Source organism: Halosimplex aquaticum (assembly GCF_028747785.1).
GTDB lineage: Archaea > Halobacteriota > Halobacteria > Halobacteriales > Haloarculaceae > Halosimplex > Halosimplex aquaticum.
This window is the reverse complement of the sequence record NZ_CP118158.1, coordinates 1-56553: the sequence shown is the minus strand read 5'-3', so window position 1 is coordinate 56553 and position 56553 is coordinate 1. Positions and strand designations below refer to the sequence as shown.

Here is a 56553-nt window from a genome sequence, read left to right as displayed (position 1 = left end):
CGGCGACGTGGTGTACTGCGAGCACAACCACGCGGACGACCTCGCGCTCGACCGGCGCGTCAGGGTCGACCTCCGCGTCGACCACCCGCTGGCCTGGTTCCCCGCGGAGTGAGATGCGCCGGCGCACAGCGACCGTCGGCACGGCCGCCGTCGCCCTGCTGGGCGCCGTCGTCGTCTGGCTCGTCGCGAACCGGGTCTTTCCGTACCACTCGCTCAACCACGACGAGGGCGTCTACCTCCAGCAGGCGGCGATGCTGCTGGAGGGACGACTGTTCCTGCGCCCGCCCGTCGAGGGGGTGTTCCGCCCCTGGTTCTTCGTCGAGAGCGAGCGCGGCCTCTACCCCAAGTACGCGCCCCTCCCCGCGGTGATGTTCGCGCTCGGGAAGCTGGCAGGGGGGTACCGCCTCGCGCTCGTCGGCGTCGCCGCGGGCAACCTCGCGCTGGTCGCCGGCGTCGTCCGCGAGGCCTTCGACCGCCCGACGGCGCTCGTCGCCGCCCTGTTCGTACTCGCCTCCCCGCTGTTCGTCCTCAACTCGTCGGTGTTCCTGCCGTACGCCCCGACGACGCTCCTGAACCTGTGCTTCGCGTACTGCTACCTGCGCGCGGACCGGACGGGCGACCTCCGATGGGCTGCCGCGGCCGGCGCTGCCGTCGGACTGGCGTTCTTCTCGCGGCCGTATACGGCCGTCCTGTTCGCGTCCCCGTTCGTCGCACACGCGCTCTGGACGCTCCGGCGCGACTTCCGCGGGACCCTGTCGCGGCAGGCGACGACCGCGGCCCTCGGTCTCCTCGGCGTCGCGGTCGCCCTGGGATACAACGCGGTCACGACCGGGTCGCCGATCGTCTTCCCCTACGAGGCGTTCGCGCCCCTCGACGGCCTCGGTTTCGGCGAGCGGCGCATCCTCGACCACGGGATCGAGTACACGCCGACGCTCGCGCTCCGCGCCAACGGGCGCGTCCTCTGGCAGTTCTTCGGCGAGTGGATCGCCGGCGGCCTCGTCGGCGCGGCGCTCGCGGCGGGCGGCCTCGCGGTCGCGGTCCGCCGCGGACTCGGCGCCAGACAGGCACCTCTCGCGGGCCTGTTTCTGACGGTCCCGGCCGGGAACGTCTACTTCTGGGGGAACTTCAACGTGCTCGGCGACCTCGACCGGGCCGGCGACGGCCTGATCGCCGCGCTCGGCCCGTACTACCACTTCGACCTGCTCCTCCCGACCGCGACCTTCGCCGCTGTGGGCGCCCTCGCGCTCGCGAGGGTCGTCCGCGACGCGCTCGCCGACAGGCCGGAGTTCGACGCGCGGGCCGCTCGCGTCGGGTTCGCCGCCGTGCTGCTCGTCACTGCAGGCGTCGTGGGTGCGGTCACCGTCGGGAACGCGGAGGGACGGATCGAGCGCAACGCGGAGGTGACCGAGACCTACGAGACCGCCTACGAGCCCTTCGAGGGCGGACCCCCCGCGAACTCGGTCGTCCTCCTGCCCGACCCGTACGGCGACTGGCTGAACCACCCGTTCCAGGCGCTCCGGAACGACCCCGGGTACGACGGGCGGGCCGTCTACGCGATCGGCGACAGGCCGTTCGAGACGGCCGACGCCTTCCCGAACCGGACGCTGTACCGGTACGTCTACCGGGGACCGTGGGCGCCGTTCGACGGGTCACCGCGGGCCGCGCGGCTCCAGCGGGTCGCGGACGTCTCCGGGTCGGCGCTCGCGATGAACGCGACGGTCGGCGTCCCCGCCGGCGCCGACGCGGTCACGTTCAGGCTCGGGACCGACGAGGGGAGCGCCTACCACGTCGCCGGTCGGACGACCGACGCCGCGAGCGTCGAACTCCGGCTCTCCGACGGGACGGTCCGACTCGCCGGCCCCGGCGCGCCGTCGAACGAGACGCTGTCCGTCTCGGGGCGCGAGACGGTCCGACTGAGCGCCTTCGTCGACTACGGCCCGGGCGGGAGCTTCACCTACCGCTTCGACCTGCCGGTCGACGCGTCCGACGGACGCGTCCGCGCGCTCACGCCGCGAGTCGAACTCTGCCGGGGCGCCCGCTCCTGCGGCGGCGAGGCGGCGTATCTCCCGGAGCGCGCGCCCGACGGCGTCTTCGTCGAGACGAACCTGACCGCCTCCGAGCGCAACCCATAACAGCACGCTGGCCCGAACGAACCCCATGGAACTGTCGCGTCGGGACGCGCTGGCCGCGCTCGCGGCCGTCGGCGTGGCCGGCGGCGGAGCGCTCGCACTCTCGGCGACGGACGACGACAGCGGAGACACCGCCACGAGCGGTGACGAGCGCGGGAGCGGTGGCTCGACCGACGACACCGGACAGGGCGGCGACTCGCCCACGGACGGTCCGATCACTGCCGAGGACCTCGACGCCCTCACGGCGGTGGCCGAGACGGTCTACCCGAGCGAGGTGGAGGGGGTCGAGTCGTTCGTCACGGCGTTCGTCCGCGGGCGATCGAACGCGCAGCCGGACCACGCGGCCGGCGTCGCAGAGGCTGTCGGCTACCTGATGGAGTGGACCGACGCATGGTACGACGAGGCGTTCGCGTCGCTGGACCCCACTGACCGCGAGGAGGCGCTCGACCGGATGGGCGTCCGCGAGGCCGACCCCGACCCTGCGGGCACCGACGCGGAGCGCGTCCGGTACTACGTCGTCAACGAGTTGCTGTTCGCGCTGTACTCGTCGCCGACCGGCGGCGAACTCGTGGGGATCGAGAATCCGCAGGGCCACCCCGGAGGGACCGAGAGCTACCGTCGCGGACCGAACGGGTGACCCCAGCGAGCCGAGGGAAAACAACGGGCCGAGCGAGCGAAACCAGCGGGCTACCGTCGCCGTTCTTCGAGGCAGACTTTGACGATGGACTTCGCGATGGCGGCGCCGCCGGCGAAGGGGTCGAGTTTCGTCTCGCCCGTGCGCTCGTCGTAGTCGATCGCTCGCTCGCGGACGTCGTAGCCGCGCATGAGCGGACGGATGAGCAGTTCGGCGGAGAGGCCCGTGTTCTCCGTCCACGCGATGTCGCGGATCACCTCGCGTCGGTACGCGCGCATCCCAGTGGTCGTATCGCGGACGCGCTTCCCCATCAGGGCGCTGGCGAGCAGGGCGAACGCGCGGTTACCCTGCCGGTTGAGCGTCGGCATGGCGTCGGCGCCGGGCGTGATGCGGTCGCCGCTGACCACGTCCGCGCCGCCGTTGATCGCCGCGAGGAACTCGGGCAGCGCGTCCATCGGGTAGGTGTCGTCGCAGTCCGTCGTGACGACGATCGGTCGGTCGGCGGCGAGGACCGCCTCGCGGACGGCGACGCCGTACCCCTGTGGCTCCTGCTCGATTACGCGGGCGCCGTGCTCGCGAGCGATATCGGGCGTCCGGTCGTCGGAGCCGTCGACGCAGACGACGTTCGCCCGCCCGTCGGTCACGCGGTCGACGTCTTCGAGGACCGTCCCGATGGCTTCCTCCTCGTTGTACGTCCCCATCACGACACTCAGGTCGTCGAACGTGTACTCGTCGTCGGCAGCCGCGGACGCGCTCGACGCCGGGCGGTCCGCCTCGGCGCGCGACGGGCCGTCGCTGTCGGTCGCGGCATCGCCCGGCCCACCGCCGGTCGGCTCCGACCCGTCTCGCTGTAACTGACTCATTGCTCGCCTCTCTCTGCTCGACCCTCTTGAATTTTTAGGTTCGCCAAAACCAGCCGATAGACTGCCGACACTGCCCGCCGCCTGCGGGCGCTCACTCGAAGTGCTCGGCGATGAACTCGTCGTTGGGGACGGCCCGGTTCCAGTAGTACTCGAAGAGGTCACGGCCCCATTCGATAGCCCGTTCGTCCTCGGCCATGACCTCCGTGCGGGAGTCGTACTGGCCGTCGATCGTCGGGAGCGAGAGCATGACTTCGTTGTCGGTGACGCCGACGCCGACCGGCACGTCGAGGACGCGAACGGGGGTCTCCTCCCACTGGCGGGCGTCCCCCGGCGACTCGATGCGGTCGAGCGCCTCCGTCGCCACGGTCGTGTCGACGACCAGTCGCGCGTCGGACGAATCGGGCATGACCGCCTCGTACTCGGCCTGGTAGATCGGCGTGACGATGTGGACGTTCGTCCCGGCGCGTTCGACCCGGTCGCAGACCTCTCGGACGATGGCGTGCGGGTCGGTGTCGGTCGCGCGAAACACGTCGGCGCCGGCGAGTTCGGTCAGTCGGAGGCGGAATCGACGGGGGAGCGCGCCCACGTCGTGCGTTCGCCAGTAGTCGTCTTCGAGGAGGCGACAGAGGTTCTCCTGCTGTTCGAGCAGGTCCGCGACGAGCCGTCCGCTTCCCGTCGCGTCCCAGCCGTCTTCGAGCGACCTGACCAGCCCCCTGCGCTCCAGGTCGCCGACCGCGTTGTACACTGCGGACTCGCTCGCCTCGATCGAGCCGATCAACTCGTCCATCGGCTGCCGCTCCCCGACCACTGCCGTGAGCACGTCCGTCCGCACAGAGGACCCCAGCACGTACCCGACGATCTTGTCCGTGTTCACGCGCGTACCACCCCGGAAGGCGGTCGGAGGCGGCTGACTCTCGCTCCTATTATCGGATTCCATATGTATTGGAGCCACTTCCGTCTTCTGGAACGTTATCTCCAGGGTGGAATACTGTGCGGGTGAAAAGTTCAAGATTTATACCGTTGCGGGAACGAGGACAGGATGCGGTACGATGGGGGATGCAGGGTCCCTGCTGGCTACTCGACCTTGAGGGGGGAGAGCGGCCCACCTGGCGATCACCCGTCACCTCTTTCGTAACGCGTCTTCTCTTCGGACCGAATCGGTGAAGCGGCGTTCGGAACTCGTGAGCACCTGGTCGATTGTGCGGGGGACGCTGTACTGCAGGGGAAGCGGCCGCTCTGCGGGGAAACTCTACGACCGACAGAAAGGGGGTTCGTCAGTCGGCCGGTTCCGGGGGCGAGTCGCGGCCCACGCGGATCTCGAAGGACTCGATGTCCTCGAAGGCGGCGACCTGGCCGCCGACGGTGATGCGCTCGTCGTCGGTCTCGACGACGAGCGACGCCTCTTCGAGGCTCGGCGTGAGGTTCGCCTCCGCGACCTTCCCGGAGACGACGACCTCCTCGCCGGTGAGCACGTCGCGACCCTCGATCGTGGCGTAGAACTCGCCCTCCAGCGTGGCGACGTCGGCGATGGCCCGACGGATGGTCCCGTAGCGGCGCGGGAACGAGAGCTCTTCGCCGTTCTCGGTGACGGTTTCTGCGGTCGTCCACAGGACCGTGTTCATGAACATCGAGACGAGGAATCCCAGCTCCGAGCGGTCGAAGATGACGCCGTAGCGGTCGGTGTCGCCCTTGAGGCTCTCCCGGGTCGCGTAGATAGAGTAGCGGCCGTCCGCGACGGCGACGACGGGCGTCGTGACGCCGCGGCGCTTCTTGACCGTGCTCGCCAGGGAGTCGTAGTCGTACTCGTCGGTGGTCGGGACTTCCGCGGCCGGCGACAACAGGACCTCGATGGCGACGCCCTCCTCGTGCTGGCGGCGGAGCTGGCTCTCGAAGCGGTCGAGCAGCTCGGGCGTCAGCGACAGCATCAACTCGTAGTCGGCCGAGTCGATCACCTCCGAGAGGTAGCGGAGGATCGTCGGCCGGGACTTGACGAGCGAGACCGCCTCGGTCCCGCGGGCGGGCTCGGTGTACTGCTGTTCGAGCCCGTCGACGAGCGAGTCTAGCGACTCCTGGAGGTCGTCGAACGCCTCCGCCGGGTCGAGCGCGAGCACCTTCATCGGGCGGGACTCCTGGAGTTCGACGAGGCCGATGTCGCTGAGGCTCCGGACCGTGTCGTAGACGCGGGGTTGGGGGATGTCCGTGTAGTCGGAGATCTCCGAGGCGGTCACCTGGCCGTGTTCGAGGATCGTGAGGTACGCCTTCGCCTCGTACTCCCCGAAGTTGAACCGCTCCGAGACGGCTTCGAGGGAGTCGAGGAGGTCGTCACCAGCCATGTCGGTTGCACCTTCCGCGAGCGACCAAATCAGTCTGTCCCTTCGCACAGTCGACCGTTCGACCGCTCGTACCGCGCCGCGTCGCGCTCATAGCGAATCGAACTCGACGACGGCCTTGATCTGGTCGTGGCCGTACTCGAAGGCCGGTGCCACGTCTTCGGGCGTCGCGACCGTCGTCACCAGATCTTCCAGCAGCCACTCGGGTAGTTCCTTCAGCGCGTCGATCGCGCCCTCGAAGTGCTTGACGTGGGAGTTGACGGTCCCGACCAGCGCCTTGTTGTGCAGGACGAGTTCGTTGTGGATCCGCCCGCCGTCGACCTCGAACTCCCATGAGTCGGGGATGCCGAGCAGCGCACCGACGCCGTTGGGCGCCAGCGCCTCGACCGTCTCGAAGGCGTGCGGGGCGTAGCCCGTCGCCTCGTAGACGAAGTCCATCGCCTCGTGGGTCTCGGGGACCGTCTCCAGCGGCGTCTCGTTCGAGTTGACGTACGTCGCGCCGATCTCCTCGATGACGTCGACCGTCGGGTCGGGCCGCTCGCGACGGCCGAGGCAGTAGGTCCGATCGAAGTCGCGGTCGGCGAACGAGCGGTCGCTCTCGACGCCGAACTCCAGCATCGCGAGCGTGATCAGCCCGAGCGAGCGGTTGCCGAGCACCAGTGCGGACTCGGGGGACCACTCGAACGCCGACCGCGACGCGTAGGCGTGTTCGAGGGCCTTCTCGGTGATGCTGACCGGTTCGGCGAAGAAGCCGTACTCCCACAGGTTTTCGGGGAACGGGACCAAGTACTCCGGCGGGCTGGTGAAGTACTCGGCCATGTAGCCGTGGTCGCCGACGATGCCGCGCTCGACGTACTCGCCCTCGGGGGCCATGTCGGGTTCACCGCGCTCGAAGTACTCGTTGGACCCATCGGCCGGCGGGCGCCGGACGGTCGGGACGACGACGTCGCCCTCGTCGAGATCCGTGCCGTTGGCGTCCTCGACGACCGCAACGGCCTCGTGACCGAGCACCATGTGGTCCTCGCCCTCGGGGAAGCCGCCGTGCGATCCGCCGATGACCTCGTGGTCTGTCCCGTCGACGCCGACCCGGAGCGTCCGCAACAGCGCCGCTCCCTCCTCGGGTTCTGGCCTCGGCTTCTCTATCACCGCGGGACCCTCCGAGCCCCGCTCGACTGCGATTGCTTTCATCAGTTGCTCGAAAAATGTACTCTGTTCCGAGTTAAGTCTTTCTGGAACGGTCGGATTCGCCGGACGTACCGGTCGCTGTCGGGCGAGGATCGGACGCTCGCCCGGTCTCGACCGGGCAGACTGCACGTCGGCGAGATCCGCGGTGTGAGAATCGAGGGAACGAAACGGAGCAAGTCGCGGCGAGCGAAGACGAAAGGGCGAGTCGAGAGAACCGGGGCGAGAGAGTGAGATCCGGTGATCAGGGTCGTCAGTCGTCGACGGCGACGGCTTCGCCGCTCTCGCTGGAGCGGTAGATGGCGTCGAGGACGCGCTGGACGGTCAGGCCCTGCTCGACGGTGTTGCGCTCGGGCGTCTCGCCGCGGGCGCAGTGTTCGAGGAAGTACGTCTGCTCGGCCGCGTGGGGGTCGCTGTTCTGCGTCTCGATCTCGGACTCGACCATGTGGCCCGCGCCCTCGATGCCGGACTCGTGGAAGGTGACGCCCTCGCCGGGGCGGAAGGTGGCGCCGGACTCGGTGCCGCGGAGGACGTACTCCTGCTTTTTCGGTCGGTTGACCGCCCAGGCGACCTCCAAAGAGATAGTGCGGTCGTCCTCACAGCGGATCAGCGCCGTCGCGGAGTCGTCGACGTTGAACCCCTCGGGACCCTGGTCCTCGCCCCACATCTGGATGTAGGTGTAGTCGTCGCGGGCGCCGAACTGCGAGCGCGTGACGCCGCTGACCTCCTCGACCTCGGGGTAGCCCAGCATGTACAGCGAGAGGTCGACCGCGTGGACGCCGATGTCGATGAGCGCGCCGCCGCCGGCGACTTCCTTGCTCGTGAACCACGAGCCGCGACCGGGGACGCCGCGTCGGCGGATGTAGTTGGCCTCGACGTGGCTCAGGTCGCCGAAACGGCCCTTCTCGCGGTAGGCGTTGATGACCTCGACGGGGTTCTCGAAGCGGGTGTGGAAGCCGACCATGCAGAACCCCTCGGCGTCCTCGGTGGCCTCCGCGATGCGCTCGGCGGCCGGGAGCGTGCTGGCGAGGGGCTTCTCGACGAGGACGTTCAGGCCGGCGTCGAGCGCGTCGACGACGTACTGTTCGTGAAACTTGTTGGGCGTCGTGACCGCGACGGCGTCGACCTCCTCGTAGAGTTCGTGGTGGTCCTCGAAGGTCTGCACGCCGAACTCGTCGGCGAACGACGCGCGGGCGCCCTCCGCGATGTCGACGCCGCCGACGAGGTTCGCCCCCTGGTCGACGAACCGCTCCGCGTGGTGATGTCCGATGTTGCCCAGTCCGACGATGCCGAGTCTGACAGATGAGATATCGACCATGGTGTTGACTCCGTGAAGTTCTACGGAAAGGTACGTACGGACTACCGTAAATATCCCGTCATACGCCGCTCGAAATTTCGCTCGCGGTGAACGTTCCCGCGGGCCGGCGGCCGCCGCTCACTCCACCGAAACGAGCCTGTTCAGCGCGTAGACGGTCCGGAGCACGTCGCCGGCGTCGCCCGCCGGGAAGACCAGATCGTCCGTCGACCGGACGTGGTCCAGGACTACGGTCGAGGCGTGTTCCGGCGCGGCGGCGATACCGGCGTTTTCGCCGTCGATCCACTCCATCACCCGCAGGTCGCTCTTGCTGTCGCCCAGGACCAGCGCGAAGGGGTCGTCGATCCCCAGCACCTCGAAGGCCGCCTCGACCCCGACGGGCTTGTTGAGTTCGCGGCTGACGACCTCCGCCGCGTCGGCCTCGTAGTACGCCACGTCGACGCGGTCGAGGAACGCCGACACCGCCTCCGGCACGTCCACCCCGTCGGGCGCTCCGCCCCGCTCGTCGAGCACCGCCCGGATCTCGGGGTCGCGCGCCGCGTAGAAGGCGCGGGTCCACGCTCCGGCCGCCGCGCCGACGACGGCCCTGCCGCCGTCGTCGCCGTCTCCATCTCCGCTGTCGTCACCGTCGCCGTCTGCGTTCGCCGCGGCGTCGATCGCGTCGTCGGACACGTCGAGGTAGTCCGCGACGGCGACGGCGAGGAGGTCGAGGAGGTAGACGAGGGCGTCGTCGATCACCTCGCCCGCTGCCTCGCTCCCGGTCTCGAAGTTCGGCTTCAGCGTGACGTTGAACTCGTTGCCCTGCAGGTGACAGCCGCGGGCGACGCGCTCGGGCGCGTCCGTCAGCACGCGCTGGCGGAGCCGTTCGAACACCGAGCGGACCTCCTCGTCGAGGTCCTCGTAGAGCAGCCGCTTGGTCTGGGGCCCGTGGCCGGGCGTGAACACGCCGGTCCCGCTCTCGTAGACGACGCTCACGTCGCCGGAGTTGACGACTGCGTTGCCGAGTCCCTGGCTGAGGAAGCCCTTCACGTTCTCCAGGGTCTGGCCGGTGCAGACCACGATCGGCACGCCGGCCTCGTGGAACTCGGTCAGCAGGTGGAGCGTCTCGCGGGGGATCTCGTTGTCGGTGGTCCCCGCCGACCGGAGCGTCTCGTCGACGTCGAGGACGAGCGCGTTCACCGGCCGGCCGTACTTGGTCGCCAGGTCAAGCCCGGTGAAGGCCTGGTCGCGGGTCGCGTGGGCGGCGACGGCCGCGTACGTCTCGCCGGTGCCCGGGAACGCGTCGCGGATCTCCGCGCGGAGGTCGGCGAGCTCGTCGCTGGCGTCCTCCCAGTAGGTGAGCGCGACCCGCGAGTCCAGCGGCGGGAAGAGGTCGACGAACGCCTGGTGGGCCCGCAGCGTCTCGGTATCGAACTCGTCGTAGAGGCGGTAGAGCTGGTCGTACCGTTCCATTGTCCGAGGGTAGCGTCGGGGACCGTTGTGTAGGTTTGGGTCGGCGGATCCGGGGTGTTCGTCGGTCGAAGCGGGCCGCGGACGGCCGATGCCGGGGGTGTGCGACACCGCGGCGGGAACCCACAACGGGTAACACCCCCGCGTGCGAAAGAGCACGTAAGACGCATGAAGAACATCGACGATCTCATCGACAGCGCGGCCGAGCTGGCCGAGCGGGGCCTCTCGAAAGGGGAGATCGCCGACGAGCTGAACGTCTCGAAAGAGACCGCTTCCTGGCTCGTCTCCCGCAGCGGCGCGACGACCACGACCACCGGACAGAAGTCACACAGCCCACACGACATCCACGTCGACTGGAGCGCGATCGGCCGGGACAGCGCCCGGCTCACCCACGTCGGCCGGGCCGTCGCCGACCTCCTCTCGAAGCAGGGCGACGAGGTCGACCTGACCATCGGGATCGAGAAGGCCGGCGCGCCCATCGCGACGACGGTCGCCCGCGAACTCGACACGGACCTGGGGACCTACGCCCCGAGCAAGCACCAGTGGGACGACGGCGAGACCGAGGACCTCTCCGGGTCGTTCTCGCGGAACTTCTCGCAGATCCGCGGCCGCGAGTGCTACGTGGTCGACGACACCATCACCAGCGGCACGACGATGACCGAGACGGTCGAGGCGATCCGCGAACAGGGCGGCGAGCCCGTCGCCTGCGCCGTCCTCACCGACAAGCGCGGCGTCGAGGACATCGAGGGCGTCCCCGTCTACTCGCTCGTTCAGGTCCTCCGCGTCGGCCAGTCGGAGTGACCGCGCTCCCGGCCGCTGGCGCGGAGCGGTCGGCGTTCCGGCGTCGCTCGGCCGACACGCTCCTCCCTTTTCGCCCGTGTGAGCGTCGCCCGGAGCCGTCGCTCAAGGAGTCGAAAGAGGAGAAAGGTCGGCCGGGCGGCCCGACGGGCCGCTCACTGCTCGACGTCTTCCCAGTGTGTCGACGTGATGTGGGCGCCGGGGTCGTCGGGCGCGCTCAGGGTCAGCTCGTCGTCGCTCCACCGCACGACGAGTTCCGGCCGGTCGTCGGTTGGTCCGTCGCGGTCCGCGTCGTCGCCGGTCCGGGCCCGAACGAGGTCGTCGGTCACCGCGCGTCCGTCCCCCTCGAGTACCTCCTCGGTCAATCCGACGCACTGGACCGAGCGGGACCCGTCTGTCCGCACCGGGAAGTCCGACTGCTCCGCGGGTTCGATCCCGTCGTAGTCGTCTGGTCGTTCGGTCACGGACGGGAGCCGGGCGCGCAGGGACCGGCCGACCGACCGGAGGCGCTCGACGACCCGGCCGAAGACCGAGGCGGACTCCGTTCCCCGGTCGGCGTCCGCGACGCTCCGACCCTCCCTATCGGACCCGTCGAGGGGGGACTGGCTCATATTCCCACTTGGTGCGGAACGGTAAAAATCATTGTGCCAACCAGTGGCACGCGCGTGGTACTACCGGTTTCCCGTCAGGTCATTTCGGCGGATCGGTCGGTCGAACGCACCCGCCGCTCGCCGGGCGGATCGCCGCCTCAATCGCCGGCCGTCGGAGCGTAGTCGGGCGCGGGTTCCACGTGGTAGAGACCGAGAAACGCCACGGCCGCGACGGCGATGAACGCACTGGCCGTGAAGAAGGCGACGAACACCGACGTGGCGTCCCAGAGCGCGCCGACGGAGACGGGCCCCACGACCTGGCCGACCTTCCACGCGATGGAGCGTAGCGAGAGACTCCCCGCGACGGCGTCGAAGTGCTCGCCCTCCTCGACGAACAGCGCCATGCTCGCCGGCAGGCGGATGCTGTCGGCGACGCCGCAGATGGCGAACGCGCCGAACAGCGGGAAGAAGGCGGGCGGGAGCGTCGTCGACAGCGACCCGACGACGACCGTCGTCGGCGCGAACCACCCGACCGCGTACTCGGCGAAGGGGATGACGGCGGCGCCGACGGCGTACAGCACGGCGCCCGCGAAGACGAACAGGTGTTTGCGCCCGATCCTGTCCGTGTACGACCCGACCATCCCCTGGGTCAGCGACTTCGTGAGTTTCCCGCCGGCGAGGATGCCTCCCACGAGGACCGGATTCATCCCGAACCGGGTTCGCGCGTAGATGGGCAGAAAGAGGATCACGGCCATCTTCCCGAAGCTCAGGCCGAACCGGAAGACGACCAGCGCGCGGACGGCCGACCGCCCCAGCAGCATCCGGAGCGTCTCGACGCCCGTGGCCTCCTCGGGGTCCGTCTGGCCGCCGGGGTCGTCGCGGAGGAAGAAGAAGACGCCCACCGCCGCCAGCAGGGTCACGCCGCTGAGGACGCTGTAGGTGAGCGTGAACCCGCTCGTCGCGAGTAAGATTCCGCCGACGAGGTCGCCAGCGAGGCTGGAGAACGCGCCGACCTGGTTGTAGGTTCCGAGCCACTGGCCGCGCTCGTCGTCGGGACTGATCTCGCCGACCACGGTCGATCCGGTGATCCACAGCAGGCTCGCGCTGAACCCCTGGACCACCCGCATCAGGACGACGTGGTTCACCGTCTCGACCATGGCGAAGCCGACGAACACGCCGACGTTCAGGACCAGTCCGACGAGGAGGTATCGCTTGGCGTTCCCGGTGTCGATGGCCCGTCCCAGCGGCAGGACGATGATCAACTGGACGAGCGCGAACGCCGTCCCGAACAGCCCCTCGACGGTCCCGGAGGTCGAGAAGATGTCGGCGTACAGGGCGAGCGCGATAGCGATGGTCGAGTAGGCCTGCGAGCGGGCGAACGCTGTGCCCGCGAGTGCCAGGAACTCCGCGTTCCGGAGCAACCGCAGCGATCCGCCGGACTCACTGCTCACTGGATCGGGGTTCGGCTACGGAGGATAAGGCGTTTCGTCCGCGGCGGTCCCTTCCGCCTGTCGGCGGTGCGAGACGAGCGGCGGGGGTCGGCCTACAGCTCGATCCGCTCGACGATGTTGTCGCCGCCGTCGGAGGAGTTGACCGCGACGATCCGGACGTGCTCTTCGAGGCCCGAGCCATTGAGCTTGGCCTTGAGCAGTTCGTCTACCTGGTAGACGCCGGCGGCGTTGTCCATCTCGATCTCGACGAGGACCGGGGCCTCCTCGCCCGCTTCGAGCGTCACCGACTGGATGGCCTGGCTCGACACCGTGTTGATCCCGCGACCGCCCCGCTCGTAGGGGTACCGCGACCGGCCGTGTTCCATGTCCAGCCCGTCGGCCAGCCGCACGATACCGGCCTCCGTGGTCAGCGGCGTCTCCGGCGTGTGGTGACAGAGGATCGCGTGGAGGACCTCTCCTTTCATCCGGACGGCGTCGGCGGTGTCGTAGAACTCCGGGAGGATGCGGTCGAGCAGGTCCGCCGCCAGCGGGATAGAGTAGTAGGGGTGTTCGTCCCGGTGGACGACGTGACCGATGTCGTGCAGCGTCGCCGCGAGCCCCACGATCACCGGTTCGTCGGCGACGTCGAGGCCCTGGTCGTCCGCGCCGTTGAACTCGACGCCGCCCGCGTAGAGGAGTTCGTACAGCGTCAGCGCGCGGTCGCGGACGATGCTGACGTGTTTCGCGCCGTGGTCGTTGTACCGCATGCGAGCCACGGGATTGACGTTCTGGGCGTCGAGGTACGTCTGGACCTCCCCGTCGTCGTCCAGGTAGGCCAGCACCTCGTGGAGGCGCTCGTCGGGGAACTCGTGCTCGGCGTCCGGGTCGTACGATTGCTCGCTCATGGCAGTACGGTCCGCCCGCGGACGCAAAACCCCTGCCCCGTCCGGGTCTCACCCGGACCGTCTCCGGGGCGCACCCGTTCACGAGAGCTCTTCGACCGCCTCGTACACCTCGTCGTAGTCAGGTTCGATCCCGGGGTCCTCGGCCACCCAGGCGTACTGGACCTCCCGGTCGCCGTCGACCACGACGACGGCCCGTTTCGCCACGTCGTCGACGCCCATCGACGCGAAGTCCATGCTCAGGCCGTAGGCGTCGACGATTCGCCGGTTGGTATCGCTTATCAGCCCGTAGGTCAGGCCGGTGTCCTCGCGGAACGCGTTGAGGGCGAACGGCGTGTCGGCGCTGATCCCGTAGACCGTCGCGCCGAGGTCGTCGAACTCCTCCAGCCGGTCCTCGAAGGTCTCCATCTCGTGCGTGCAAACGCCGGTGAACGCGCCCGGGAAGAAGGCGAGGACGAGCGGCGCCTCGTCCAGACGCTCCGAGAGCGTGAACTCGGCCACGTCCCCGTTCGCCAGCGGTGCGGTGAACTCCGGCGCCGTGTCTCCGACGTCGACCATACCGCAGGGTCGGTCGCCCCGGGCAAGGGCGTTGTGCCACCGGACGACCCGTCCGGATCCGGGAGCGGCGAAAGATTGATGAGAGCGGTTCTACCCCCATGATAGACAGCAAAAAGGTTATAATCGGCACCGAGTAACCGTCGGGTAGAGATGCAAGAAGCACTCATCCCCCTGTTCCCGGTCGGGGGCATGCCGGGCGGGACTGAGCTGATCGTCATCCTGCTGATCGCCGTGTTGCTGTTCGGCGCGAACAAGATCCCCAAGCTCGCGCGGTCCACCGGGCAGGCCATGGGCGAGTTCCAGAAGGGTCGCGAGCAGGTCGAGCAGGAACTCGAAGAGATGAAAGAGGGCGCGACTGTCGACGACGAGGGTAACATCGTCGACGAGGACGGCGAGATCCTCAAGACCGAGGCCGAGCGCGAAGCCGACAAGGAATCGGCGGCGTCCAGCGAATAACGGTCCGCTCTCTTCCCTCTCTTTCACAACCCGTCCAGAGGCGTCACCGTCTCCCCGGTCACGGTTTTTTCGCGCCCCACGAGCCCGTCGAACAACAGCAAGGGTTTTTCTCCCGGCGGTCGGTGGCTCCGGTAGGGCGTGTGGCCTAGGGGACAGGGCGAGGGGTTCCTAACCCCTCGATCGCGGGTTCGAATCCCGCCACGCCCGTGCAAGGAGGAGCGAGCACAGCGAGCGACGACTGAACCGGCATGGCGGGATTCGAATCAGGGAAGACGCGCGCAGCAGAGCGAGCACGTCTGACCGTGGTTCGAATCCCGAAAGACGCCTGCGGCGTCTTTCGACCTTCGCGAAACCTTCGGTTTCGCTCAGTCCCGCCACGCCCGTACCACTTTTTGCGGATGGGGTTTCCTCGGTCGCTTCGCTCCCTGCGGGAACCCCATCCGCAAAAACTTGGGGAAAAACGGCCGGACGACTCGGTCGCCATGCTCCCTCGCGTCCGGTGAACCGCCTCGCTTCGCTCGGCGGACATTCACGGGGACCTGGGGATTCGATCAGGTAGACACGCCCAACAGAGCGAATAGGCCTGCCACGACTTACTCATCCCCGCCACTCAGATTACATATCGATAAGATAAGACCTACACTCCCAAGAGGACGAGAGCCAACGAATGGATCACGAGCGGCGACTGGTCGGAGAAGCGCTGGACCTCGGCGGGCTCCTCGTCGCGTACGTCTTCGTCGGATTACCAGTCGGTTCCATCGCGACCCGGTTCGTCCAGTCGGTGAATCGGCCGTTGCCTCTCACCGCGATGGAGGCGGGGTTCGCGTTCGGTGCGCTCGTGATAGCCACCGCCGAGGTCACCGGCAATCGTCCCGGACCTGTGGGGTCGATCGGGTTCTTCGCCGCCAACGCTGCGATTCGGGTTCCGCTCGTAATCGTCATCGCGCTATCTACCGAGAGCCACTCGATCGTGGCTGTCGGCTACCTCGTCGCGGCGCTGATCGCGTACGTCCTCGCCATCCGCTGGGGCGCCGCGGAGACGGCCCGTCGATTCAGGGACGCGCTGGGGCGGCTCACCTGGGTTCCAGACCACGAGGACCCGGCGGAGCGGCGATGATCTCTGTCACGTCCGCTCGTGGACCCGCATCAACACCGGATTCCGCGGTCGCGAGGTGATCGTCGCGACGAGGTCGAGCGACGGGTCGGAGACGAGTTCGAGGTGGTACCGCTGGAGCAGCGTCGCGAGGACGACCTTCGCCTCCAGCATGGCGAACCGGTCGCCGACGCAGCGGCGCGGCCCGGCGGAGAAGGGGAAGTAGGCCAGGCGCGGCAGCGACTGCTCCATCTCGTCGGTCCAGCGGTCGGGCCTGAACGCCATCGGGTCGTCGTAGAGTGACGGGTCGCGGTGGACAGTCCACTGGTTGATCGAGAGGGTCGCGCCCTCTGGGATCGTGTAGCCCGCTATCTCGTCGGTACCGGTCGCCTCGCGGACGATGCCCGGAACCGGCGGGTAGAGTCGCATCGACTCCTTGACGACGGTTTCCAGGTACGGGAGATTCCGAACGTCCTCGACCGTCGGCGGGTCGCCGCCGAGGTGGTCGTCGAGTTCCGCCAGGAGGCGTTCCTCAACGGAGGGGTGCTGTGCGAGCAGGAAGGTGGTGAACGTGAGTGCGAGGGCCGTGGTCTCGTGGCCGGCGAGCAGGAGCGTCATCACCTCGTCGCGGATCTGCTCGCGCGACATGCCCTCGCCGGACTCGTCTTCGACGGCGAGCATCCGGGAGACCACGTCGTCGCCGGGGTTGCGAGCGCGCTCGTCGATGATCCGGTAGACGACAGATTCGAGGTCGTCGACGGCGCGCCGGAGGCGGATCTTGCCGGGCGTCGGCACGTCGAGTGGGAGCATGTCGGCGCTGAGCCCCTCCTGGTAGTCCATCACGACCTGCAGGAGGAGGCGACGGTGTCCACGTCGCGGCCCACGTCGGCGCCGAACAGCGCGTCCGCGACGATTTCGAGGGTGAGTTCCATCATGTCCTCGTTCACGTCGCGGACGGCGCCGTCGCGCCATCGCGTGGCGGTCTCCTCGGTCCGGTCGACCATCGTCTCGGCGTACTCGGCGATGCGGTCGGGTTCGAACGCCGGGCCGATGAGGTGGCGCTGGCGCCGCCAGAACGCCCCCTCGCTGTTGAGCAGGCCGTTGCCGAGGACGGGCCCGAGCGACTCCTGGAACAGTTCGCCCTTGACGTAGTTCTGGTTGTTGTGGACGAGGACGTGCTCGATGCCGTCGGGGCTGTTGACCTGGTAGAAGGGCGTTCCGAGCACCTCGTAGTACGCGAGATCACCGTACTCGCGGGCGCAGCGCTCTCTGAAGGCGTACTCGTCGCGCACGAACTCGAAGAGACTACCGACGACCGGGAGGCCGCTCGGGCCCGGAGGGCGGGCAATCCCCGACTCCGTCGCGGACGCGTTCTCCATGGTCGTGATACGGGCGCGACAGGAATAACCGCTCGGGCAGTCGATTCGTGTGCCGACCGGCGATCAGCGTGCGCGCTGACCGATCACTCGCCCTCGAACTCGGGGTCGCGGTCCTCGCGGAACGCCCGGCGGCCTTCCTCGAAGTCCTCGGTTGTGGTCAGGAAGCCGAATCCCTGGCTCTCCATCGCCATCCCTGCGGCGAGACTGGTGTCCTCCGCGTTGTTGAGGACCGACTTCGCGACCTTCAGGGCCAGCGGCGGCCCGCTGGTCAGGTCGTCCACGTACGACTCGACTGTCTCCTCGAACGCCTCCGGCGGGACCGCGCGGTTGATCAGGCCCCAGTCGGCCGCGCGCTCGGCGTCGATGCGGTGGCCGCGGAAGACGAGTTCCTTCGCGCGCGCCTCGCCGACGAGTCGGACGAGTCGCTGCGTCCCGCCGCCGCCGGGGAGCAGGCCGAGATTGATCTCGGGAAAGCCGAACTCGGCGTCGGCCGACGCGACGCGCATGTCGCAGGCCAGCGCGAGTTCGTGGCCGCCGCCGAGGCAGTATCCCCGGATCGCGGCCAGCGTCGGCCGCGGATACTCCACGACGACTTCGTAGAGCGGCGTCACGTCGATGGCCTCGGCGGGGGTGCGGTCGGCGACGCTGTCGACGTCTGCGCCCGCGCTGAAGGCCTTCTCCCCTGCACCCTCGAAGGTGACGCACCGCACGGCGTCGTCGTCGACGCGGTCGAGGAGGGCGGTGATCTCCTCGCGGACGGCGTCGTCGATAGCGTTGAGGCTGTCGGGGCGGTCGATCGTCACCGCGAGTCGCCCGCGGTCGTCGATGGTACAGGCGATCGCTTCGCTCTCGCGGTCGATGTCCGCGACGCTCATGCGTCGACTGCGCGCGGAAGCGACAAGTAGCCACCGGCGACCGTCCACCCGACCTCCTCTCCGCGACCGTCCACCCGTCCGACTCCCGGCGGTCGCCGGGACTGTAGCGTCGATGCCCGTCTCCCGTTCCGCGGGTCCCAGCCCAGTGGGACGAACTGTCTGCGACGTACCGCCGATCTAGAGCTTCTTCTCGGCGTCTTCGGCGAGTTCCTTCATGCGCTTGCCGACGCGGCCGGCGTCGGAGAACTCGTCTTCGCTCATGGCGGTGGCGAGGGCGTTGCCGAGGACGAACACGGCGTGTTTGTGCTCGCTCTTGGACTTGTGGACGTCGTCGGGCGTGACGTCGAGTTCCTCGTAGGGGTCGAACAGCGTCGAGTCCACGTCTTCGAGGTTGGCGAAGTAGTCCTTGATCAGCACCATCTGCGCGTGTAGCTCCAGCAGTTCGTCCTTGTGCATGCGGCCCAGTACGGTAACCGCCGGTTTAAGAATTGTCCGTCAGTGGGTCACACAGGTGTTCAGCGAGCGCTCAGAAGACGTACTCGTCTTCGTGGCCCATCATCCCGTCGTCCTCGTACCCCGCGTCCTCGTCGTCGTCCATCGGTCCGCTCGTCTTGTATGCCTTCAACCCCGTCGAGAGCAGGTCCTCGATGGCTTCCTCCCGGTTGAGGAACTCACCCTGCTCGACGAGCTGGGTGATGCGCATTTCGAGGTGTTCGGGGATCGTGAGATCAACCTTGGGCATCGGATCGGTCGAATCTTCGGTGAGGGGGTATTTAACTCTGGCGGGGGTTATATCCGGCCCGGACAGCCCCCCATCGTGCGATTTTTGCGTCTTGAGTCGTCCGGGTCTTCGGCCGCTCCGGCGGTCGATCGGCGACCGGCAACGGCGGGTCGCGTACGCGGCCGAACGGCGAGGGAGGCGGCCCGGGCGAAGTAGTTAGGCTGAAAGGCACACGGTGCTAAGCGCCTGGAGATGGAACCTCTGCGTGGTGACGAGTCGTCGGTCGACCCCGGCGAGACGACCATCGCGACGCGCGGCCGCGAGGTCGGCCCCGTGCCGGTCGGGGCCGTCCTGCGCGAACTCCCCCGACCGGCGGTCGCCTGGTCGGAGGCCGGCCAGCAGGTCGCCGCGGGCGGGTCGGCGGCGACGATCGCGGCGGACGGCCCCGGTCGATTCGACACCGTTCGGCGCGCGGGCGAGGCGCTGTTCGCCGGCCGGACCGTCGCGTCGGACCTGCCGCGCGCGGCGCGACCGCGCCTGTTCGGCGGCTTCGCCTTCCACGAGGACGACAAGGACGACGGGCAGTCCCAGTGGGACGGCTTCCCGGACGCGCAGTTCGTCCTCCCAGCCGTGCAGGTCGTCTCGGACGCCGACGGATCGACGTGGGTCGTGGCGACCGCGACAGGCCCGTCGGCGGCATCGACCGCCGACGAGCGACTCGGCGAGTGGGCCGAGCGCGTCGCCTCGCTTGACGACGAACTGCCGACCGGCGGTCCCGGGATCGAGCGACGAACGTACACCCCCGACGACGCCGGCTGGCGCCGGCAGGTCGAGGCGGCCGTCGAACGCATCGAGCGCGGGACGCTCCGGAAGGTCGTCCTCGCGCAGGCGCTGACCGTCGACCTGCGCGACGAACTGTCGGTCCCGGCGGTGTACGCTCGCCTCTCGGAGACCTACCCCGACTGCTTCCGGTTCCTCGTGGCGCCCGAGGGCGGCGGCCAGTTCTTCGGCGCGACGCCCGAGCGGCTGGTCAGCCGCGACGGCCGGACGGTCACGACCGAGGCGCTCGCCGGGTCGACCGGCCGGGGCGACACCCCGAAGAAGACGAGTGGCTCGCGAGCAAGCTCCAGGAGAGCGCGAAGGACAGCCACGAGCACGAACTCGTCGTCGAGGCGATCAAGGCGCAACTCGATCCGTTCGCCACGTCGATTTCGACGGGCGACCGGACGGTTCGCCGGCTCGCGACGGTCCAGCACCTCCAGACGCCGGTGACCGCCGAACTCGCGGAGGACGACCACGTCCTCTCGCTCGTCGAGGCGCTGCACCCGACGCCGGCGGTCGGCGGACTTCCCCCGGACGAGGCTCTGGAGACGATCACGGAGACCGAGACGTTCGAGCGGGGCTGGTACGCCTCGCCGGTGGGCTGGTTCGGCGCCGACGGCGACGGGACCTTCGCCGTCGCGATCAGGTCGGCGGTCGCGACGGGTCGACGGGCCACGCTGTTCGCCGGCAACGGCATCGTCGGCGACAGCGACCCGGACCGCGAGTGGGACGAGGTGCAATTGAAGTACCGCCCGGTCCTCGACGCGCTCGAATGACCGGACGCCGCCAGCGGGTGACCGCACCGAACCGGGTGAGGTCCGCGTGACCGCACCGAACCGCGCGACCCTGTGGGGTCGAACGCTCGTCGACGAACTCGTCGCGAGCGGCGTCACCGCCGCCTGTATCTCCCCGGGGAGTCGGTCGACGCCGCTGACCGTCGCCTTCGCGGACCACCCGGACGTCGGGACCTACTCCGTGCTCGACGAGCGCTCGGCCGCGTTCTTCGCGCTCGGCCGGGGCCGACGCACGGGCGAAGCGACGGCGCTGGTCTGCACCTCCGGGACCGCCGCCGCGAACTACCACCCGGCGGTCGTCGAGGCGGACCAGTCCCGCGTCCCGCTACTCGTGCTGACCGCCGACCGGCCCGCGAGCTCTCGGACAGCGGCGCCAACCAGACCGTCGACCAGACGAAGCTCTACGGCGACGCCGTCCGCTGGTACCGCGAACTCCCCGAACCCGCGCCCGATGCGCGTCGGCTCCGCTCGCTCCGGGTCGCCGCCGACCGCGCCGTCGCGAAGACGACCGGCGCGAACCCCGGCCCTGTCCACCTCAACGTCCCCGTCGCGAAACCGCTGGAACCCGTCGAGCGACCGGGCGACGTGCCCGACTCGCTCGCCGAGACCGCACCGCTCGGGAGCGACGGTCGAGACGGCCCCTTCGTCAGGACGGCGGGCGGAACGCTCACACCCGACGAGCGGGCTATCGACGACGTGGCGGCCGCCGCCGACGCCGCCGAGCGCGGACTGATCGTCGCCGGGCCGCTGAATCCGGGGTCTGCGACCCGGACGCTATCGGCGCGCTCCTCGGCGCGACGGGCTGGCCGCTGCTCGCCGATCCGCTGTCCGGGCTCCGCTACGGGCCGCTCGCGGAGGACCACCTCGTCTGCGGCGGCTACGACTCCTATCTCGGCGCCGAGGGCTGGCCCGATCCCGATCTCGTGGTCCGTGTCGGCGCCTCGCCCACGTCGAAGGCCCTCCGGCGCTTCCTGCGCGACGCGGACGCCCGACAGGTCGTGGTCGACCCGGCGGGCGACTGGCCCGAAGCCGAGTTCACGGCCACCGACTACGTCGAGGCAGATCCGTCGGCCGTCGCCTCGGCGTTCGCCGAGAGATTGGGCGACCGCGCGGACGCGAGTGGGTTCCGGCGAGTGGCGCGACCGCTTCGAGCGCGCCGAGGCGGTCCACTGGAACACCGTCGAGTCCGGCGCCGACGAGCGGTTCTTCGAGGAGCGGTCCTCGCCGAGGTCGTCGCGCAAGCGCCCGACCCGGCGACCGTGTTCGTCTCGAACAGCATGCCGGTCCGCGACTGCGACCGGTTCGGCCGCCCCCGACCGGCGGACCTGACCGTGCTGGGCAACCGCGGCGCCAGCGGCATCGACGGGATCACCAGTTCCGCCCTCGGCGCCGGGAGCGCCACCGACGATCCGCTGGTGCTCGTGACCGGCGACCTGGCGTACTACCACGACATGAACGGCCTCCTCTCGGTCGCGCGCTGCGGCGTCGACGCGACCGTCGTGCTGATCAACAACGACGGCGGCGGCATCTTCCACCTCCTCCCCATCGAGTCGTTCGATCCCCCCTTCACCGACCAGTTCAAGACGCCCCACGGCCTCGATTTCGAACCGACCGGCGACCTCTACGGCCTGGAGTTCCGGCGCGTCGAGGACGCCGAGGGCTTCGCGGAGGCCTATCGCGACTCACTCGCGAGCGACGGCACGCAGGTCATCGAGGTGCGGGTCGACGGCGAGGCCAGCCACCGCGTCCGCGAGACGCTCCACGAGCGCGTCTGCGAGCGGATCGCGTCCGATAGCTGACCGAGGTCTCGGCCCCTCTCCGTCACGGCCGCACCAGTGAGTAGGTCAACACCGAGAGTCCGAGCGGGACCCACGTCGCGACGAGGCCGACGACGCCGACCAGGGAGAACAGACTCACGCCGGGGACGGCGATCAGGACGACCGGTACGAGGACGCTCCAGAGCCCGTAAATCGCGATCGCGGCTTCCGGAATCGACAGGAGGTACGCGAACGTCAGGAGCGTGCAGACCGCGATGGCCACCCGCGCGGCGAGGGGGAACCGCGGATAGAGCACGCTCCCGACGAAGAAGGGGTAGAGGAAGAATATCGACCCGAGGATGACGAGCGACTGGCCCTTCGGGAACAGGCGGCTCGGGCGGAGCCGACGCGTGCGCTCGGAACCCTGGCGGACGGCCCACGCGCCCGTGGACTGCCAGGCGTTCCAGGACCAGTCGGCGTTCGGTCCGTCGGTCGACCCGGCCGCGGCCTGCCGCTGGGCGGACGGCGACCCCTCGTCCGCCGCCGTCCCGCTCGACTGCCAGGCCGGGCCCGTCGAGTCGCCCCGCGATCGAGTCGTCCCGTCGCCCGGCGATCGAGCCGTGCTGCCGCCGGCCCGTGCCGCGCCGCCGTTCGACCGCCCGACGCCGCTCCCGGCCGCTGCCGATCCGGTGTCCCCGTTACCCGCACCGTCGCTCGCTCCCGCACCGTCGTTCGCCGCTCGTTCCGTTCCACGGCCGCCGGTCGGGCCCGTACGACCGGCGTCGGAGCCGTCTTCCCAGCGACGGCCGCGGCCGCGTGACTCCCGGCGGCGGCCGGACCGTCGGCCGCGCTGCTGGGACCCGCGCCACGTGCTCTCGCCCGGGCGATCCGTCTCCCCGGTCCCCCGACGCTGGCTGCCCGCAGCCCACTCGCTCCAGCGCCCGGTCGAATCTCGCCTGGTCGAACCGCTCTGGTCAGAATCTGAACTCGTGCCGGCCCCCGAGGTCCGAGCCGAGCCCGCCGCGTGTCCGCGACCGTTCGGGGTCGTGCTGGACCCGCTCGGGCTCTCGCCCGTGTAGGTCTCGTGGCCCAGTCGGTCGTAGCGGGCGCGCTCGTCCTCGTCGGTGAGCACCCGCTTCGCCTCGTTGAGCCGCTTCGTGCGCTCGCCGGCGTCCACGTCGTCACTCACGTCGGGGTGGACCCGCTTGATGGCCTCGCGGTAGGCCGTCTCGATCTCCTCGGTGCTCGCGTCGTCGGCCACGCCGAGGAGGTCGTAGAACGTCTCTGTCATGGCGAGCGCTGGGTGAGTACGCCGACTTCGGAGGCCGACGCTAAAACGCCTGCGGCCCAGTATCGTCCGAGATAGTCGGCGCCGTCGGACAGTTCCGGCCGACGAGCCCCGCCCGCGCGACCGCAAGACCGAGGTGTCCGCCGCGTCAGTCGGCTCACATGTCGCGCCAGACCGTTTCGAGCGGGACCGAGTGGGAGTCACACGTGGGCTACTCGCGAGCCGTCGCCGTCGACGGCCAGGTCCACGTCTCCGGGACCACCCCGGTCGACGAGGACGGCGAGGTCATCGGCGACGGCCCCTACGAACAGACCGAGGCCGCGCTGGAGATCGTCGAGGCCGCACTGGCGGAGACGGGCGCCTCGCTGTCGGACGTGGTCCGCACCCGGATGTACGTCACCGACATCGACGACTACGAGGCGGTCGGGCGGGCCCACGGCGAGGTCTTCGGCGACGTCCGCCCCGCCTCGACGATGGTCGAAGTCAGCCGCCTCGTCGACGACGACCTGTGCGTCGAGGTAGAGGCGACCGCCGTCGTGACCGACTGAGGAATCTTTTTGCGCGGTCCGACCCGAGCACCGGCCATGGTTTCCGAGATCTTCGACCCCGGCCGGTGGGAACCGGTCGAGGCGTTCGACTTCCGCGATATCACCTACCACCGCGGAACAGCCGTCGACGCCGTCCGCATCGCCTTCGACCGCCCCGCAGTCCGCAACGCCTTCCGCCCCGGCACCGTCGACGAACTCTACACCGCGCTCGACCACGCCAAGCGCCAGTCCGATATCGGCTGCGTCCTCCTGACCGGCAACGGCCCCTCGCCGAAAGACGGCGGTTGGGCGTTCTGCGCCGGTGGCGACCAGTCCGTCCGCGGCGACGAGGGTACGAGTACCGGGGTGACGACGGCGAGAACGAGACCCAGAGCGCCGCGGAGGCCGGGCGCCTCCACATCCTCGAAGTCCAGCGCCTCATCCGCCACATCCCCAAGCCCGTCGTCTGCGTCGTCCCCGGCTGGGCCGTCGGCGGCGGCCACTCCCTGCACGTCGTCTGCGACCTCACGCTCGCCAGCGAGGACCACGCGAAGTTCCTCCAGACCGACCCGGACGTGGCCTCCTTCGGCGCCGGTTTCGGCTCGGCGTACCTCGCTCGCCAGGTCGGCCAGAAGAAGGCCCGCGAGATATTCTTCCTCGGCAAGACCTACGACGCCGAGGAGGCCGCCGACATGGGCATGGTCAACGAGGCCGTCCCCCACGAGGACCTCGAAGACACCGCCCTCGACTGGGCCGACCGGATCACCAGCAAGTCACCGATGGCCATCCGCATGCTCAAGTACGGGTTCAACGCGGCCGACGACGGCATGGTCGGCCAGCAGGTGTTCGCCGGCGAGGCGACCCGCCTCGGCTACATGACCGACGAGGCCAAGGAGGGCCGCGACGCCTTCAACGAGGGCCGCGACCCCGACTTCGACGACTACGACTGGTATTACTAGGGGTCATCTTTTCCCCGCCCCGGTTTCCTCGCGCGCCAGAGGCGTGCTGCGGAAACCCGGGCGGCAATAACATGAGTGAAAAAACGCGAGCGGCAAAGCCGCTCACGTGAACCGGCGCCGAAGGCGCCGGACAGACACGCTACCAGGATGCTCAGTTCGCACGCATACCGCGCTGTTACCTCACGGCGGTCAGAACGAGGATGGCGTCCGTAATTCGATCGATCCCTGTCTTTCATCCGACATCGGATCCAGAGTCGCCGCCGTAACGTTCTCCCGATTCGCGGCCGAAAACCGGGTATGGCCCAGTCCGTCGAGCGACGGCTCGGATACCGCGTCCGTCGAGCTATCGGCCCCTGGCTCGACCGGGCGGTCCGATCGGTGGTGCCTGAGACGTATCGCGTGTATCCCAGCGCATACGCCGGGACGATCGAGCGTCCGATAGAGGACGTGGAGTCGCGCCTCTCGGAGTACGGGTTCCGCTGGAACCCGGTGAGCATGTACCACTACACCCCGCTCGGCAACCAGACGAACGGGAGCTGGGTCTACCGGGACTCGCCGTTCGCGGACAGACAGCTCCACGCCGTACTCGTCAGGCAGGCACGGGGCCGAATCGACGTGTACGCACACGAGGAGTACAACTGGCGCCGGCACCCGCTGAAGCACCTCCGGGACGCGGGCATCGACCGGGACCGCGGCTCCGAGCAGATGCGCCGGGTTCTCACCGACCTCGACGCCGAGTACGTCGAGGAGTCGTACGTGCGCCGGAAGGTCGCGCATCTGCGGCGGCGCGTCCGTCGGCGACTGGCATGTGGGGCGCTCGGCTGATCGCGGGACAGCCCTTACCCGCGTGGAGGCACAAAGCGAGCGGAGGAACTCGGTCCAATGCCAGACATGCCCGACTTCCCAACGCCCGACGACGAGGACGAGAAGGCACCGGATCGACAGAGCATCATCGACAGGATTCTCGGCGACGGCGACCCGACGCCCGGCTGACGTCGGCCGGTTTCACGGCGTCGGGACGCGTCGCCTCGTCGGTAGTTCTCCGCCGGTCCGCCCACCGCGGCGGATGCCAACTTTGACACTCGACGGGTCCCGAGTAGCCGGTAATGTCGACTGCAGACGCGCAGGTCTCGAAGACGCGGGCGTGGCTGATGGCCGCGCGGCCCCAGACCCTCCCCGCGGGGTCGGCGCCGGTGATCGTCGGCGCGGGGCTGGCTTTCCACGATGAGGTGTTCACCCCAGAGACCTGGCTCGCGGCGCTCGTCGGCGCGCTCCTGATCCAGGTGGGGACTAACTTCGCGAACGACTACTACGACGCGATGAAGGGAGCCGACACCGACGACCGCGAGGGGTTCACCCGGGTCACCGCCGGCGGACTCATCCCGGCCGGGCGGGTCAAGTGGGCGATGGTCGCCACCTACGGGCTCGCGGTCGTCGTCGGGGTCCCGCTCGTCGCCGTCGGCGGCCTCCCCATCGTCGTCGTGGGCCTCTCCGGCATCGCGGCGGGCGTCCTCTACACCGGCGGACCGTTCCCCTACGGCTACCGCGGCCTCGGCGACCTCTTCGTGTTCGTCTACTTCGGCGTCGTCGCCGTCACGGGTACCTACTACGTCCAGGCGGTCATGTACGCGCCAGTCGGTCTGTTCCCGACCGGGATCCCACCGGAGACACTCCCGGTCGCGGCCGTGGTCGCCAGTCTCCCCGCCGCGGCCCTCTCGACGGCGATCCTCGTCGTGAACAACATCCGCGACAGGGAGAGCGACGCCGCCGCGGGGAAGCGGACCCTCGCGGTGCTTCGGCTACCGCTGGAGCCGCGTCGAGTTCCTCGCCCTCGTCGGGATGGCCTACGTCGTCCCGGTGGTCTTCGCGCTCGACCCGGAGTACGGGCAGTGGGCGCTCGCGCCGCTCCTCTCGCTGCCGCTCGCGGCGATAGTCTCGAAGACCGTGCTCGAACGCACCGACGGCGAGGCGCTCAATCCGGCGCTCGAACGGGTGGGCCAGACGCTGTTCGTCCACTCGCTCCTGTTCGCCGGCGGACTCGCCGCGCCCGCGCTGCTATGAGCGGCGACCGCTCCGCGTCCGTCCGGTCGTTCTCGCTGCCGCTGGAATCGCCGCTCTCGACCTCCGCGGGCGACATCGACGAGCGCTCCGGGTTCGTGGTCCGCTACGACCACCGCGGCGAGACGGGAATCGGCGAAGCCACGCCGCTACCGGGATGGACCGAGTCGCTGGCCGACTGCGAGGACGCGCTCGACCGGGCGCTCGCAGCGGGGGCGGACGGCGACCACAGCGCCGCCCTGCTCGAACTCGGCGCGGACGAGGCCCGCGCCGCACGCCACGGGTTCGCGACCGCGCTCCTCGACGCCGACGCCCGGGCCGACGGCCTCCCGCTCTATCGCTGGTTCGACGACTCGCGGACCGTCCACCGCGTCCCCGTCAACGCGACCGTCGGCGACGCCGACCGCGAATCCACGGTCGAGCGGGCCGCTGCGGCCATCGACCGGGGATTCGACTGCCTGAAACTCAAGGTCGGCGCGCGCTCGGTCGACGCCGACGTCGAGCGAGTGCGGGCGGTCCGCGAGGCCGTCGGCGTCGACGTGACACTGCGGCTCGATGCCAACGGCGCCTGGACTCGCGAGGAAGCCCAGCGAGCCCTCGACGGAGTCGGTCCGGTCGGCGTGGCCTACGTCGAGCAGCCGCTGCCGGCGGACGACCTCTCGGGCCTCGCGACCCTGCGCGAGCGGAGCGACGACGTCGACATCGCCGTCGACGAGACGCTCGCCGAGCGGTCGATGGCCGCGGTGTTCGACGCCGGAGCGGCCGACGTGGTGGTACTGAAACCGATGGTCCTGGGCGGCCCCGGCACCGCGCACACCCTGGCGATGCGGGCCCGCGAGGAGGATCGAACCCGTCGTGACGACGACCGTCGGCGCGGTCGTCGCGCGCACCGCCGCGGTCCACGTCGCCGCCGCTATCCCGGACGTCGCCCCCTGCGGACTCGCGACCGGCGAACTGCTCGCCGAAGACCTCGCGCCCGATCCAGCGCCGGTTTCGGAGGGGGCCATGGCTGTCCCGCAGGACCCCGGCATCGGCATCGACGCGTCCGAGGTGGGACCGTGAGCCTGCCCGGACCCGCCGAGTGGCCGGTCGACGACCCCGTGAGCGACCCGTCCAGCGACCTCCTCCGCCAGCGCGCCGCGTCGACACCGGACGCGACGGCGGTCGTCGACGCCGACGAGGGGACCGAGTGGACGTACCGAGCGTTCGACGAGCGCGCGTCCGCTCGCGCCGCTCGGCTCGCCGACCGGTTCGACGGCGACGCCGGCGACCCGTTCGACGCCGCGGGCGGCCGCGTCGGGCTCCTGTTCGGGACGCGTGTCGCCTTCGCCGACTGCTACTTCGCGCTCGGTCGCCTCGGGGCGAGCGCGGTTCCGCTGAACGCCGAACTTCCGGCCGAACGGCTCCGAGCGCAGGCGTCGCGAGCCGACGTCGACCTACTGATCTGCGGGAGAGCGACGGAGGGACTGGCGGCGGAGGCGGCCCCGTCGGACGTGCCGGTGGCGTCGGTCGACGATCCGGCGTCCGACGAGGTCGCGTCGCTCCACCTCGGTCTGACAGCGACCGGCGAGTCGGTCGACGCCTCCGCCGAGCGCCCCGTCACCGGCGAGCGGCCGCTCGACGCAGAGCGCGTCGTCATGTTCACCTCGGGCACGTCGGGGGACCCGAAGGGCGTGCGACTCACTCGGCGGAACCTCGTCGCCAGCGCCGTGGGGTCGGCACACCGCCTCGGCGTCGACCCCGACGACCGCTGGCTGGTCTGTCTCCCGACGTACCACATGGGCGGGCTCGCGCCGCTCGTCCGCTCGACGCTCTACGGCACGACGACGGTGATCCAGCGCGAGTTCGACGCCGACGCGACCGCCCGCGTCCTCGACGAGTTCGCGATCACGGGCGTCTCGCTCGTCCCGACGATGCTCACGCGACTCCTCGACGCCGGTTGGACCCCGGGTGACTCGCTCCGGTTCGTCCTGCTGGGCGGCGCGCCAGCCTCCCGCGACCTGATCGAGCGCTGCGGAGACCGCGGCGTGCCGGCCTACCCGACCTACGGGATGACCGAGACGGCGTCGCAGGTGGCGACCGCGACGCCCGACGAGTCCCGCTCGCATCCCGACACGGTCGGTCGGCCGCTGCGGAACACGACCGTGACGGTCATCGAAAGTGGGGACGACGGGCACTCCCCCGTGGACCCGGGCGAATCAGGCGAACTCGTCGTCGCCGGACCGACGGTGACGCCCGGCTATCTGGATGCCCAGCAGACGGCGGCCGCGTTCGGCGAGGCGGGATTTCACACCGGCGACCTGGGCTACGCAGACGAGGACGGCCGCCTCTGGGTCGTCGGGCGCGTCGACGACGCCGTCGTCACCGGCGGCGAGAACGTCCATCCCGCCCGCGTCGCCGACGCGATCCGCGAGATAGACGGAATCGACGACGCGGCGGTCACCGGCCTCCCCGACGAGGAGTGGGGCGAGCGCGTCGCCGCACTGGTCGTCCCGGCCGAGGATTCGACCGGATCCACCGCGCTCACAGCAGCGGCGGTCCGCGAGGGCGCCCGCGAGCGTCTAGCGGACTTCGCCGTCCCGAAGACCGTCGCCTTCGCCGACGAACTCCCGCGGACCCACTCCGGGACCGTCGACCGCGACGGAGTTCGAGAGCGACTCGCCGCCGCGCGGACCGACTGATCCGTCCCGGTCCGCGATCCGGTCGCCCCGCCGCGACGTTTAATCCCGTCCCTCGCGTACGCCGAGTCGTGTGCACGCTCGTCTTCGCCTGGCAGGTCTTCACCGACGCGCCGGTCGTCGCGGCGGCCAACCGCGACGAGGCGCTCGGCCGGCCCTCGACGCCACCGGAAATCGTCGAAGAGTCGCCGCGCGTCCTCGCGCCGCGCGACGAGGAAGCCGGCGGCACCTGGATCGGCTACAACGAACGCGGCGTCTTCGTCGCGATCACCAATCGCTGGACTGGTGCCGACGGCGAGGCCACGGCCGAGCGCTCCCGCGGCCTGCTCGTCCGGGACGCGCTCCGGCAGGCCTCCGCCGAGGAGGCCGCTCGGTTGGTCGAGCGCGAACTCGACGACCGCCGGTACGACGGCTTCAACCTCGTCCTCGCCGACGCGAACGCGGCGCTGCTCGTCGAGTGGGACGGCGACAGCCGCCGGGTGCGGAACTTCGACCCGGGCGTCCACGTCGTCGTCAACGTCGGCGCGGACGGCGAGTACGCGATCCCGGAAGCCCGCGCGGAAGCGGGAGAGGCGCAGGCGCAGAACGCCGGGAAGGTGGCGACGGCGCTCCAGGTCGAACCCGGAGAGACGAGCAGCTCGTGGCTCGACCGCGCGGCGGACGTGATCGCCGACCACGAGTACGGCGTCTGCGTCCACCGGGACCGCTTCGGGACGCGCTCGTCGTCGCTGATCGAGATCGGTCGCGAGGGGTCCCGGTACCGGTACGCCGACGGGCCGCCCTGTGAGACGGCCTACCGGGACGTCGACAGCCAAATTTAAACGGCCCAAACACGGACCGTACTGGTATGGCTGCTGCCGAGGAAGACCTCAACGAGGACGAGCGCGCGGGACTGGAACTCATCCGGGAGACGGGTGGCATCCACCAGAGCGACTTCTGGAAGGAACTTGACGTCGGGTCCCGCAAGGGCAGCCGGATCGCCGACTCGCTGGCCGACCAGGACCTCATCCAGCGCGAGGAGACGGTCTACAACGGCCACAACACCTACTACCTGGAGCCCGCGGCCCGCGACCTGGACTTCTCGCTGCTGATGGCCGGCGACATGCTCTCCCCGTTCGTCGGCGACGACGAGGTCAACGCCCACAGCGACACCTTCTCGCAGTTCGTGATGAAGCTCGCCTACGAGGACTGACGCCCGCGAACCGCGCGATTTCGCCGCGAACTCGCCGCTCGTCGTCGGCGCTCGAACGCACCGCCCAACAGCCATGCATGGCCCCGACTGGTGGCGGGACGGCCGGGCCGTCGTCCGCCCGTTCGGCCACCGCCACGGCGACCCCGTCGTTCGACGTATCGGCGACCGCGACCTGTTTCTGGGGAACGTCCACGCCGCGGATCCGGACCGGACCGACCGGTCGTTCGACGCCGTGCTGTCCGCGACGCGCGAGCCACAGCCGTCGACGACGCATCACCGACCGCTCGTCGACGGTCCCGAGGCCGACTGGCCGGCCTTCGAGGCGGCCGCGGACACGGCCTGTCGTCTCCTCGGGGAGGGGTCGCTGCTGATCCACTGTTCGCACGGCGTCTCGCGGAGCGCGACGCTCGCGGCCGTCGCGCTGGCGATCAGGACCGGTCGGTCGTTTCGGGAGGCGCTGTCGACGGTCCAGTCGGCGCGGCCTCCCGCCCAGCCGCACCCGGCGCTGCACGAGCTAGCGGTCGTCTATCTGGCGGAGAAGAGCGACTGAACTACGCGTTCAGTCTTCGAGCGCGTCGGCGATGCGGCCGAGCTCGCGTCGGGCGTCGTGGACTTCGTCGCGCAGTTTGCGGACCTCGCGGACGAGTTCCTCGTCGGTCTCGGAGGACTCTTCCTCTCGACCGCGGCCGCCCGGACCGCCGCCCATGCCGGGCGGGCCGCCGGGGCCGCCGCCGCCCATCATGCCGCCCATCATCTGTGCGAACGGGTTGCCGCCGCCGCCACCGCCCATGCCGGGCGGGCCGCCGCCGCCCATCATCTCTTCCATGCGCTCCTCGCGGCTCATGCCCTCGCCGTCGTCGTCGCCCTCTTCGGCGCGTTGCTGGCGGATCTCCTCGGCGCGCTCGCGGAAGGACTTCGATTCTCCGTCGCCGTTGTCCTCGCCGCCCTCGGGAGCCTCGTCTGTCGACTCCTCGGCGGGCGCGTCGCTCTCGTCGGAAGGATCGTCTGCCATAGTCTCGCTTCGCCGCGGCGTCCCAAAAGGGTTGTCGTACTCAGGCGATGCGTCGGACGAGCACCGAGATGCCCAGCGCCGACGCGACCAGCACGAGCAGGTTGAACACCGCCTGGAACACCGGGACGAAGTCCGCGCTGAACCACACCCGGATCGCCTCCGAGGCGGCGAAGTAGAACCTGAACGTCGCGACGAGCGCGAGCAGACACAGGATACCGAACGCCGCCCACTCGACGTAGGCCAATAGATCGCGGCCCTCGGGCTCGCCGGTCGCTGTCGCTCCGCCGTCGGTCGAGCGCTCGACCGCCGCTGGCTCGGACGACGGGTCGTCCGTCGTCGCGTCGGTTCGCCCTCCGGTCGCGTCGTCGGTGTCGGTGTCAGTCATTGGTTCCTCCGTGCCGCGAGCGCGGCGAGTCCGACCAGCGCGGCGAGCGCGCCGACCGCCCCGAAGCCCGGCCCGCCTCCGCTCTCGGTGGGCATCGGAGTCGCCCCTCCGACCGGTCAGGCTCCGGCTCGGGGTCCCCGCGAAGTCGCCGGCCTGGAAGTCGACCTCCTCGCGGGTGGTGTTCTTCGGGACGGGTCGGCTCGGGTCGAGCATCGCCGAACCGGTCACCGTGTCCACGAGGACGCCGTCCCGATAGAGGAAGGCGTCGAGGTAGTAGTTGTAGTTCGACGGCACCTTCAGGTCGGCCGTCTCGTTGACCGTCCGGCCGGGATCTATCTCGTCGGCGCGGACCGACGTGCGGTCGGCGATGATATTCGACTCCACCTGCCGGGCCACCACGACGAGTTCGAGGCCGCCGGCGGGCCTCTCCCGCGGTTCGTCAGCGCCGTCGCGGTCCGCAGTGTCGTCCGGTTGTTCCGCTCGATGAGCGACTGCGCGGCGATGACCGGGGGGCTCGTCTCGCCGCCTTCGAAGCGCTCGAAGCCGACGCTGGTCTCGGCGTAGTCCGGCGTCAGCGAGTCGACCCCGCTGACCCGCGTGCTCCCGGTCTCGATCCGGCGGCCGTCCTCGTAGACGCGGATGTCGAGGCGGTAGCCGCCCTGGCGGTCGACGGTGACGTTCATCCGGGTCCGCACCTCGCGGTCCCCGCTGATAGTGCCCAGGTCCTTGCGCACGGTCGTCGCGACGAGACCGGTGTCCGTGTCGACGGCCTGTACCTCGACGGTGACGTTCTCCGCGTCGCCGCCGCGGTGGTCCATGCGTACGTCCAGCGACAGCTCGGCGCGCTCGCCGCCGACCTCGCCCGCGGCGACGCGGGGTTCCTGGAGGGACAGTCTGCTCGGCCGGACGTCCTCGTCGGTCCGCTCGGCGAGCGCGCCGGGGCCTAGCGCGACGAGGCCGACGGCGGCCGCGACGAGCAGGAGCGCGAGGACGCCCAACCACGCTTCTCGATTCACGTTCGCCAGCGCTCTCCGGTCCGGTAAATGTTTTGTGTGCGACAACTGGGTGGGGATCGGAGACCGGGTGGGTCGCGCTTACCCGAACGCGCCGAGGCTCGACTGCAGGTTCCTGTCGCTCTGTCCCGATTCGAGGTCGTGGCCGACCAGGTCGCGCATGTCGACGGCGTAGGTGCTCCCCGTTGTCGAGTAGCAGCACCCTACCTTGCACCCCCCTGACAGTCCCCGAGGCGAGCGTCTCCGACACGGGTCGGTCGGAAAGATCGAAGCCGTAGTCGAACTCGAACGTCTCGACGGGGTCGAAGTCGGCGACGAGTGCGTTCCAGGCGGCCTCGTCGACGGCCTCGTGGAGGCCCCGGACCTTCGTCGGGACGCGGACCCGGTCGCCCACGTCGGTCGCGATCTCGGCCTCGATCTGCCGGGCGACGCGGCCGTCGGCGACCGTCCGGAGGTGGGCGGCGCGGTCGGCGCCCTGCTCGCGCAGGCGGGTGTCGAGGCGCCAGGAGCGCGTGACGCCGACCTTGAACGTCTCGGACGCGAAGGCGGCGAGGTAGATCGCGTGTTCCTCGCGGCAGGACTCCAGCGGCAGCGAGCACTCGCCGGTACAGCGGGCGCAGGGCCACCGGTACGTGTGGTCGTCACAGTACGGAGCGTCGGGGTCGGGACACGGGGTGTGGGTGCCGTCGTCGATCACGCCGGCGCAGTGGCGCTCGCCGAGCGAGTAGGCCAGTTCCGTTCCGGGATCCAGCGACTCGGCGGTGACCGCGCCGTCGCGCGCGACGAGCAGCGCTGGAGGCCCGTCGGCGCCCGTCTCGTACCCCACGACTTGCACGCTCGCGGGTTGGCGGTGGCCGGATATAGGCGTGGCGCTCGCCGCCGGGCGCCGGCGATCCCCACCGAGTCGCCCGATTCCGGGCCCCGCGACCCGGCCGAACGGTGGGGCGGCTTTATGCGTCGGGCGCTCCACGGCTCGTGATAGAGGATACCATGGCGGACCTACAGCTCACGAGTCCGGCGTTCGACGACGGCGGCCGGATCCCCGAGAAGTACGGGTACGCGGAGGACAACGTCAACCCCCGCTGGAGATCGCGAGCGCGCCGTCGAGCACGGAGTCGTTCCTGATCGTCGTCGACGACCCCGATGCGCGCGAGCCCGCCGGCCAGATCTGGGACCACTGGGTCGTCTGGAACGTCGACGGCGACACCGAGTCGATCCCGGAGGGCTGGGACCCGGAGAGCGACGGCGCCGTCGCCGGCGAGAACGACTACGGCGAGACGGGATGGGGCGGACCGAATCCACCTGACCGCGAGCACACGTACCGATTCCTGCTGTACGCGCTGGACGACACGCTCGACCTCTCCCGGGACGCGACGAAAGACGACGCCTACGACGCCGCCGAGGGAAACGTCGTCGACAAGTCCCACCTCGAAGGGACCTACGAGCCCTGAGACGGTTCGGTCGCGGAAGCGCGGCGCGAACTACGGCCGCTCACTCCGCGAGTAGCTCCCGGGTCGCTCGCCTGACCGCGTCGTCGCTGGACCCCTCGGGCTCCCAGCCGAGGGCGGAGAGCTTCTCGATGGAGAGTCGCATCCGCGGCACGTCGCCGACCCACCCGCGGTCGCCGCCCGTGTACTCGTAGTCGGGGTCGAGGCCCATCTCCTCGCTGACGATGTCGGCGATGGTCGTCACCGAGGTGGTCGTCCGCGTCCCCAGGTTGTAGACGTTGAAGTCGTCGCTCGCGCGCTCGACGACGTGGCACATCGCGTCGACGCAGTCCTCGACGTGCATGTACGACTTCTCCTGGCGGCCGTCGCCGAGGATGGTGAGCGACTCGGGGTCGTCGTCCAGTTTGTCGATGAAGTCCGGGATCACCGCGCCCAGTTGCAGGCGCGGGCCGACGATGTTGGCGAAGCGGTAGACCCAGACGGTGAAGTCGTGGCTGTGGGCGTACACCGAGAGGAGGCTCTCCTCGCCGAGTTTGCTCGCACCGTAGATGCTGATCGGTTCCAGCGGCGCGTAGTCCTCGGGCGTCGGTCGCGGCGCCTCGCCGTAGACCGTCGAGGAGGTGAACGCGATGTTGTCGCGCCGACCTCGTCCATGCGCTCGATGACTGTCTCGGTGAGGCGGTTGTTGAAGCGGTACTGGTCGACGTCGTCGGCGGCCGCGTTCTTGTTCGCCGCGAAGTGGAAGACCCCGTCGACGTCCTCGGTGATCGCCTCCGCGGCGACGTCGGGGTCGGTCAGGTCGCCCTCGACGACTTCGGCGCCGTCGGGGAGCCACTCGCGCTCGCCGTTCGAGAAGTCGTCGACCGAGACGACCTCGTTGTCGTCGACCAGTCGGGCACAGAGGTGCGAGCCGACGAAGCCCGCCCCGCCGGTGACGACCAGTCGCTTGCCGGAGAGATCCATACCCGAACGTCGTCCACTGCCGACATGTGCGTTCCGGTCACCAGGCGGGCGCAGACGTAGGCGCCTCCGATCGGTCGCGGCCGGTCGCGGCCGGTCGGCTCCGGCTCGCCCGAACGTGTGACCGACAGTCGTATCAATCGCACGGAGCTAGCAGCCACACATGCAGGATTCGGGGAGACGTACGGGGAGCAGACGGCGGTTCCTCGCCGGTGCGGCCGCGACCGTCGCCGCGGGGCTGGCCGGCTGTGGCGGGCTCGTCTCACAGCCCGGGAGCGGCGGGACGGCGACCGCGCGGGACGTGTCGCTCCCGGCGCCGACGCTGGGGAGCGATGACGCGCCCGTGACCGTGGGCGTCTACAAGGACCTGGCGTGTCCGGCCTGTCGCCAGTTCAACGCGCAGGTCAAACCGAACATCGCGAGCGAGTACGTCGAGCAGGGCGTCGTCCGGTACGAGCACTACGACTTCCCCCTCGACATGCACGAGCCGCAGTCGTACACCGCCGCGAACGCGGCGCGGGCCGTCCAGCACGAGGCGGACGACGAGACCTTCTTCGCCTTCACCGACCGGCTGTTCGACAACCAGTCCGACCTCGGCCCGGGGACGTACGCCGACCTTGCCGACGAGGAGGGCGTCGACGGCGACGCCGTCCGGTCGGCCGCCGAGGGGCGGACGTTCCGGACGGTGATCCGGGAGGACAAACAGCAGGGGATCGGCGCGGGCGTCCGCGGCACGCCGACAGTCGTCGTCGACGGGAGCATGCTCGACGGGTTCGGGTGGGGGACGGTCCGGTCCGCGATCGAGAGCGCGCGTCCGGACGGCGGATGAGCGGAATGCGGACGGAAGGTGAGCGGGACCCGGACGGCGAGTGAATCGGTCGCAGGCGGTTCTGAATCTCGTCGCCGGCCGGATTTCCTTCGGAAGGCTCTAAACGGGGCTCGCGTAGCCGCGGAGCATGAACGACGAACCCGAAGTCGCCGTCTTGCGCCTGGGGCATCGGCCGGGCCGCGACGACCGGATGACGACCCACGTCGGCCTCACCGCGCGGGCGCTCGGCGCCGACGGCGTCGTCTTCGGCCCCGAGGCGTCCTCTCCCGCCGACACCGTCCGTGACATCACCGACCGCTTCGGCGGCCCGTTCGACGTGGAGGTCACCGACTCGCCCAAGGCGGTCATCCGCGACTGGGACGGCGTGGTCGTCCACCTCACGATGTACGGCCTGCCGGTCCAGGACGTGGAGGGCGACCTCCGGGACGCGCTCGACGACCGCACGCCCGTCCTGTTCGTCGTCGGCGCAGAGAAGGTCCCGTTCGACGTGTACGAGCGGGCAGACCACAACGTCGCCGTCACGAACCAGCCTCACTCCGAGGTAGCGTCGCTGGCAGTCACGCTCGACCGGCTGTTCGACGGCCGCGAACTCGACCGCGAGTGGGAGGACGCCGACCGAACCGTGGTCCCGAAGGAGACCGGCAAGAAGGTCGAGGACACGAGCGGCGAGCGGTGAGCGGGCGATTCCGCGGCTGTCGGGACCGGCCGCGGGCGCGGGCGGACGGAGCCGGAAGCTCCGTCGTTCGGTGCTTTTAAACGCCTCACGCACTGAGAACACCGTAATGGCGTTTGACGACCTTCTGGAGGACCCCGTTATTCAGAAGTACCTACACGAGCTGGTCGGCCCGAAAGGGATGCCGGTGGCGGCGGCGCCGCCGGACGGCGAGGTGACCGACGAGGAGCTCGCCGAGGAGCTCGGGCTGGAGCTCAACGACGTGCGGCGGGCGCTGTTCATCCTCTACGAGAACGACCTGGCGAGCTACCGTCGCCTGCGCGACGAGGACTCGGGGTGGCTCACGTACCTCTGGACCTTCGAGTACGAGAAGATCCCCGAGCAGCTCGAATCGGAGATGTACCGCCTGCTGGAGGCCCTCGAGGAGCGCGAGGACTACGAGAAGGACAACGAGTTCTACCTCTGTGAGACCTGCGGCATCCGCTTCGAGTTCGGCGAGGCCATGGAGTTCGGCTTCGAGTGCCCCGACTGCGGCAACCCGGTCGAGGCGATGGAGAACACGCGCCTGGTCGGCGCCATGGAGCGGCGCATCGAGGAACTGCGCGACGAACTGAACGTCGACCGCGGAACCGAGGCCTGATGGTCGTACTCGCAACCAAGGTCTACGTCGAGGGCGACGCCCGCGAGCGCTCGCTCGACTCGCTGCGCTCGCTGGTCGACAACACCGTCGGCGACCTCGACGTGTCGTTCACGGTCGGCCTGCGCGACGACGAGTTCCCGACCGTCACCGTCGAGGGCGACGACGCGACTGTCGCGCGCAACGCCCTCGCCGAGGAGTGGGGCAAGCTGACGCCGGAGTTCGAACCCGGCGAGGAGTACGTCGGTACGCTCGGCGCCTGGGACGACGACGGGTTCGTCTTCGACGTCGGCTTCGGGAACGAGGTGCGGATCCCCGCCGACGAGATCGGTCTCGGCCAGGGGACCCCCGAGCAGATCCGCACGCGGTTCGGCCTCGTCCAGCACCTCCCGATGCGCTTCGTCGCGGGCGACCCCGCGGAGGGCGAACCGGCGCGCCTCGCCGACGCGGAGCGGGACCGCCTCTACGAGTGGACGCGCGGGAACGGTCGCGTGAACGTCAACTCGGCGACGCGGGCGGAAGCGCGCGCGACGGTCAACCGCGCGGGCCACGCCCAGGACATCGTCACCGTCGAGCGCCTCGGGCTTCTCGAACAGAGCATCGTCTGCGGCGAGGAGACCGACCCGCCCGGGCTCCTCGCGAGCATCGGGCAGTACATGCCCTCCGAACTCCTCTGCGTCGTTCCATGAGGCGCCGACTGGTTCCCGCCCTGGCGCTGCTCGCGGTACTGGTCGCCCTGGCCGGCTGCACCTCCCCCTTCGGTGGCGGCCCGGACCAGACCGAACTCAACCGGAACGCCAGTTACGACTGGGACACGAACGCGACGACGACCTACAACGTCTCCAGGGGCCAGTTCACCGGCGTCATCGCCGTGGAGAACCAGTCGTACATCGAGCTCTACCAGCGCGACGAACTCGGCACCGAGGAGCCGTTGCAGATCGCGGCGTTGCGCTTTCGCTTCCCCAACGGGACCGTCGTGAAACCGGCCAACCGGTCGAATCTCGGCGTCGAGCACGGCCAGTCGCGGGCGAACGTCACGCTCCCGCAGGCGGGCGGTCAGGTGGCGTTCACGGCCGAGCGGCCCAACGCCAAGCGGTTCGCGACGCCGCTGTTCGTCGACTCGCCGCACTCGGTCGAGGTGACGCTCCCGCCGCAGGCCCGGGTCGGCGTGCCGCTCCTCTCGAAGGTGTCACCCGGCGACTACACGACGCCGCTGAACGAGGAGACGGGCCGGATGACGGTCCGCTGGAACGAAGTCCAGCGCGGTCCGATACTCGTCAGGTACTACCTCGCGCGTGACCTGCTGCTGTTCGGCGGCGTCGGGGATCCTGACGCTGGTCGGCATCGGCGGCGCGCTCTACTACCTCCGGCAGATCCGCGTCCTCGAACGCAGGCGCGAGGAGATCGGGTTAGACGTGGAGACGGAGACCGACGAGTTCGACGACGACGGCCCGCCGCCGGGGATGCGCTGACTTGGGCTAACTGACTGCGGGCTGACGACGCCGGACGCACTGACCGCGGACGGGCCGAACGGGGCGTGACGGACGGCTCGAAGCGGGCGACCTTTTACGGGTACGGTTCCTACGGCGGGTATGCGCGTTGCCATCGTCACGGTCGGCGACGAGTTGCTCGTCGGCGACACCGTGAACACCAACGCCGCCTGGCTGGGGGAGCGACTGCACGAGCGCGGCGTCGACGTCGAGCGGGTCACGACCCTGCCCGACCGCGTCGCCGACATCGCCCGCGTCGTCAACGAGTACCGCGCGGAGTACGACGCCGTGCTCGTCACCGGCGGCGTCGGCCCGACGCACGACGACGTGACCATGGAGGTCGCCGCCGCGTTCGGTCGCGAAGTCGTCGAGAGCCAGGAGGTGCTGGACTGGCTGGAGGCCGAAGGCGGGTACGCCGCCGACGACCTCGCCGAGGGGACCGCGGAGATTCCCCGTGGCGCTCGACTGCTCGAAAACCCCGAAGGCGTCGCGCCGGGGTGCGTGATCGGGAGCGTCTACGTCCTCCCGGGCGTCCCCACGGAGATGAAGGCCATGTTCGAGACGGTCGCCGACGACTTCGCCGGAGGTCAAACACGTCGCGACCGTCGTCGCGGACGAGCCGAGCGCGCTGCTCGACCGCATCGACGACCTGCGACGGACGTTCGACGTGACCGTCGGGAGCTACCCCGGCGACTCCGTGCGCATCAGGATTCAGGGCGACGAGGGCGAGGTCGAGGACGCCGCGGCGTGGCTGCGTGACCGTGTCGGCGCGCCCGACGCGGAGTGAGTTTCTCGGTCCGTTCTACCGGTAGAGGACCTTCCACCAGATCGCGGTCAGGACCAGTCCGCCGAACAGCAGCACGTACCCCGCGAGATTGACGAGTCCGCCCTGCACGCCTTCCTGCAGTGGGATGAACATGGCCGTGCTTTCGGACCGTCCGATGTAAAACCGCCCGATTTTCCGCCGCGGTCCACCCCTGGGGTCGCTGTCCGTCGATGCGGGTCGCTTTTGACCGGTCCTCGCGTAGCACGGACGATGCGACGGATCGGCGTGGTCGTCAACCCGATCGCCGGCATGGGCGGGCGAGTCGGGCTGAAGGGCACCGACGGGAAAGTCGACGAGGCGCGCGAGCGCGGGGCCGAACCCCGCGCACCCGAGCGGGCGCGGGCGGCGCTGGACGCGCTCGCGGAGACCGATGCCAGCGTGGAACTGCTCGCGTTCGCGGGCCCCATGGGCGAAGACGCCGCCCGCGCGGCTGGATTCGATCCCGTGGTCGTCGGCGGACCGGAGAGCGAGCAGTCGGGAACGGCCGAGACTACGGCGGCCGACACACGTGCGGCGGTCCGGGCGTTCGTTGACGCGGAGGTGGACCTCATCCTGTTCGTCGGTGGCGACGGCACGGCCGTGGACGTGGCCGAGACGCTCGGCGACCTCGATAGCGAGATCCCTATCCTCGGCGTGCCGGCGGGCGTGAAGATCTACTCTTCGGTGTTCGCGGTGCGTCCGCGGGAGGCCGGGATCGTCGCGGCGTCGTTCGACGACGTGGAGACCGGCGAAGTCAACGACGTGGACGAAGACGCCTATCGAGCCCAGGAGGTCTCGACCGAGTTGCGAGCCATCGCCAAGACGCCGGTCGCCGACGAGCGCCAGGCGAGCAAGCAGACCGGCGGCGGGACGGTCGAGACGCTCGCCGAGGGGGTCGCCGAGGAGGTCCAGCCCGGCGTGACCTACGTCCTCGGGCCCGGCGGGACGGTGGGGGCGATCAAGGCGAACCTCGGCTTCGAGGGGACGCCGCTCGGCGTCGACGTGTGGCGAGACGGCGAGGTGGTCGTCCGCGACGGGAGCGCCTCGGACATCGGATCGGCACTCGGTGACCGCAACGTAGTCGTCGTCTCGCCTATCGGCGGCCAGGGGTTCGTCTTCGGCCGCGGCAACCAGCAGATATCGCCCGACGTGATCCGCCGCTCGGGGGTCGAGATCGTCGCCACGCGATCCAAACTCGACGACCTGGACGTCCTCCGCGTCGACACGGGCGACCCCGACCTGGACGCCGAACTCCGCGGTTGGCACCGCGTCCGGGTGGGCCGCTACGAGCGCCGCCTCGTGAAGATCGAGTGACCGAAGCGGGGTCCGACCGCGTTCTACGCCGATCGAAGCGCTCCGTAGCCGCGGGTGTCACTCCCTCAGCGGGAGGGCGGATGATTCCTGGACGTGTGTCCAGGAAGCGTAATAGTATTCAGACGAATATTATACCGTGTATGGATACAATTAAGGTCGCGAGAAGATAAGGAAGGGTATGGAAACACGGAAAGTCCAGCGGCTGGGTCCGTCGGCGCTGGCGATGACCTTGCCTGCGAAGTGGGCCAAAGAGCACAACGTCGAGAAGGGCGACGAGGTCTCGCTGCGGATGGGCGGCAAGGGGACGCTCACCGTCATGCCCGAGTCGGTCCAGGGCGAGGAGTCCGAGGCCATCATCCACGCCGAGGACCTCAACGCCGACGCCCTGGAGCGGGCCATCCTCTCGCAGTACGTGCTCGGCCGGCGCATCATCCACGTCGCGCCGGCGAGAACGGCACGCTGGAGAGCTCGCACATCAACGCCGTCTACAACGCCGAGACGCAGCTCATGGGCCTCGGCGTCGTCGAGGAGACGCCCGAGCGCATCGCCATCCGCTGCTCGGTCGACCCGGAGGACTTCAGCCTCGACAACCTCCTCGAACGGCTGGAGAGCACGGGCTCGACCATGCGGAACGAGGCCGTCAAGGCGCTCGCTCACGGCAACCCCGATCTCGCTCAGCGCGCGCTGAACCGGGAGCGACAGGCCAACAAGATCTTCGTCCTGCTCCTGCGGCTCATCTTCACCTCCTACCAGAACCCGAACCTCGCGCGCGCCGTCGGCCTGAACGACGGCTTCCCGCTCATCGGGTACCGCTCGATCGCGAAGAACCTGTTGACCGCCGACAACGCGGAGGACATCGCCGAGATCGCCCTGGAGACCGACGGCCACTCGCTGAACGTCGACTCCTCGACGATGCGGCGGATCCGGGAGTTCACCGACCAGGTCAACGAGATCACCGAGCGGGCCGTCGAGGCGGCCGTCGAGCGCGACTACGACATCGCCATCGAGGTCCGCGAGATGTTCGCCGAGGTGGGCGACCGCGAGGCCGAGATCCTCTCCGACCTCGACGAGATGTCCAACGAGGACGTCCTCCAGGTCCGCGAGGTGCTCGTGAGCCTGCAACAGACCGCCCAGTACGCCGTTCGGAACGCGGAGATCGCGACGAACCTCGCCCTCAACGAGGAGTCCGAGCACACGACGATCCAGTCGGACTCGACCGGCGACTGAGACGGCGTTTTCAGTCCGGCCCGGCGGGTAGTCGGTCCGCGACCTCGATCTCTCTGGGCTCGGTAGGATCCCGTTGAATTAAGTACTGAGTGACGGAAGAACCGGGCATGACCGAGGCAGCCACAGGGACGGACATGAGCATCGGGCTGGGACTGGCGTTCGCAGTCCTCGCGGTCGTGGGCGCCGTCGGGATGCTCGTCGGGTACCACGACCAGATCGTCGCGGGCTGGAGTTTCGCGCTGGCGATGACCGCCGGCGTGCTCTCGATCGCGGGCATCCACCTCTACGGGCATCGGAACGCGTAAGGAATTGTTAAGGGCGTTCGAGACCTACAGAGAGCCATGAGCGAACTCGGCGAGGAGGACAGAGATTCTGGATTACCTGCGCGACAGCGTCTCGCGCGGGCAGAGTTATTTCAGAGCCAAGAACATCGCGGACCACATCGGCCTCTCCTCCAAGCAGGTCGGTGCGCGCCTGCCGAAACTCGACGAGGAGTCGGACGAAGTCGAGATCGAGAAGTGGGGACGCGCGCGCTCGACGACCTGGCGTGTCACGCTCAGTTAACTGGCTTTTTAGGTGCCGCAGTCCGAAGTGAGGACATGACTGTCCGGGTGGAGCGGTCGTTCGAGTTACCTGTCGACCGCGACCGTGTCTGGGAATTCATCGCCGACCCCGGAAACGCGCCAGCGCGATCAGCGTCGTCAAAGACTACACGGTCCACGACGACGGCAGCGCGACCTGGAACATCCGGCTCCCGATCCCCGTGATCGACAGGACCATCGCCATCGAGACCGAGGACGAGGAGCGTCGCGCCCCCGAGTACGTCCGCTTCGTCGGCCGCTCGAAGGTGATGAACGTCGTCGGCGAGCACGAACTCACCGAGACCGAGACGGGGACGAAGCTGACGAACCGGTTCGTCGTCGACGGCTCGCTCCCCGGCGTCGAGCGCTTCTTCAAGCGAAACCTCGACGACGAGCTCGACAACCTCGAAGCCGCCCTCGTCGAGGACCTCGAGGTCGAAGTGTGAGACTCGCGCTCGCCCAGATCCGGATAGAGCGCGGTGCGGTCGCGGACAACGTCGAACGCGCCCGCTCTGCGGTCGCCGACGCGGCCGCGGCCGGTGCGGATCTGGTCGCGCTCCCGGAGATATTCAACGTCGGCTACTTCGCGTTCGACCTCTACGAGCGCCGCGCCGAGAGCGTCACCGGCCCGACCGTCTCCGCGCTCGCCGAGAGCGCCCGCGAGCACGGCGTCGGCGTCCTCGCCGGCAGCATCGTCGAGGACCTTGCGGCCTCCCACGAGGCCGGCGTGGAGACCCCCGCGGCGGAAGGGTTCGCCAACGCCTCGGTCTTCCTGGACCGCGACGGCGAGCGCCGCGCCGTCTATCGGAAACACCACCTCTTCGGCTACGGGTCGGCCGAGCAGGAACTGCTCGTGCCCGGCGAGTCGCTCCCGACGGTGGCGTTCGACGACCACGTCGTCGGGATGACGACCTGCTACGACCTGCGGTTCCCCTCGCTGTACCGCGACCTCGTCGACGCGGGCGCGACGCTCGTGCTCGTCCCGAGCGCGTGGCCGTACCCGCGGGTCGAGCACTGGCGGCTGTTCCCGCGGACCCGCGCCGTCGAGAACCTCTGTTACGTCGGCGCCGTCAACGGCGTCGGCACGTTCGACGACTCGACGCTGTTGGGCCGCTCGGCGGTCTACGACCCCTGGGGAACGGCGGTCGCGAGTACCGGCGACGAGTCCGCGCTCGTCACCGCCGACGTCGACCGCGACCGCGTCGAGGAAGTCCGGAGCGACTTCCCGGCGCTCGACGACCGCCGCCGATAGTTCAAGCGCGTCTTTGATTCGACGGTACCCCTTTATCAGCGGCGACGGATCGACCCGGTATGGCTCGGAAATCAGCGGTACTCGTGGTCGTGCTCGTCGTTCTGGCCGGCTGCTCGGGGATGGGTGGGAGCGGCAGCGGTGACGCGGCCGACCTCCAGAAAGCCCAGAGCGGCGACGGGGCCGGGGGAGACGGCGGCGACGGCGGAAGCGGAGGCGCTGACGGCGGTGACGCCGGTAGCGGCGACGGCAGCGGGGAAGCATCCAACGAACAGTTCAGCGCCGACGACGCCGAGGGCGGCGGTGCGGCAGCGAGCGTCGACCGCGCGCTCATCAAGACGGGTTCCGTGGCCGTCGAAGTCGAGAACTACTCGGCCGCCGAGACGGCCATCGAGTCCCGCGCGGTCGCACTCGGCGGGTACGTGTCGGCCTCCGAGTCGACGCTCCACCGCAGCGAGAACGAGACCTGGCGGACGGGCTACGTCGAGGTGCGGGTCCCCTCGTCGAACTTCACTGCCATGTTCGACTCCTCGCGCGGGCAGGGGACCGTGCTGTCCGCGGACACGAACACGAAGGACGTGACCGACAAGCTGGTCGACCTGAACGCCAGACTGGAGAACCTCCGCGCCCAGCGCGACCGCCTCCGCTCGCTGTACGAGTCGGCGAACACGACCGAGGAACTGTTGCACGTCCAGGAGCGGCTCTCCTCCGTCCAGGGAGAGATCGAACGCCTCGAAGCGCAGAAGCGCTCGCTCCGGGACCAGGTGGCCTTCTCGGCTCCGCGTCGAACTCCGCGAGCCGAGCCCGAACCCGAGTCGCCGCCGACTGGCGAACGGACGCCGTTCCACGAGCAGTCGCCCGTCGCCGTCTTCCTCAGTTCGCTCGCCGGCCTCGTTCGGTTCGCCCGCACCGCGTTCATCGCCGGCGTCGCCGCGCTCCCGTGGGTCGTGGGACTCGGCCTCCCGGCCGTCCTCGTCGTCCGGGCCGGCCGCCGCTTCGGTGCCCCCTCGCGGCTCCCCGTCGTCGGGAACCGGCCGGACTCCGGTGGACTCCCCGCCCGGGACGACGGAGTCGTCGGCGACGTCGAGGCCCCAGCCGAATCCGAGCGCACCGCAGCGACGAACTCGGACGGCGACGAGGGTCAGGCGTCGTCGGACGGCTCGGCCGCTACCGGCGAGTCGGGTCCCGACGAATCGGATTCAGACGCGGACGCCGAGGAGAACTGACGACGGGCGCGTCCCCGACCGGATGGTCCGCCGTCGGTACCCGACGGCCGGCTCTCAGTCACGAGGTTTATATCAGTGGACCCGTTACGCGTACCTGCCGGCGAGACGCTTTTCACGTCGTACCCGGCACTACAACCGCGCTCGGCCAGGCCACGTCGACCGGCCGCGGCACCTGTCCGGACAGGTCATCCGCGGCCCGCCTCCTCGTCCACGGCCCGTCTCCTCTCGCTTTCCGCGTTCGAGTGGTACCGTCTGTCCACCCGAGAGTTGCATCCGGGCACGGAACTGCCGCTCGACAGACGGGCCTGACAAGAGACGACAGCAGGCGTTGAAAGCCCTCGGCACGCTCGTGACGCCGCCGCTCGCTGTGCGCTTCAGTCGCTTCGCTCCTTCCAGTGCTTGCGTCGCGGGGGCGACGACGAAGCCTCGCCCTTTCAGTCCGCCAGGGACCGCACCGCACAGCACCTCGTACCTCCCCAACCGACTGCGCTGCTCGCTTCGCTGTCGCCGAAAATCCTCGATTTTCGAGATCACGAGAGAGCTCCGCTCTCTCGGACGACGCTGTTCATCCACAGTCAGAGCAAGCTCTGACAAGCCTTCGTTCACTCCGTTCACGAAGACCTCGCGCGGTTTCGTCGCGCCTGGCGAGAGCTTTGCTCTCGCTGGCTCTCGTTCGCTTCGCTCACGAGAACGACGAGACGCGCGACAGCGCGCGCCAGAACGAACGACCAGACGCCGAAACGGGCTGGTCAGTCCTCTTCGGTCTTGATGTCGGCGGAGAGGCCCTGTGCCATCTGGATGTCCTTGGAGTTGTTGAGCGTCCAGGCGGTCCGCTCGGTGACGGCCTCGATGACCTCGCGGGCGCTCGGAGAGCCCTTGCCCGACTTCTTCACGCCGCCGAAGGGGGACTTCCGCCCCGATGCAGGGGTTGCCGTAGGCCAGCCCGACTTCGGCGTAGTCGCGGTAGTAGTTGATCTCGCGGTAGTCCTCGGAGACGATGGCGCCGGCGAGGCCGTACTCGGTGTCGTTGTGGATCTCGACCGCGCGCTCGATGTCGCCGTCGTACTCCAGCAGCGCGACGTGCGGGCCGAACACCTCCTCGTGGGTACAGCGCAGGTCCGCGTCGGGGTCGGCCTCGTAGACGAACGGTCCGACCCAGTGGCCGTCCTCGTGGCCGTCGGGGATCTCGTCGGCGTCGAGGTCCGTCCGGTCGACGAGGACGTTCACGCCCTCTTCGCGGGCGAGGTCGGCGTATTCCTCGACCTTCACCCGGTGGGGATTCTCGATGAGCGGGCCCATGAACGTGTCCTCGTCGAGGGTCGCCCACGGCCACGTCCTCGGCGAGGTCGACGAAGCGCTCCTTGAACTCGTCGTAGACGTCGGTGTGGACGATGAGGCGCTCGCTGGAGACGCAGCGCTGCCCGGTCGTCTTGAACGAGGACATCACCGCCGAGTGCACCGCGATGTCCAGGTCGGCGTTCGCGGTGATCACGATGCCGTTCTTGCCGCCCATCTCCAGGGCGGCGTCGCGGCCGGGGACGCCGCCGAGTTTCTCGTCGATCTTGTGGCCGACCTCGGCGGAGCCGGTGAACAGGACGGTGCTGACCCGCTCGTCCTCGACGATGGCGTTGCCGGCGTCGCCGAAGCCCTGGATCACGTTGAACACGCCGTCGGGGACGCCCGCGTCGACCATCATCTCGGCGACGATCTGGCCGCACCAGGGCGTCTGCTCGGCGGGCTTCCAGACGACGGTGTTGCCCTCGACGAGCGCGACGGCCATGTGCCAGAACGGGATGGCGACCGGGAAGTTCCACGGGGTGATGCAGCCGACGACGCCGCGAGGCTTGCGCCGCATGTAGGCGTCCTTGGCGGCGATCTCCGAGGGGACCACGTCGCCGTGGGGGTGCCGTGCGTTGCCGGCCGCCCACTCGACCATGTGGGCGGCCTCCACCACGTCCGCGCGGCCCTCGCTGATCTCCTTGCCGCACTCGCGGGTGACGATCTCGCCGAGTTCGTCGGTTCGGTCGCGAGGCTCGTGGTAGACGTCCCAGAGCACCTCGGCCCGGTCGATGTAGGACATCGCACGCCACTCCTCGAAGGCCTCCTCCGCGGCGGAGACCGCCCGCTCGACGTCCGCGGGCGTCCCGCGGTAGAACTCGCCCAGCGTCTCACCGGTCGCCGGATTCTGACTGACGAACGTCTCCTCGCTCTCGCCCGCCGTCCACTCGCCGTCGACGTAGTGCCGGTGGGGATCCGCTTGCTGGTCGCTCATGGTTTCGGTAAATATTGCACCGGCGACGTGAAAAAGCCACCCGTCGGACGGGTCAAACCCCGACGACCGCGTGCGGTCTCGGCCGGGCCGAGCGGGCGGACCGCTACTGTGCGGCCTCGATCCGTTCCAGCGCCGCCTCGAAGTCGTCTCTCCCGATGACGACGTCGCCGGCGCGCTCGTTGGCCTCCGCGGGGTCGACGCCCGCCGCGACCTCGCTGATAGCCCGCATCGACGCCGCGCGGACGAGCGACTCGATCTGGGCGCCGGAGAGTCCCTCGGTCTCGGCCGCGAGGTCGTCCAGGTCCACGTCGTCGCCGAGCGGCTTGCCCTCGGTGTGGACGTCGAGGATCGCCCGCCGGCCGTGCTCGTCCGGGTTCGGAACCTCGACGTGCTGTTCCAGCCGGCCCGGTCGCAGGAGCGCGTCGTCGAGCATGTCGCGGCGATTCGTGGCCGCGAGGACGACGATGTTCGGGTTCTCGGCGGCGCTGTCCATCTCCGTCAGCAACTGCGAGACGACCCGCTCGGTCACCTCGTTGCCCTCCATGCGCCCGCCGGCGATGCCGTCGATCTCGTCGAAGAAGACGATGGCCGGCGCGGTCTGGCGCGCGCGGTCGAACACCTCGCGGACCGCCTTCTCGCTCTCGCCGACGTACCGATCCATCAGTTCGGGGCCGGCGACGCGGATGAAGTTGACGCCGCTCTCGCCGGCGACGGCGCGGGCCAGCAGCGTCTTCCCCGTGCCGGGCGGTCCGTAGAGCAACACGCCGGAGGGCGGGTCGGTGTTCGTCGCATCGAACAGCGGCCCGTACTCCAGCGGCCACTCGACCGCCTGTTCCAGCGTCGATTTCGCCTCGGCCAGCCCGCCCACGTCCTCGAACGTGACCGTGGGCGACTCGGCGACGTACTCGCGCATCGCCGAGGGCTCGACCGCCCGCAGCGCCGCCTCCATGTCTTCGCGCGTCACCTGTGGCTCGTCTCGGGTCCGCCGCAGCGCGTGCATCGCCGCCTCGGTCGTCAGCGTGTGGAGGTCCGCCCCGACGAAGCCGTGCGTCCGAGCGGCGACGCGGTCGAGGTCGACGTCCTCGGCGAGCGGCATGCCGCGCGTGTGAACGTCGAGAATCTCCCTCCGGCCGGTCTCGTCGGGCACTCCGATCTCGATCTCCCGATCGAAACGCCCGCCCCGTCGGAGCGCGGGGTCGATGCTGTCGACGCGGTTGGTCGCGCCGATGACGATGACCTGGCCGCGCTCTTCGAGCCCGTCGAGCAGCGTCAGCAACTGCGCGACCACCCGATTTTCCATGTCCGAGTCCTCGTCGCGTTCGCCAGCGATCGCGTCGATCTCGTCGATGAAGACGATGGCCGGGGCGTTCTCCTCGGCGCGGGCGAACGCCTCGCGCAGGCGCTCCTCGCTCTCGCCCTTGTACTTCGAGACGACCTCCGGCCCGGAGATCACGTCGAAGTACGCGTCGACCTCGTTGGCGACCGCACGGGCGATGAGCGTCTTCCCGGTGCCGGGCGGCCCGTGCAGGAGGACACCGCGCGGCGGCGAGATGCCCAGCCGGGTGAACAGTTCGGGCTCGGACAGCGGGAGTTCGATCATCTCCCGGACCTGGTCGAGTTCGTCGTCGAGCCCGCCGATGTCCTCGTAAGAGACGCCCGTCCGCGAGGCGGATTCGTCGGGCGTCGAGCCGGCGTTCGAGTCCGCCGAGGCGGTCGACCCGCCGGCGGCGCCACCGGTTCCGGTCCCGCCTGTTTCCGTCCCAGATCCGCTCGTCCCGCCGGTCCCCGCGCTCCCGGTCCCGCCCTGGATCGGCGGCAACACGGTGATGTCCGTCTCGTCGGTCACGCGTACCGCGCCGGCGGGGTCGGTCCCCGAGACGGCGAACGCGCCGACGCCGTCGATGTGGACCTGCTCGCCCTCCCGGAGCGGCCGGTCGAGCAGCGCCCGGCGGACGGCGGCTTCCTGCTGCTTGTCGTCCAGTCCGACCGTCTGCGCGAGCCGGACGGTGAGGCTGTCGGCCTCGCGGACGGAGGTCTGCTCGACCGTGACGGTGTCGCCGATGTTCACACCGGCGTTGGCGCGCGTGTCGGCGTCGATGCGGATGTACGCGCCGTCGCCGCTCTCGGGCCATGCCTTCGCGACCGTCGCCCGATCGCCCTCGATGACGAGCGGGTCGCCGCTCAATACCCCCAACCGGGACCGGACGGCCTCGGGCACTCTCGCGATCCCGCGGCCTGCGTCCCGCTTGTTCGCACCCTCGACGGAGACCTCGATGGCGTCGCCGCTTCCCATATCCGACCTACCGGGCCGACGCTCTTTATGCTTCCTCACCATCTTTTTCGCCGGGGTCGCGCGCAGCGCCCCCAGCAGCATGGGTGAAAAGGCCGAACTCGCGCTCCGCGCGAGTTCGGGGACCCTTCGGCGCCGGATGCATACAGGGACCGCAAAAAGAAAAATCGCGGTGGCGCGCGCTGTCGCGAGTTTCATCTCGCGACGACATCATGTGAGTGAGCGACTGTAGGGAGCGAATCGGTTGGGGAGTCGTGTGGCCGTCTGCGGCGCTGTGCGGGGCGGGTGCGACCCCTGTCGGGCTTTCTTCTCCAGCAATTTCTGCGGTTGTAGTCAGTCGGTTTCCTTCCACAGCGGTTCAATCAGAATCGACTCCTCTACGCGCGAAACGGATTTACCAGAAGATCGGCTGAGAACCGTGCTGAAATTAGTAACCGGGTTCTCTGCCCGGGGTCGGGGCTCCTCAACTCTGCGTCTCGTCGCAAAGAAAAGAGACTGGTCCCGGAGTCAGTTCGTTCAGTCGTCGGCCTGGGCGGCCTGTTGGTCCCGGATGTGCTCGAATATCTCGTCCGTCTCGGTGGCGAACTCCGCTTCCTCGTATTCGTTCCCGTGCAGCAGCGTCGAGAAGTACTCGGTTATGCCGGCTACGTTGACCGCCTCCTTGAGTTCGGCCTCCGATACGCCCGCAAATCGAGCTTCTTCCTTGTGGAAGTACGTGCAGTAGGGACAGTTCATCGCCGCCGCTGCGCTCACGCCGATGAGCGCTTTCTCGCGCGGAGAGAGTTCGGTCTCCCCGAGGTTGAGATCCCGGAAGATCCCCCAGTGGTCGCTTGCTGGCTCCGCGATGATCTCCATCCACCCAGGTACCTGTCCGAGCGATTCTTCTACTTCTTGGACCGTCTGCTGTGACGCCATGATGCACCTCACTTTGGGCAACGTTAACAAACAACTCGAACGAGAATAGAGATTGTGACAGCTTACGTAGCGGAGATCACCGGATAAGAGGGCGTCATTCTCCACTGAATAGCGTCTTAGTTACCGTCATCCGGGTCGGCCATCAATTGGAATGGACCGGCCAGTAACTTACTCACTGATCGACGTGTCCGGTTCTCGGCCGGATGCTGGATCTGATCTGTCCGCACGTGAGACCGATCGTCCGTCAGACTGGAGAAACGCCTTTACCGGTTGCCGACGCACACTCTACCATGGTCGTGACTACCGAGCGCGACGAGATGACCTGGTACAAGTGCGAGGCCTGCGGGTTGATGTTCGACGACCAGTCCGACGCGCGACAGCACGAGGAGAACTGCGACGCCGAAGAGCCGTCGTACATCCAGTGAGGGCCCAAAGGGGAAAATCCGTGATCGGGGAGTGACCACCAGGCGTGCCCGCTACGCGTTCTCGACGATCTCGTAACTGCGCTCGCCCATCTCGTCCTCGGCGAAGACGAACACGCGCCCGTTGACCACCGAGAGGTCCGCCTCCACCTCGACCCGGTGGGCCTCGGCGCTGGCGGTCACGCCCTGGAAGAGCGTCTCCTCCTCGCCGTCCTCGATCATGACGCGGCCGACGCCGGTGTCCTGGAGGATGTCGTCGTGCGTGTTCAGGTCGTTGATGTAGAGCATGATGCCCTGCGTCTCGGTCTCGTCGGTGACCAGCACGTGGACCTCCTTGCCGGGACCGGCGCGGACGCTGTCCTCGACCGCCGTCGGGACGCCGCGGTAGAAGACCTCGCGACCGTCGTGGTACTCGACGACGACGCCGTCCTCGGTCAGTTCGACCCCGAGCGTGTCCGGCGGCACGTCGTTGCGCGCGCTCATACCCGTTCGTTCCCGCCAGCACCCCAAAAGCGTCGCGTTCCGCTCGCGTCGGACGCCCCGGACGCTCCGCTTGCCGGATTCCCACAGAGGTAAATACCGCCCGGGAAGACAGACGGACGATGGAAGGACAGGCAGTCGCCCCCGCGGCGGGGACGGTGTTGAACGCGCTCGCGACCGGCACGGGGTCGGCCTTCGCCATCGACGAGTACACCACCGCGACGGTCGCTCGACCCCGCGACCGACGCCGTCACCGGTCGGGTCGCCGAGGACCCCGACGCCGACACGGCGCTGATCGAACGGTGCGTCGCCGCCGTCACCGACCGCTTCGGCGACGGCGAGGGCGGCCGGGTCCGCACCGAGAGCGACGTGCCGATGGCCTCGGGCCTCAAGAGTTCGAGCGCGGCCGCCAACGCGACAGTGCTGGCGACGCTCGACGCGCTCGGCGCCGCGGACGAGGTCTCGCGCGAAGACGCCTGTCGCATCGGCGTGCAGGCCGCCCGCGACGCCGGCGTCACGGTCACCGGCGCGTTCGACGACGCCAGCGCGAGCATGCTCGGCGGCGTCACCGTCACCGACAACACCGCCGACGAACTCCTCGCCCGCGAGGAGCGCGACTGGCACGTCCTCGTTTGGACGCCGCCCGAGCGCTCGTTCTCCGCGGACGCGGACGTCGAGCGCTGCGAGCGGGTCGCACCGATGGCCGAACTCGTGGCCGACCTCGCGCTCGACGGCGACTTCGAGCGCGCGATGACTGTCAACGGACTGGCCTTCTGCGCCGCGCTCGACTTCTCGACCGACCCCATCGTCGAGGCGATGCCCGTCGTCGACGGCGTCTCGCTGTCGGGGACCGGCCAAGCTTCACCGCCGTCGGCGAGCGGGCGGCGCTGGAGACGCTGCGCGAGCAGTGGGGCGCCCGGGAGGGGAAGACGCTGCTGACGACCACGCAAACGGAGGGCACACGAATCACATGAGCGACGACGAATCCACCCAGTACGCCGAGGAGATGAGCCTGGACGAACTCCGCGAGGAGATCCGGACGATCGACCGCGAGATCGTCGAGTTGATCGCCCAGCGGACCTACGTCGCCGACACGATCGCCCAGGTCAAAGACGAGCGCGATCTGCCGACGACCGACGAGGATCAGGAACAAGCGGTCATGGATCGCGCCGGCGAGAACGCCGAGCAGTTCGACGTCGACTCCAACCTCGTCAAGGCCATCTTCCGACTGCTGATCGAGTTGAACAAGGTCGAACAGCGCGAGAGTCGGTAGTCGACGACGGAACCGGACTGACAGCCGAAGTTCCTTATGTTCTCCGGCGGGAATCGGGAGTATGGTCGATTACGAACTCGACGAGACCGATCGGAGATCCTCGCCGCGCTGCAGGAGGACGCGCGCAACCTCTCCTCGGGCGAGATCGCCGAGCGGACCGACGCCTCGTCGAGCACGGTCCGGAAGCGCATCCAGCGACTCGAATCGGAGGGGGTGATCAAGGGGTACAGCGCCGACGTCGACTACCAGAAGTCCGGCTACCCCCTCCGGATGCTGCTGTTCTGCACCGCCCCGATCCCCGAACGCGGCGAAATCATCGACGATATCCTCGACATCTCGGGCGTCGTCTCGGTGCAGGAACTGGTCACGGGCGAGAAGAACCTCCTCGTGACGGCCGTCGGCGAGACCGACGGCGACATCACGCCGGTCGCGCAGGAACTCCTCGACATGGGACTGACCGTCGCCGACGAGGTGCTCGTCCGCAGCCACGAGTCGACTCCGTTCGACGACTTCTCCTCGCGGTGATACCGGCCACCGACCGTTCCACGCGCAAACGCGCTCGATAAGCAGTCCCCCGGAGCGACCTGTTCGGTGTCGGCGTTGCGCTCGGGACGAACGAACTGTCGAACGGGAACGGATATCGCTCGCCGTTCTCGATCGAACTGTTCGTTCGTGGGGCAGTAGGGACCGATCCGTTCTCGTTTCGGTGTACCGCCCCGGACGCTCGTCTCCGAATCACCGGTAGTGCGTCTCCGGTCTGGATCGCCAGCGAGCGCCGAAAACCGACTGTTGGGCCGTTTCGGCGATTCCGGGGATTCTCTGCGCCGACCTGTGCTGTGGGGTACAGTACAATGACTATAATGTTCTATCATGCACTGAATATCGAACAGACTGGTCATATCGGAGGATATAATAACCAGATTGTTCTACAGTGGTGTAACGACGACCACTCGTCTGCGACCCGACCCCGACGGGCGTCGCGGAAGCGAGACAGACTGGTCGAGGATCCAAACGATGACTGGCCAAACGCGAGCGAACGACGCCGTACAGCCCGCTGAAACGACGGTTCCGTCGGCTTCGTTCGTCCCCGAGCGGCGACCGGGGCGGTCTGGGCCCTCTTCCTCCTCGGCGCGGCCGCGCTCGCACTGTCGGTTACGAGCGGGTCCGAATGGGGGGTCGCGGGCCTGGTCGTGATCGACGGGCTGACCGCGGTCATGTGGGTGGTGGTCACCTTCTTCAGCGGCATCGTCCACAGCTACTCCCGCCGTTACATGGCCGGGGACCGCTATCTCGACGCGTTCTTCGCTCGGATCTTCGCGTTCACGCTCGTCGTCATGACGATGACCGCGGCAGACCACGTCGTGCTGTTCGCGGGGGCGTGGCTTGCGATGGGGCTCCTCATGGCCTCGCTCATCGGGCACGTCCGCGACTGGCCGCAGGCGCAGGCTGCAGCCGGGACCGCACGCCGGTACTTCCTCGCCAGCAGCGGGCTGCTGGCCGCCGGCCTGACCGCGCTGGTGTGGGCGACCGGCACCACCTCTATCACCGGGATCCTCGGTCAGGTCGATTCTCTTCCGCGGACCGTCGCGCTCGTTGCCGTGGGCTGTCTCTTCCTCGCGGCGATCATCCAGTCGGCCCTGTTCCCGTTCCACTCCTGGCTGCTGTCGTCGATGACGGCGCCGACGCCGGCGTCGGCGCTGATGCACGCCGGGTTCGTCAACGCCGGCGGAATCCTGTTGACCCGCTTCGCGCCGCTGTTCGCCGGCGAGACCGCCGTCATGTCGGGGATCGTCGTCGTCGGCGCGCTCAGTACGCTGCTCGGGCAGGCCTTGCTCCTCGTCCAGACCGACGTCAAGCGCAAGCTCGGCGCCTCGACGATGGCCCAGATGGGCTTCATGATACTCCAGTGCGGGCTCGGCTTCTTCGCGGCCGCCATCACCCACCTCGTCCTGCACGGCTTCTACAAGGCGTACCTGTTCCTCTCGTCCGGCGAGGCCGTCGAGCAGACGACACCGAAGCGCTCGAAAGGGAATCGGCTCTCGGTCCCCGGTGCCGTCGTCAGCCTGCTCACGGCGCTGGGCGGCGGCGCCCTGTTCGCAGTCCTCACCGGAAAGGGGACGCATCTGGACAGCGGGCTCTTCCTGGCGTTCGTCGTCGTCCTGACGACGATGCACGCGCGCGCGCGACGTGCTCGGCGGTCGACCCTCTCGCCGGTCGTCAGGCTCGTCAGCGTGCCTCTCGTCGTCCTGGCGGCCATCGGCGCCTACGGCGTGCTGTTCAACGCCATCTCGACGGTGATCGCCGGCGCGCCGATGGCGAAGGCGCCGACCGAACTGACTGCCGTCCACGTCGGCGTCGCCGCCCTGTTCGCCGTCTCGTACCTGGCGACGGAACTCGGCTGGCACCGCTCCAGCGAGCGCCTCTACGTCGCGCTGTTGAACCGCTCGCAACCGGACCCGGAGACGATTCTCACCCGCAAGGAGGACTACAATGACGCTTGAACGCGCCACCCTGGAAGACAGCATCGACCGCGCGGCCGAGACGGTCGGCTCGGTCTGGCCGCTGCACTCGTTCGTCACGGCGAACCCCCTCGCGGGGTTCGAGGACCGCCCGTTCCACCGCGCTGTCGCGGAGGCCGAGCAGCTGTTCGGCGGACGCGGCTATCCCCGCCCCTCGGCCTTCCGCCGGGCCTGGGAGGACGGCCGGATCGACCCCGACGTGCTGGCCGACGAACTCCACGCACACGGCGTCTCCGGGGACCCCGAAACCTTGCTCGACGAGATGGCCGCCGCCGAGTCGGAGCACGAAACAGAGCCCGACACCGCGACGGAGCGGGTCGACCGGGTGCTCTCGAAGTGGCTCGCCGCGTTCCTCGACCAGGGGCAGGCCGAGTGGCCGATGCCGGGCCGCGAGCGGGGATTCTACGCCGCCTGGCGCGACCTGGCGCCGTACGACGACGAGATTCCCGGCTGCGACGACACCTCGGACCTCCCCGAGTCACCGGTCGAGGCCCTGGAGACCGTCCTCTCGGACTGTCCGGAAGGCCGCTGGGAGGAGATATTCGAGCACCACCTCGCCGCGTTGCCGGGCTGGACCGGGTTCATCAAGCAGCGGGCCGACGGGCACGCCGAGGACCGTGGCAGGACGCGTGTCCGATCTCGCTGCTCGAACCCCTCGCGGTGCGCCTGACCCGGCGGACCTGCTCGGCACGCCGTCGAACCCGACGAGAACGAGCGCCGGGACGCGGAGACGAGACGGTGACGTCCCGCTGCC

The 56553-nt window shown here is 69.3% G+C and carries 43 protein-coding genes, 1 tRNA gene and 18 pseudogenes (1 of these 62 only partly in view); 38 read left to right on the top strand and 24 right to left on the bottom strand.

What is annotated here, in order from left to right; all coding sequences use genetic code 11:
• The 3 genes in view from PSC72_RS00325 to PSC72_RS00315 are tightly spaced (at most 25 nt apart) and all read left to right on the top strand, a layout consistent with a single transcriptional unit that may run on beyond the window.
• Window positions 1-112: the final stretch of an ABC transporter ATP-binding protein gene (locus PSC72_RS00325; protein ID WP_274323910.1), read on the top strand. Its footprint begins 1055 nt before the window's first position; the window shows 112 of its 1167 coding nt (coding positions 1056-1167); its start codon lies beyond the left edge, outside the window; its stop codon occupies window positions 110-112.
• A gap of 1 nt (window position 113) precedes the next feature.
• Complete coding sequence (locus PSC72_RS00320; RefSeq protein WP_274323909.1) at window positions 114-2132, top strand: ArnT family glycosyltransferase; 2019 nt, start codon at window positions 114-116, stop codon at window positions 2130-2132.
• A gap of 25 nt (window positions 2133-2157) precedes the next feature.
• Window positions 2158-2766, top strand: coding sequence for a gluconate 2-dehydrogenase subunit 3 family protein (locus PSC72_RS00315; protein WP_274323908.1), 609 nt, complete (start codon window positions 2158-2160; stop codon window positions 2764-2766).
• 50 nt (window positions 2767-2816) lie between these two features.
• Here PSC72_RS00315 and PSC72_RS00310 read toward each other — a convergent pair whose 3' ends face one another.
• The 6 genes from PSC72_RS00310 to PSC72_RS00285 form a co-directional block, all read right to left on the bottom strand.
• Window positions 2817-3464, bottom strand: coding sequence for a dolichyl-phosphate hexose transferase (locus tag PSC72_RS00310; RefSeq protein ID WP_274326223.1), 648 nt, complete (start codon window positions 3462-3464; stop codon window positions 2817-2819).
• A gap of 253 nt (window positions 3465-3717) precedes the next feature.
• Window positions 3718-4500 (bottom strand): helix-turn-helix transcriptional regulator, encoded by a 783-nt coding sequence (locus tag PSC72_RS00305; RefSeq protein WP_274323907.1) that lies wholly within the window; start codon window positions 4498-4500, stop codon window positions 3718-3720.
• Between the two features lie 400 nt (window positions 4501-4900).
• Entirely contained in the window at window positions 4901-5959 is a 1059-nt protein-coding gene (gene trmB, locus PSC72_RS00300; RefSeq protein WP_274323906.1) for an HTH-type sugar sensing transcriptional regulator TrmB, read from the bottom strand.
• Between the two features lie 87 nt (window positions 5960-6046).
• On the bottom strand, window positions 6047-7144 hold the full coding sequence (locus PSC72_RS00295; RefSeq protein ID WP_274323905.1) for a glucose 1-dehydrogenase: 1098 nt from the start codon (window positions 7142-7144) through the stop codon (window positions 6047-6049).
• Between the two features lie 247 nt (window positions 7145-7391).
• Window positions 7392-8456: a Gfo/Idh/MocA family protein gene (locus PSC72_RS00290; RefSeq protein ID WP_274323884.1), complete on the bottom strand. Its 1065-nt coding sequence runs from the start codon at window positions 8454-8456 to the stop codon at window positions 7392-7394.
• Window positions 8457-8573: 117 nt separating this feature from the next.
• Window positions 8574-9905, bottom strand: a complete 1332-nt coding sequence (locus tag PSC72_RS00285) for an HAD family hydrolase (RefSeq protein ID WP_274323883.1) — start codon at window positions 9903-9905, stop codon at window positions 8574-8576.
• Between the two features lie 165 nt (window positions 9906-10070).
• Between PSC72_RS00285 and gfcR the strand changes: the two genes are divergently transcribed.
• On the top strand, window positions 10071-10703 hold the full coding sequence (gfcR, locus tag PSC72_RS00280; protein ID WP_274323882.1) for a transcriptional regulator GfcR: 633 nt from the start codon (window positions 10071-10073) through the stop codon (window positions 10701-10703).
• A 152-nt stretch (window positions 10704-10855) separates the two neighbouring features.
• Here the strand turns inward: gfcR and PSC72_RS00275 are convergent, their stop codons facing one another.
• The 4 genes from PSC72_RS00275 to PSC72_RS00260 form a co-directional block, all read right to left on the bottom strand.
• The gene (locus PSC72_RS00275) at window positions 10856-11311 is read right to left on the bottom strand and encodes a hypothetical protein (protein ID WP_274323904.1); all 456 of its coding nucleotides are present in this window, start codon (window positions 11309-11311) and stop codon (window positions 10856-10858) included.
• Between the two features lie 137 nt (window positions 11312-11448).
• A complete protein-coding gene (locus PSC72_RS00270; RefSeq protein WP_274323903.1) occupies window positions 11449-12741 on the bottom strand; it encodes an MFS transporter in 1293 nt (430 codons plus the stop codon).
• Window positions 12742-12833: 92 nt separating this feature from the next.
• Window positions 12834-13625 carry an HD domain-containing protein gene (locus tag PSC72_RS00265; RefSeq protein ID WP_274323878.1) on the bottom strand — a complete coding sequence of 264 codons (792 nt, stop codon included), beginning with the start codon at window positions 13623-13625 and terminating at the stop codon, window positions 12834-12836.
• Window positions 13626-13703: 78 nt separating this feature from the next.
• Window positions 13704-14180 carry a redoxin domain-containing protein gene (locus tag PSC72_RS00260; protein ID WP_274323902.1) on the bottom strand — a complete coding sequence of 159 codons (477 nt, stop codon included), beginning with the start codon at window positions 14178-14180 and terminating at the stop codon, window positions 13704-13706.
• Window positions 14181-14330: 150 nt separating this feature from the next.
• Here PSC72_RS00260 and PSC72_RS00255 point away from each other — a divergent pair, with 150 nt between their 5' ends.
• From PSC72_RS00255 to PSC72_RS00245, 3 genes are all read left to right on the top strand, one after another.
• Entirely contained in the window at window positions 14331-14636 is a 306-nt protein-coding gene (locus tag PSC72_RS00255) for a Sec-independent protein translocase subunit TatA/TatB (protein WP_382260936.1), read from the top strand.
• A 134-nt stretch (window positions 14637-14770) separates the two neighbouring features.
• Window positions 14771-14843, top strand: a tRNA-Arg gene (locus tag PSC72_RS00250).
• Window positions 14844-15303: 460 nt separating this feature from the next.
• Window positions 15304-15753, top strand: coding sequence for a hypothetical protein (locus tag PSC72_RS00245; RefSeq protein WP_274323876.1), 450 nt, complete (start codon window positions 15304-15306; stop codon window positions 15751-15753).
• A 6-nt stretch (window positions 15754-15759) separates the two neighbouring features.
• On the opposite strand, the pseudogene PSC72_RS25540 reads toward PSC72_RS00245, so the two are convergent.
• The 4 genes and pseudogenes from PSC72_RS25540 to PSC72_RS00220 form a co-directional block, all read right to left on the bottom strand.
• A pseudogene (locus tag PSC72_RS25540) lies at window positions 15760-17108 on the bottom strand (cytochrome P450).
• A gap of 83 nt (window positions 17109-17191) precedes the next feature.
• Window positions 17192-17935, bottom strand: a pseudogene (locus PSC72_RS00230) (enoyl-CoA hydratase/isomerase family protein); the annotation flags it as partial.
• A gap of 225 nt (window positions 17936-18160) precedes the next feature.
• Window positions 18161-18439 carry a UPF0058 family protein gene (locus tag PSC72_RS00225; RefSeq protein ID WP_274323874.1) on the bottom strand — a complete coding sequence of 93 codons (279 nt, stop codon included), beginning with the start codon at window positions 18437-18439 and terminating at the stop codon, window positions 18161-18163.
• Window positions 18440-18509: 70 nt separating this feature from the next.
• Window positions 18510-18725 carry a ribbon-helix-helix domain-containing protein gene (locus tag PSC72_RS00220; protein WP_274323873.1) on the bottom strand — a complete coding sequence of 72 codons (216 nt, stop codon included), beginning with the start codon at window positions 18723-18725 and terminating at the stop codon, window positions 18510-18512.
• A gap of 231 nt (window positions 18726-18956) precedes the next feature.
• Between PSC72_RS00220 and PSC72_RS25535 the strand changes: the two are divergent.
• Together PSC72_RS25535 and menD are read left to right on the top strand one after the other, a co-directional pair.
• Window positions 18957-20302 (top strand): annotated as a pseudogene (locus tag PSC72_RS25535) (isochorismate synthase).
• Between the two features lie 46 nt (window positions 20303-20348).
• Window positions 20349-22119: pseudogene (gene menD / locus PSC72_RS00205) on the top strand (2-succinyl-5-enolpyruvyl-6-hydroxy-3-cyclohexene-1-carboxylic-acid synthase).
• Between the two features lie 22 nt (window positions 22120-22141).
• On the opposite strand, the gene PSC72_RS00200 reads toward menD, so the two are convergent.
• Complete coding sequence (locus PSC72_RS00200; RefSeq protein WP_274323871.1) at window positions 22142-23368, bottom strand: DnaJ domain-containing protein; 1227 nt, start codon at window positions 23366-23368, stop codon at window positions 22142-22144.
• 158 nt (window positions 23369-23526) lie between these two features.
• Between PSC72_RS00200 and PSC72_RS00195 the strand changes: the two genes are divergently transcribed.
• The 9 genes and pseudogenes from PSC72_RS00195 (at window position 23527) to PSC72_RS00155 (ending at window position 31329) form a co-directional block, all read left to right on the top strand.
• On the top strand, window positions 23527-23913 hold the full coding sequence (locus tag PSC72_RS00195) for a RidA family protein (protein WP_274323870.1): 387 nt from the start codon (window positions 23527-23529) through the stop codon (window positions 23911-23913).
• A gap of 36 nt (window positions 23914-23949) precedes the next feature.
• Window positions 23950-24851 (top strand): annotated as a pseudogene (locus PSC72_RS00190) (1,4-dihydroxy-2-naphthoyl-CoA synthase).
• A 297-nt stretch (window positions 24852-25148) separates the two neighbouring features.
• On the top strand, window positions 25149-25676 hold the full coding sequence (locus PSC72_RS00185; protein ID WP_274323868.1) for a hypothetical protein: 528 nt from the start codon (window positions 25149-25151) through the stop codon (window positions 25674-25676).
• A 281-nt stretch (window positions 25677-25957) separates the two neighbouring features.
• Window positions 25958-26912 (top strand): annotated as a pseudogene (locus PSC72_RS00180) (1,4-dihydroxy-2-naphthoate polyprenyltransferase).
• Window positions 26909-27971: pseudogene (menC, locus tag PSC72_RS00175) on the top strand (o-succinylbenzoate synthase). Before PSC72_RS00180 ends, menC begins: the two co-directional pseudogenes overlap by 4 nt.
• 38 nt (window positions 27972-28009) lie before the next feature.
• Entirely contained in the window at window positions 28010-29590 is a 1581-nt protein-coding gene (locus PSC72_RS00170) for a class I adenylate-forming enzyme family protein (RefSeq protein ID WP_382261832.1), read from the top strand.
• Window positions 29591-29658: 68 nt separating this feature from the next.
• Window positions 29659-30408 (top strand): NRDE family protein, encoded by a 750-nt coding sequence (locus PSC72_RS00165; protein ID WP_274323898.1) that lies wholly within the window; start codon window positions 29659-29661, stop codon window positions 30406-30408.
• A 26-nt stretch (window positions 30409-30434) separates the two neighbouring features.
• Window positions 30435-30779, top strand: a complete 345-nt coding sequence (locus tag PSC72_RS00160) for a helix-turn-helix transcriptional regulator (RefSeq protein WP_274323865.1) — start codon at window positions 30435-30437, stop codon at window positions 30777-30779.
• A 73-nt stretch (window positions 30780-30852) separates the two neighbouring features.
• A complete protein-coding gene (locus PSC72_RS00155) occupies window positions 30853-31329 on the top strand; it encodes a protein-tyrosine phosphatase family protein (protein ID WP_274323897.1) in 477 nt (158 codons plus the stop codon).
• Window positions 31330-31338: 9 nt separating this feature from the next.
• Here PSC72_RS00155 and PSC72_RS00150 read toward each other — a convergent pair whose 3' ends face one another.
• The 4 genes and pseudogenes from PSC72_RS00150 to PSC72_RS00135 all read right to left on the bottom strand — a co-directional run bounded on the left by PSC72_RS00150 (window position 31339) and on the right by PSC72_RS00135 (window position 34024).
• Window positions 31339-31791: a hypothetical protein gene (locus PSC72_RS00150; RefSeq protein WP_274323896.1), complete on the bottom strand. Its 453-nt coding sequence runs from the start codon at window positions 31789-31791 to the stop codon at window positions 31339-31341.
• A gap of 40 nt (window positions 31792-31831) precedes the next feature.
• On the bottom strand, window positions 31832-32560 hold the full coding sequence (locus PSC72_RS25695) for a DUF7490 domain-containing protein (RefSeq protein WP_274323895.1): 729 nt from the start codon (window positions 32558-32560) through the stop codon (window positions 31832-31834).
• Window positions 32509-33192: a DUF7490 domain-containing protein gene (locus PSC72_RS00140; RefSeq protein WP_274323894.1), complete on the bottom strand. Its 684-nt coding sequence runs from the start codon at window positions 33190-33192 to the stop codon at window positions 32509-32511. The genes PSC72_RS25695 and PSC72_RS00140 overlap by 52 nt, the downstream gene beginning before the upstream one ends.
• 78 nt (window positions 33193-33270) lie before the next feature.
• A pseudogene (locus tag PSC72_RS00135) lies at window positions 33271-34024 on the bottom strand (DUF2797 domain-containing protein).
• A 155-nt stretch (window positions 34025-34179) separates the two neighbouring features.
• Here PSC72_RS00135 and PSC72_RS00130 point away from each other — a divergent pair.
• Window positions 34180-34640, top strand: a pseudogene (locus PSC72_RS00130) (YbhB/YbcL family Raf kinase inhibitor-like protein).
• A 40-nt stretch (window positions 34641-34680) separates the two neighbouring features.
• Here PSC72_RS00130 and PSC72_RS00125 read toward each other — a convergent pair.
• A pseudogene (locus tag PSC72_RS00125) lies at window positions 34681-35600 on the bottom strand (NAD-dependent epimerase/dehydratase family protein).
• Window positions 35601-35760: 160 nt separating this feature from the next.
• On the opposite strand from PSC72_RS00125, the gene PSC72_RS00120 reads away from it, so the two are divergent.
• From PSC72_RS00120 to PSC72_RS00055, 13 genes and pseudogenes are all read left to right on the top strand, one after another.
• A complete protein-coding gene (locus tag PSC72_RS00120) occupies window positions 35761-36426 on the top strand; it encodes a DsbA family protein (protein ID WP_274323892.1) in 666 nt (221 codons plus the stop codon).
• A 127-nt stretch (window positions 36427-36553) separates the two neighbouring features.
• Window positions 36554-37102: a tRNA (cytidine(56)-2'-O)-methyltransferase gene (locus PSC72_RS00115; RefSeq protein ID WP_274323857.1), complete on the top strand. Its 549-nt coding sequence runs from the start codon at window positions 36554-36556 to the stop codon at window positions 37100-37102.
• A 106-nt stretch (window positions 37103-37208) separates the two neighbouring features.
• The gene (locus tag PSC72_RS00110) at window positions 37209-37739 is read left to right on the top strand and encodes a transcription factor (protein ID WP_274323891.1); all 531 of its coding nucleotides are present in this window, start codon (window positions 37209-37211) and stop codon (window positions 37737-37739) included.
• Window positions 37739-38425: a DUF2110 family protein gene (locus PSC72_RS00105; RefSeq protein ID WP_274323890.1), complete on the top strand. Its 687-nt coding sequence runs from the start codon at window positions 37739-37741 to the stop codon at window positions 38423-38425. Before PSC72_RS00110 ends, PSC72_RS00105 begins: the two co-directional genes overlap by 1 nt.
• Window positions 38422-39222 (top strand): DUF5803 family protein, encoded by an 801-nt coding sequence (locus PSC72_RS00100; RefSeq protein WP_456071264.1) that lies wholly within the window; start codon window positions 38422-38424, stop codon window positions 39220-39222. The genes PSC72_RS00105 and PSC72_RS00100 overlap by 4 nt, the downstream gene beginning before the upstream one ends.
• Window positions 39223-39328: 106 nt before the next feature.
• Window positions 39329-40013: pseudogene (locus PSC72_RS00090) on the top strand (competence/damage-inducible protein A).
• A 249-nt stretch (window positions 40014-40262) separates the two neighbouring features.
• Entirely contained in the window at window positions 40263-41345 is a 1083-nt protein-coding gene (locus PSC72_RS00085; protein ID WP_274323852.1) for an ATP-NAD kinase family protein, read from the top strand.
• 178 nt (window positions 41346-41523) lie between these two features.
• Window positions 41524-42572, top strand: a pseudogene (locus PSC72_RS00080) (PhoU domain-containing protein).
• 107 nt (window positions 42573-42679) lie between these two features.
• Window positions 42680-42877 carry a DUF7525 family protein gene (locus tag PSC72_RS00075; RefSeq protein ID WP_274323850.1) on the top strand — a complete coding sequence of 66 codons (198 nt, stop codon included), beginning with the start codon at window positions 42680-42682 and terminating at the stop codon, window positions 42875-42877.
• A 64-nt stretch (window positions 42878-42941) separates the two neighbouring features.
• Window positions 42942-43136, top strand: coding sequence for a DUF7123 family protein (locus tag PSC72_RS00070; protein ID WP_382261831.1), 195 nt, complete (start codon window positions 42942-42944; stop codon window positions 43134-43136).
• A 35-nt stretch (window positions 43137-43171) separates the two neighbouring features.
• Window positions 43172-43599, top strand: a pseudogene (locus PSC72_RS00065) (CoxG family protein).
• Window positions 43596-44405, top strand: coding sequence for a nitrilase-related carbon-nitrogen hydrolase (locus PSC72_RS00060; RefSeq protein WP_274323847.1), 810 nt, complete (start codon window positions 43596-43598; stop codon window positions 44403-44405). The pseudogene PSC72_RS00065 and the gene PSC72_RS00060 overlap by 4 nt, the downstream one beginning before the upstream one ends.
• A gap of 59 nt (window positions 44406-44464) precedes the next feature.
• On the top strand, window positions 44465-45628 hold the full coding sequence (locus PSC72_RS00055; protein ID WP_274323889.1) for a DUF4349 domain-containing protein: 1164 nt from the start codon (window positions 44465-44467) through the stop codon (window positions 45626-45628).
• A 749-nt stretch (window positions 45629-46377) separates the two neighbouring features.
• On the opposite strand, the pseudogene PSC72_RS00050 reads toward PSC72_RS00055, so the two are convergent.
• From PSC72_RS00050 to PSC72_RS00040, 3 genes and pseudogenes are all read right to left on the bottom strand, one after another.
• A pseudogene (locus PSC72_RS00050) lies at window positions 46378-47900 on the bottom strand (aldehyde dehydrogenase family protein).
• A 103-nt stretch (window positions 47901-48003) separates the two neighbouring features.
• A complete protein-coding gene (locus PSC72_RS00045) occupies window positions 48004-50193 on the bottom strand; it encodes an AAA family ATPase (RefSeq protein ID WP_274323888.1) in 2190 nt (729 codons plus the stop codon).
• A 513-nt stretch (window positions 50194-50706) separates the two neighbouring features.
• Window positions 50707-51105 (bottom strand): carboxymuconolactone decarboxylase family protein, encoded by a 399-nt coding sequence (locus PSC72_RS00040; protein WP_274323887.1) that lies wholly within the window; start codon window positions 51103-51105, stop codon window positions 50707-50709.
• Window positions 51106-51395: 290 nt separating this feature from the next.
• On the opposite strand from PSC72_RS00040, the gene PSC72_RS00035 reads away from it, so the two are divergent.
• On the top strand, window positions 51396-51530 hold the full coding sequence (locus tag PSC72_RS00035; RefSeq protein WP_268895806.1) for a DUF7128 family protein: 135 nt from the start codon (window positions 51396-51398) through the stop codon (window positions 51528-51530).
• Between the two features lie 51 nt (window positions 51531-51581).
• On the opposite strand, the gene PSC72_RS00030 is transcribed toward PSC72_RS00035, so the two are convergent.
• Window positions 51582-52010 (bottom strand): DUF5796 family protein, encoded by a 429-nt coding sequence (locus PSC72_RS00030; RefSeq protein WP_274323843.1) that lies wholly within the window; start codon window positions 52008-52010, stop codon window positions 51582-51584.
• 119 nt (window positions 52011-52129) lie between these two features.
• Here PSC72_RS00030 and PSC72_RS00025 point away from each other — a divergent pair.
• The 5 genes and pseudogenes from PSC72_RS00025 to PSC72_RS00005 all read left to right on the top strand — a co-directional run.
• Window positions 52130-52981: pseudogene (locus PSC72_RS00025) on the top strand (shikimate kinase).
• Window positions 52978-53280: a chorismate mutase gene (locus tag PSC72_RS00020; protein WP_382260925.1), complete on the top strand. Its 303-nt coding sequence runs from the start codon at window positions 52978-52980 to the stop codon at window positions 53278-53280. Before PSC72_RS00025 ends, PSC72_RS00020 begins: the two are co-directional and overlap by 4 nt.
• Before the next feature lie 61 nt (window positions 53281-53341).
• Window positions 53342-53805, top strand: a pseudogene (locus PSC72_RS00015) (Lrp/AsnC family transcriptional regulator).
• 489 nt (window positions 53806-54294) lie between these two features.
• Window positions 54295-55781 (top strand): annotated as a pseudogene (locus tag PSC72_RS00010) (proton-conducting transporter transmembrane domain-containing protein).
• A pseudogene (locus tag PSC72_RS00005) lies at window positions 55771-56521 on the top strand (putative inorganic carbon transporter subunit DabA); the annotation flags it as partial. The pseudogenes PSC72_RS00010 and PSC72_RS00005, both read left to right, overlap by 11 nt.
• Window positions 56522-56553 lie beyond the last annotated feature (32 nt).

What these genes read in the sequence shown, in the direction of transcription:
- PSC72_RS00160 (WP_274323865.1), top strand. Translation starts at nt 30,435, where the DNA reads ATGGCTGCTGCCGAGGAAGACCTCAACGAGGACGAGCGCGCGGGACTG.
- PSC72_RS00155 (WP_274323897.1), top strand. Translation starts at nt 30,853, where the DNA reads ATGCATGGCCCCGACTGGTGGCGGGACGGCCGGGCCGTCGTCCGCCCG.
- PSC72_RS00310 (WP_274326223.1), bottom strand. Translation starts at nt 3,464, where the DNA reads ATGGGGACGTACAACGAGGAGGAAGCCATCGGGACGGTCCTCGAAGAC.
- PSC72_RS00035 (WP_268895806.1), top strand. Translation starts at nt 51,396, where the DNA reads ATGGTCGTGACTACCGAGCGCGACGAGATGACCTGGTACAAGTGCGAG.
- PSC72_RS00200 (WP_274323871.1), bottom strand. Translation starts at nt 23,368, where the DNA reads ATGACAGAGACGTTCTACGACCTCCTCGGCGTGGCCGACGACGCGAGC.
- PSC72_RS00220 (WP_274323873.1), bottom strand. Translation starts at nt 18,725, where the DNA reads ATGCCCAAGGTTGATCTCACGATCCCCGAACACCTCGAAATGCGCATC.
- PSC72_RS00075 (WP_274323850.1), top strand. Translation starts at nt 42,680, where the DNA reads ATGACCGAGGCAGCCACAGGGACGGACATGAGCATCGGGCTGGGACTG.
- PSC72_RS00085 (WP_274323852.1), top strand. Translation starts at nt 40,263, where the DNA reads ATGCGACGGATCGGCGTGGTCGTCAACCCGATCGCCGGCATGGGCGGG.
- PSC72_RS00195 (WP_274323870.1), top strand. Translation starts at nt 23,527, where the DNA reads ATGTCGCGCCAGACCGTTTCGAGCGGGACCGAGTGGGAGTCACACGTG.
- PSC72_RS00320 (WP_274323909.1), top strand. Translation starts at nt 114, where the DNA reads ATGCGCCGGCGCACAGCGACCGTCGGCACGGCCGCCGTCGCCCTGCTG.
- PSC72_RS00105 (WP_274323890.1), top strand. Translation starts at nt 37,739, where the DNA reads ATGGTCGTACTCGCAACCAAGGTCTACGTCGAGGGCGACGCCCGCGAG.
- PSC72_RS00225 (WP_274323874.1), bottom strand. Translation starts at nt 18,439, where the DNA reads ATGCACAAGGACGAACTGCTGGAGCTACACGCGCAGATGGTGCTGATC.
- PSC72_RS00315 (WP_274323908.1), top strand. Translation starts at nt 2,158, where the DNA reads ATGGAACTGTCGCGTCGGGACGCGCTGGCCGCGCTCGCGGCCGTCGGC.
- PSC72_RS00040 (WP_274323887.1), bottom strand. Translation starts at nt 51,105, where the DNA reads ATGGCGTCACAGCAGACGGTCCAAGAAGTAGAAGAATCGCTCGGACAG.
- PSC72_RS00285 (WP_274323883.1), bottom strand. Translation starts at nt 9,905, where the DNA reads ATGGAACGGTACGACCAGCTCTACCGCCTCTACGACGAGTTCGATACC.
- PSC72_RS00245 (WP_274323876.1), top strand. Translation starts at nt 15,304, where the DNA reads ATGGATCACGAGCGGCGACTGGTCGGAGAAGCGCTGGACCTCGGCGGG.
- PSC72_RS00265 (WP_274323878.1), bottom strand. Translation starts at nt 13,625, where the DNA reads ATGAGCGAGCAATCGTACGACCCGGACGCCGAGCACGAGTTCCCCGAC.
- PSC72_RS00115 (WP_274323857.1), top strand. Translation starts at nt 36,554, where the DNA reads ATGAACGACGAACCCGAAGTCGCCGTCTTGCGCCTGGGGCATCGGCCG.
- PSC72_RS00295 (WP_274323905.1), bottom strand. Translation starts at nt 7,144, where the DNA reads ATGAAAGCAATCGCAGTCGAGCGGGGCTCGGAGGGTCCCGCGGTGATA.
- PSC72_RS00045 (WP_274323888.1), bottom strand. Translation starts at nt 50,193, where the DNA reads ATGGGAAGCGGCGACGCCATCGAGGTCTCCGTCGAGGGTGCGAACAAG.
- PSC72_RS00255 (WP_382260936.1), top strand. Translation starts at nt 14,331, where the DNA reads ATGCAAGAAGCACTCATCCCCCTGTTCCCGGTCGGGGGCATGCCGGGC.
- PSC72_RS00260 (WP_274323902.1), bottom strand. Translation starts at nt 14,180, where the DNA reads ATGGTCGACGTCGGAGACACGGCGCCGGAGTTCACCGCACCGCTGGCG.
- PSC72_RS00275 (WP_274323904.1), bottom strand. Translation starts at nt 11,311, where the DNA reads ATGAGCCAGTCCCCCCTCGACGGGTCCGATAGGGAGGGTCGGAGCGTC.
- PSC72_RS00030 (WP_274323843.1), bottom strand. Translation starts at nt 52,010, where the DNA reads ATGAGCGCGCGCAACGACGTGCCGCCGGACACGCTCGGGGTCGAACTG.
- PSC72_RS00150 (WP_274323896.1), bottom strand. Translation starts at nt 31,791, where the DNA reads ATGGCAGACGATCCTTCCGACGAGAGCGACGCGCCCGCCGAGGAGTCG.
- PSC72_RS00290 (WP_274323884.1), bottom strand. Translation starts at nt 8,456, where the DNA reads ATGGTCGATATCTCATCTGTCAGACTCGGCATCGTCGGACTGGGCAAC.
- PSC72_RS00100 (WP_456071264.1), top strand. Translation starts at nt 38,422, where the DNA reads ATGAGGCGCCGACTGGTTCCCGCCCTGGCGCTGCTCGCGGTACTGGTC.
- PSC72_RS00120 (WP_274323892.1), top strand. Translation starts at nt 35,761, where the DNA reads ATGCAGGATTCGGGGAGACGTACGGGGAGCAGACGGCGGTTCCTCGCC.
- PSC72_RS00020 (WP_382260925.1), top strand. Translation starts at nt 52,978, where the DNA reads ATGAGCGACGACGAATCCACCCAGTACGCCGAGGAGATGAGCCTGGAC.
- PSC72_RS00055 (WP_274323889.1), top strand. Translation starts at nt 44,465, where the DNA reads ATGGCTCGGAAATCAGCGGTACTCGTGGTCGTGCTCGTCGTTCTGGCC.
- gfcR (WP_274323882.1), top strand. Translation starts at nt 10,071, where the DNA reads ATGAAGAACATCGACGATCTCATCGACAGCGCGGCCGAGCTGGCCGAG.
- PSC72_RS00110 (WP_274323891.1), top strand. Translation starts at nt 37,209, where the DNA reads ATGGCGTTTGACGACCTTCTGGAGGACCCCGTTATTCAGAAGTACCTA.
- trmB (WP_274323906.1), bottom strand. Translation starts at nt 5,959, where the DNA reads ATGGCTGGTGACGACCTCCTCGACTCCCTCGAAGCCGTCTCGGAGCGG.
- PSC72_RS00185 (WP_274323868.1), top strand. Translation starts at nt 25,149, where the DNA reads ATGGCCCAGTCCGTCGAGCGACGGCTCGGATACCGCGTCCGTCGAGCT.